A 55,951-nucleotide genomic window follows, 5' to 3' on the forward strand; every position below is an offset into this window, starting at 1 on the left:
GTCGTACACCACGCGGCGTTCGCAGCCCATGATCAGGTCGAGGTTGCGCAGGCCGACGTCGAAGTCGATGACCGCGGTCTTGAAGCCGCGCAGGGCCAGCCCGGACGAAAAACTCGCGCTGGTGGTGGTCTTGCCGACGCCGCCCTTGCCGGACGTGATTACGATGACGCGTGCCACGGTATCCCCTTAAATAGTGGTGTCGCTTCAGTAGTCGTTCTGAAGCGGGATGATTTCGAGAGTATGTTGATTGCCCGAGCCGATGAGACGTACCTGGGCTGCACGCCCGGCGACGTTCGGCGGGATGCCGCGCTCGAAGGTTCGATAGACCCCGGCGATGGATACCAGTTCGGGACCGAAATTGGTGCTGAAGATGCGGGCAGATGTGTCGCCACGCGCGCCGGCGAGGGCGCGGCCGCGCAGCGGACCATAAACGTGGATGCTGCCGTCGGCGATAATCTCCGAACCGGGACTCATGCCGGCCAGCAGTACCAGATCGCCGCCCTTGGCGTAGATCTGCTGGCCTGAGCGCAGCGGGCGTTCGACGATCAGGGTTGGGGCAACGCCGCTGCTGGCAGGCTGGGTCTCGGCAGGCGGTGGCGCTTCCGGCACGGGGGCCGGGGCCGCCACGGGTTCGGGTTGTGGCGCCGGTGCCGGTTGGGGCGTGGCGATGGGGCGTTCGGCCCCCATGCCTTCCTTGCCGAGCAGCGCCAGGTTGGCCCGGCGGGCTCCTTCGTGCAGGTGTTCAGGCAGATGGCGCACGCCGATCGGCTGCACCTGGTAGCGCCGCAGCAGGCTCGTGATGGCAGTCCAGTCCACCCAATCGGGCGTGCTGGCGAGCTGGGAGAAGTCGAGCACCACCGGTTCGCCGGCAAAGAAGTCGGGCATGCCGCCCATCATCATGTGCATGGCGTCGGCGAGACGCACGGCGTCCGTCTCCCTGACATAGGCGGTCATCACCGCCAGGCTGGCGCCTTTGAACTCGATCAGTTTGCCCTGGGAAGCGTCGGCCATAGAAGATGCGCTGCGTAAGTGCGGACTAAAACCGTGGAAGTCTACTTTTCAGCAGGGTTTCGGGCAAGTCCGCGGGTGCAATGGGTTGTTTCAGTGAAGAGTGGGCGGTTCGTCGAACAATGCGGCGATGTCGTCGGCGTTGAAGCGGTATTCGTGGTTTGACAGATCGTCGTGGATCAGTACCTCGCCGTGTTCGGCGAGCATGGCTTCCAGTTCGGCGCGGCCGAGGGAGCGCAGCATGTCGCGCACCTTGTCCCAGTCCTGGGGCCACTCGTGGGTGACTTCGCGGGCGTCCAGCAGGCGTACGGTCTCCTGGTGGAAGAGGCGCAGCAGCACTTCGTCGGCGGGCAGGTTGAGCAGTTCTTCGGGGCGGATCGTGGACGCCAGGCGGGTGACGCGGTCCCAGCCGTCGGCGTCCTTCTTGTCGGCGTCCGGCAGCTTCTGCAGGAACAGGCAGGCAGCGGCCTTTTCCGACGAGGCGGTGTGCAGGACGGCGGGTTGTTGCTCGGACTGGGTCAGGTAGTGCTCGAAGATCTCGGCAACGCTGTCGCCTTCGATCGGCACATAGCTCTGGTACGGGTGGCGCAGGCCGGGCATGTCGAGGCTCAGCAGCAGCTGGCCGTCGCCGAGCAGGTCGGCGATGCCTTGCTGGCTGGCGGCTTCCGGGGCGGCCTTGGCGTAGCCGCGCAGGTTGAGGGCCTCGTTGATGTCCACCACCAGCAGGCTGACCGGGCCGTGGCCCTGCAACTGGATGGTCAGGCGGCCGGCCTGCTTGAGGTTGCCACCGATCACGCTGGCGATGGCGCCCATGGCACCGAGCAGGTCGCGCACATTGGCCGGGTAATCACGGTTTTCGAGGATGCCTTGCCAGACGTCGTCGAGCTTGACGACGGCGCCGCGGATGTCGAGGTCTTCGAGCAGGAAACGCTGGATGTAGGAGTTGCTCATTCCGGGGTTCCCGTCGTGGTGAGGAAGCTGGTGTACAGGGTGGTGTCGAGGCCGACCAGCAGCTGTCCGCTGTCGGTTTCGATGACGGGGCGGCGGATCAGGCTGGGGAATTCCTGCATCAGCTGCACCGCGGCGCTCTGGGTCTCGATGGATTGCTGCTCGGCGGACAGCTTGCGCCAGGTGGTGCCGCGGGTGTTGACCAGGCTCTTCCAGCCGATGGCCTTGCTCCAGGCGTGCAGCTTGCCCGAATCGATGCCGGCCTTCTTGTAGTCGTGGAAGGTGTAGGCGACGCCATGCTCGTCGAGCCAGGCGAAGGCCTTTTTCATGGTGTCGCAGTTCTTGATGCCGTAGATCGTGGTCATGGGAAAAACAGCGCGACGCCCCGAGAGGCGTCGCTGGAAAATCAAACAGATGGGACGGATTTTAGCCGTCCCGGAGTGGGCGCGGGCTTATTTCTTGAGGGCCTTGGCGAAGGCGGAAGCCAGCGAGCCGGCCAGTGCCGGTTCCCGGTTCGGCTTGCCGGCCGGACGCTGGCTGCCGCGGTGAGCATCGCGCCGGTCGCCGCCGGGCTTGTGGCCGCCGGCCTGAGGCTGGTCGCCCATGCGCATGGTGAGGGCGATGCGCTTGCGCGGCAGGTCCACTTCGGTGACTTTCACCTTCACTACCTGACCGGCCTTCACGATGGTGTGCGGGTCCTTGACGAAGCGGTCGGACAGGGCTGATACATGGACCAGACCGTCCTGGTGCACGCCGATGTCCACGAAGGCGCCGAAGTTGGTGACGTTGGTGACCACGCCTTCGAGGATCATGCCGACGGCGAGATCCTTCAGGTCTTCGACGCCTTCCTTGAAGCTGGCGGTCTTGAACTCGGGGCGGGGGTCGCGGCCGGGTTTGTCGAGTTCCTTCAGGATGTCCTGCACGGTAGGCAGGCCGAAGCGCTCGTCGGTGTAGCGCTCGGCCTTCAGCTGGCCGATGGTGCGGGCGTCGCCCAGCAGTTCGCGGACGTTCTTCTGGATGTCCGCGAGGATGCGCTCGACCACCGGATAGGCTTCCGGGTGCACCGCCGAGGCATCCAGCGGGTTGCTGCCGTTGGTGATGCGCAGGAAGCCGGCGGCCTGCTCGAAGGTCTTGGGGCCGAGGCGCGGTACGTCGAGCAGCGCGGCGCGGTTGGGGAAGGGGCCGTTGGCGTCCCGGTGGGCGACGATGTTGGCGGCCAGTGTGGCGTTGAGGCCGGAGATGCGGGTCAGCAGGGCGACGGAGGCCATGTTCACGTCCACGCCGACGGCGTTTACGCAGTCCTCGACCACCGAATCCAGCGCGCGGGCCAGGCGGGTCTGGTTAACGTCATGCTGGTACTGGCCGACGCCGATGGATTTGGGATCAATCTTGACCAGCTCGGCCAGCGGATCCTGCAGGCGGCGGGCGATGGAGACGGCGCCGCGCAGGCTGACGTCCAGGTCCGGGAATTCCTTGGCGGCCAGTTCGGAGGCCGAATATACCGAGGCGCCGGCTTCTGACACGACGATCTTGGTCATGTGCAGCTCGGGGCGTAGCTTGATGAGGTCGGCGGCGAGCTTGTCGGTCTCGCGGCTGGCGGTGCCATTGCCGATGGCGATCAGTGACACGCCGTGCTTCTCGCACAGCTTCGATAGTGTGTGCAGGCTGCCGTCCCAGTCGCGGCGCGGCTCATGGGGGTAGATGGTGGCGGTGTCGAGGAGCTTGCCGGTCTGGTCGACGATGGCCACTTTCACGCCGGTGCGCAGGCCCGGGTCGAGGCCCAGCGTGGCGCGGGCGCCGGCGGGGGCCGCGAGCAGCAGGTCCTTCAGGTTGCGGCCGAAGACACGGATGGCTTCCTCTTCCGCCTGTTCGCGCAGCTGGCCGAGCAGTTCGAGTTCCAGGTGCAGGGAGATCTTGACGCTCCACGCCCAGCGCACCGTCTCGCGCAGCCAGGCGTCGGCGGCGCGGCCTTGGTCCTTGATGCCGAAGTGGCCGGCGATGCGCCCTTCGCAGGGGTTGGGGCCGGGCGTGCTGCCGTCGGTGGGGTCGGAGTCGAGGGCCAGTTGCAGGCGCAGGAAGCCTTCGTTGCGACCGCGGAACAGGGCCAGCGCTCGGTGGGACGGCACGGTGCCGATGGCTTCGCGGAAGTCGAACCAGTCGCGGAACTTGGCGGCGGCCGGATCGTTCTCCTTGTCGGCGATCACCGTCGACGCGACGACGCCATGATCCTTAAGGTATTCGCGCAGCTTGCCGATCAGTTCGGCGTCCTCGGCGAAGCGCTCCATCAGGATCTGGCGGGCGCCGTCGAGCACTGACTTGGTGTCGGCAAAACCGGCTTCGGCATTGAAATAGGCGCTGGCTTCGCTCTCCGGCACCAGGGTCGGATCGGCCAGCAGCGCGTTGGCCAGGGGCTCGATGCCGGCTTCGCGGGCGATCTGGGCCTTGGTGCGGCGCTTCTGCTTGAAGGGCAGGTAGAGGTCCTCGAGGCGCTGCTTGGTTTCGGCGTTTTCGATGGCCTCGCGCAGGGCGGGGTCGAGCTTGCCCTGCTCGTCGATGCTGGCGATCACCGCGGCGCGGCGGTCTTCCAGTTCGCGCAGGTAGCCGAGGCGTTCTTCCAGCGTGCGCAGCTGGGTGTCGTCCAGTCCTCCGGTCACTTCCTTCCGGTAACGGGCCACGAAGGGCACGGTGGCGCCCTCGTCGAGAAGTTGCACGGCGGCGAAAACCTGACGGGGCTGTACACCTATTTCGGCGGCAATGCGTTGTTCGATCGGCAGAAGCATGGACGGGTGAAGGCCAGAAAAAGGGCGCATGGTGCAGAAACGCAGCCGCGCCTGCAAGCCCGTAGCCGGTGGAGTTTCCGGTAAAATCCCAAGATTATCCATGTCGCGCAGACCCCCGTTTTCGCGTACATCCAGTCGGGACGCCCCGTATGGCGGCCCGGCGCAGCAGGAGAGCACACCGCATGAATCCGATGATCGCCGCGTTGACGCTGGCGCTCGGCTTGATGATGGTTGGAGGCGAAGCCTCCGCCGCCCATCATCAGGCCAAGACCGACGCGCACAAGGCAGCCCCGGCTTCCAAGAAGCCCGAGGCAAAAAAGAGCGCCAAAGCCGGAAAGTCTTCCGAGGCCAAGGCCAGCGCATCCAAGAAAACCTCTTCTGGCAAGGCTGCCAAGGCGGACACGCCTCGCCAGGCCGCGAAAGCCGGCAAGGCCGGCCGTCACGACAAGGCATCTGCGGCCGAAAAGGGCGGCAAGGCGGGCAAGGGCAAGGCCGAGCGCAATGATCGCCGCCATCACGGCAAGTCGGCCCGGCAGGAGCGGGCGCCGCAGGTTGCTGCGCCCCTGTCGCCGGATGCCAAAGCTGCCGCCAAGGCGGCTGCGCTGAAGACCGTCGAGTCCCGGGTTGAGCCGCCGAAGCCGCCCAGCCGTAGCCATGGCCGTGCGATCGGGCGCGAAGCGTTTGCACCGATGGCGGGTCGCGAGGCGCTGGGGCGTGAGGCCTTCACGCCGAATTCGGCTCCGCTGCCGCCGGCAGAGCGCCGTGCCGCGATCCCGGTGCCGCCGCCTGTTGTGCCCAGCGGGCGCCAGAGTGTTGTGATTCCTCCGCCGGTGGTCAGTGCGCCGGCACCTGTCGCTTCGGCGGCCGTTGCTGCGCCGCGCCCGGCGACTGCCCCGCAGGTTCATGCCGTGCGTGCGCCGTCTGCCGTTTCCAGTGGGGAAATGTCGGCCGCGGAAGCGGCGGCCGCAGCGGCGGCAGCGATCAATGCGCCCTCTGCGCCCGCTCCGGCTCCTGCCCCGGTCGCGGCCCCGCGTGCGGCGGTGACGCCTGCGGTGCCCGTGAGCACGCCGCAGGCACCTGCTCCGAGCTCGGCGGCTCCGTCCGGTAATGTGCCGCTGGCTGTGACGACGCCGACGCCGTCACGGCCAGCGCGCGGAGCCGCGCGGGCCTATGCGATGGATGGCGCGACCTTCTATCAGGGAGGACGCAAGATCCGCATTCAGGGCCTTGACGTGCGTGAGCCCGGCATGACCTCCGAGCATGCAACCCAGCGTCTGCAGCGGGCGCTGGATGCGGGTAGCGTGACGATTGAGCCGGTGGAGATGGATGGCTCCGGTCATACCGTCGCCATCGTCCGCGTGAATGGCCGCAATGTGGCCGACACGGTGCGCACGGCCAACTGAGCGCCCTCTTCAGGGGTGGGCTGCGCCCAGGCCACCCCACGAGGATAGGGAAACTTGAGGCGGTCCGACGTTTCCTTGAGGCGCTTTCTTACATTGCGATGAGGGTCTGCCGGCCCCACCAGCTGGCACCTGCAGCCAGTTCGACAGGCTCCTTCACCGCGGCGGCCTCGACGCACAGCATGCGGCGGAAACCGTCGGCAGGCATGTCGGCGAGGGCCGCGCACTTTTCCTCCCACGGATTCCAGATCACCACATCGGGGAAGTTCTCGGTGTGGACGCCCATTGCCCGGCGATCCTCCCGTACCAGCAGGGTGCGGGGCGCGCCGTGGTAAACGCGGTCGACTTCCCCTTCGATGGCGAGGCCGACGCCAGTTTCCTTCTTGATCCGGTCGCCGTCGGCGCTGTCCCGGTATTCCAGCCCGCGCAGGCCTTCGATGCTCAGGGCCTCGACCTCGCGCACCTTCAGGTAGGTGTGCAAGGCCGCGGTGAAGCTGAACGGCGCATCGCCGGTGTTCTCCACTTCCAGCTCCATGTCGAGGCGGTCGCCGCCGATGGAGAGGCTCATTTCCGCGGTAAAGGCATGCGGCCACAGGGCGTGGGTGGCGTCGTCGTCGGAGAGGCGCAGGGTCGCCACTGCGTAGTCCTTGCCGGCTCGGGTTGTGGTGACTTCCCAGCGGCGGTTGCGGGCGAAGCCGTGCTTGGGCAGCGGGCCGAGGCTGGCGAACTGCGGGAAGCACACCGGCACGCCGCCGCGTATGGCGGTGCTGCCGTCGAAGATGGCCTGCGGGCTGAGGTAGAGGCGGTCCTCGCCGCCGGCCGGTGTCCATGAAAGCACATGGGCACCGAACAGGGAGATCAGTGCAACGGCACCGTCCGGTGTCTGCAGCTTGAGAACGGGCTGGCCGTGCAATTCGGCGGTTTCGATCTGGTCGGTCATCTTTCGCGGGCCGGTCTCATTGGGCCGGCGCTTGAGTGTTACAGAGGGCGCGATGATAACGCGACGACTTCCTGATGGCGGAAGCAGTCGATGGTGTGATCGTTGACCATGCCGGCGGCCTGCATGAAGGCGTAGCAGATGGTGGTGCCGACGAAGCGGAAGCCGCGCTTTTTGAGCGCCTTGCTGAGCTGGTCGGACAGCGGCGTGCTGGCCTGGGCGTCGGCGAGGCTGCGCAGGTTATTGTTGATCGGCTGGTTGACCACGAAGCGCCACAGCCACGCGTCGAAGCTGCCGAACTCGGCCTGCACTTCCAGGAAGGCGCGGGCGTTGTCGATGGTGGAGGCGATCTTCAGGCGGTTGCGGACGATGCCCGGGTTGGCGAGGAGGGCGGCCTGGTCGGCTTCGGTGAAGCATTCCACGGCGGCCGGGTCGAAGCCGGCGAAGGCCTGGCGGTAGTTCTCGCGCTTGCGCAGTACGGTGATCCATGACAGCCCGGCCTGGGCGCCTTCGAGGGTCAAGAGTTCGAACAGCGCCCGGTCATCGTGAAGCGGTACCCCCCATTCCTGGTCGTGGTAGGCCTGGTACAGGGGATCGTCCCCGCACCAGGCGCAGCGGATAGGGCGAGTGCCTTCCATCGTCAGCCCTGCAGGGTCAGGATGCCGTGCTTGACGGTGTTGTCTTCCGGATCGTTGGTCAGCACGAAGCCGAGGCTGGAGACGAACTTCAGCATGCGTTCGTTGTTCGACAGGAAGATGCCGGTCATTGCGTTCAGGCCGCGGTTGCGTGCGGTTTCGATCAGCACGCCCATCAGTCGCCGGGCCAGGCCGCGGTGCTGCCAGTCCTCGGCGACGACGATCGCGAACTCGCAGGTTTCGCCATCCGGATTGACGGCATAGCGGGCCACGCCGATTTCCGTCTCCGTTTCGTTTTCCTCGATGGTGGCGACGAAGGCCATTTCCCGGTCGTAGTCGATCTGCGTGAGGCGGGCCACCATTGCCGGCGGCATCTCGCGCAGGGTATTCATGAAGCGCAAGTACTTGGTCTCGGGCGAGAGCTTGCGGACGAATTCGATTTCCAGGTCGGCGTCTTCAGGCTTGATCGGCCGGACGGTGATCTCGCCTTCCGGCATCGAGATCTTGGTGATCAGGTGCGACGGATAGGGGTGGATCGCCATGTGGTCGTAGCGGTCGGCGGTGGGGGCGATGTTGTCCACCACGATGCGCGCATCGACGGCGACGGCGCCGTGCTCATCGACGATCAGCGGGTTGATGTCCATCACACGGATCCACGGCAGCTCGCAGACCATCTCGGAGATGCGCAGCAGCACGAACTCCAGTGCTTCCATGTTGATCGGCGGCATGTTGCGGTATTCGCCGAGCAGCGTGGAGACGCGGGTGGACTTGATCAGATCCTTGACCAGATAGTTGTTGAGCGGCGGCAGGGCGACGGCGCGGTCGGCCTGGATTTCCACGTGGGCACCGCCTTCGCCGAAGGTGATCACCGGCCCGAAGATCGGGTCGCGGAACGAGCCGACCATCAGCTCACGGCCGTAGGGCTTGATGACCATTGGCTCGATGGCGACGCCGTTGATGATGGCGTCCGGACGCTTGCGCTTCACTTCCTCCAGGATCTCCTGGTAAGCGGAGCGCACGGCAGCCAAGCCGTTGAGGTTGAGGCGCACGCCGCCGGTATCGGCCTTGTGGGTGATCGACGGGGAGTCGATCTTCATGGCCACCGGCAGGCCCAGTTCTTCTGCCAGCACCATTGCCTCGGTGGCGGAGCGGGCGACCACCGTTTGTGCGATGGGAATCCGGAAGGCAGCCAGCAGGGCTTTGGACTCCATCTCGTTGAGATTCTTGCGGCGCTCGGACAGGGCTGTCTCGATGACCAGGCGGGCACTTTCCACCGACGGCGGATTAAGGTCGGACGACAGGGAGCTCGGCGTTTGCACCAGCAGCTTCTGGTTGCGGTAGTAGGCCGAGATGTGGCCGAACAGTTCGACCGCCGGCTCCGGCGTGCGGAAGGTGGGAATGCCAGCGGTTTCGAACAGTTTGCGCCCCTCGCGCACCTGTTCTTCACCCATCCAGCAGGTGAATACCGGCTTGTCGGCGGCCCGTTCGATTTCGATGACCTTTTGTGCGACCTCGGTGGGGCGGGCCATGGCCTGGGGCGTCAGGATGGTCAGCACGCCTTCGACGTTCTCGTCGGCCAGCACGATGTCGAGGGTCTTGCTGTAACGCTCGGGGTCGGCGTCGCCGATGATGTCCACCGGATTGCAGTGGGACCAGTTGGCCGGCAGGATCTCGTTGAGCTTGGCGATTGTGCCGTCGGACAGCGTGGCCAGCGGAATGCGCAGGTCGGCTGCACGGTCGGCAGCCATCACGCCGGGGCCGCCGCCATTGGTGATCACCGCCAGGCGGTTGCCACGCGGGCGGAAGTGGGAGAACAGCGCGTTGGCGGCGGCGAACAACTGGCCCATGTTGTAGAGGCGGATCACGCCGGCGCGGCGCAGCGCGGCGTCGAACACCGCGTCCTCGCCCACCGTGGCGCCGGAGTGCAGCAGTGCGGCGTGGGAGCCGGCGGGGTGGCGGCCGACCTTGATCAGCAGCACCGGCTTGACGCGGGCGGCGGCGCGCAGCGCGCTGACGAAGCGGCGGGCGTCCTTGATGCCTTCTACATATAGGAAGATGCTCTCGGTGCGGGCATCCGAGACCATGAATTCGAGAACCTCGCCGAAGTCGATGTCCACCGAGGTGCCGAGGGAGACGACCGACGAGAAACCGACGTTGTTGGGGCGCGCCCAGTCGAGGATCGCCGAACAGAGGGCGCCGGACTGGGAGATCAGGCCGATCGAGCCCTTGATGGCGCCGCCGTGGGCGAAGCTGGCGTTGAGGCCGAGTTCGGGGCGCAGCACGCCCAGACAGTTGGGGCCGAGCAGGCGGATGCGGTGGCGTCGGGCGTTTTCGACGGTGTTCTTCTCGAGCATGCGGCCGCGCGGGCCGGCGTCGGAGAAACCGGACGGGAGCACCACCACAGACTTGCAGCCGGCGCGCCCACAGGCGTCGACGATGGCCGGCACGCGGTCGGCCTTGGTGGTGATGACTGCCAGGTCGAGGCGCTGGGGGATGTCCTCGACGCTCTTGTAACAGGGGACGCCAAGCACCTGGTCGTACTTCGGGTTGACGGTGAACAGCTTGCCCTTGAAGCCGGCCTCCAGCATGTTGCGTACGAGAATGTTGCCGAGGGACAGCTCTCTTTCGCTGGCGCCGATGATGGCCACCGAGCGGGGCTCGAAGAGGGGCGTGAGGTAGTGCTGTTCGTTCATGATGGGTACTCGGGTGAGTGCGGGTCGTGCGGCTATTGGGTTGCCGTTGCCACGTGGCTTCGGGTCGTCTGGGGCCGGGGCGGATTTTACCCTGCGCAGGTGATCCTGGTATTGGTAAACCTACTGATTTATTGCGCCGCACAACGAAAGCTGTGATCTAGATCAAATGGTGTGAATTCAAATTGTTGCGCGCCTGCAACGCTTACCCTGGAGGCATGCGCCAGGATCGGGCCGGGCTTGCTGGACAGGGGGGAGGTGGGGGTGGGCAGGTAGGCACGAATTTCGGCGGACATTAAAATCCGTGCCAATTAATGTTTGACGGCATCGCGATAGGTGTGTACTATTCGCGGCTCTCGGGGTGTAGCGCAGTCCGGTAGCGCGCTTGCTTTGGGAGCAAGATGTCGGGAGTTCGAATCTCTCCACCCCGACCAAAGCTTGACCCGGGTGCCCACGGCGAACTGCCCGTAGCTCAACTGGATAGAGCACCGGCCTTCTAAGCCGGGGGTTACAGGTTCGATTCCTGTCGGGCAGGCTCTTTAAAAGGTTCTAGATCGGCGATTTCGATCGGCGGTCATCAGTGGCGGCATTAGCTCAGTTGGTAGAGCACTGGATTGTGATTCCAGGTGTCACCGGTTCGATCCCGGTATGTCGCCCCAAGTATCAAGAAAACCCGCTGATTCGTCAGCGGGTTTTTTCGTTTACGGCCTTCAGCTTGCTTGCAGGTGAGCGGGCCGCTTTTCCGTTCTTGTCCTCTCAAGCTGCCTCTCTCGCCGCCGTTAATCAGCCACTACAGTCTGCCTGCTCCAAAGAGTCCGTATGAACGCGCCAGAACCGAATTTCCAAGGGATTACCCTGCGGACAGGTGAGCTTGCCCGCATCGTCCGCGTCAATGAGGAGATCAAGGCCGTTGTGGCGACGGCCTTTCGTATCAACCTGATGGCGCTCAATGCGATCTTCCTCGCCAAGCGGGCAGGCAATGCGGCGCTTGGCTTCGGCGTGCTGTCCAACGAGCTGCGCCGGTTTGCGCAGGATCTGACCCGTCACATGGCATCCCTGCGCGAAATGACTTCCGGTTCGGTGGGTAGCGTTACCGGCGTCGTCCAGCAGCAGCGCATCGCACGCATCCTGGCTGACGCGCTCAAGCTCAGCGGTGAAGGTGTGCCGGGGGCGAGGGAAGCCCGAAGGCGTGGTGCAGCCCGGTTGGCCGAGCAGCAGAGCCGCCTCCGGGGGCTTGACCTGCGGTTGCGTGCGGCTGTCGAGGAAACCCAGCAGCTGGTTGAGCTGGGTGGTGTTCTGGCCCGATCGGCCAAGATCGAGGCGGCTTATGGCGGCGGCTTCAGTGCAGCATTGATGCAGGTGTCGACGGATTTTGCCGAGGTGATCGCCCAGATCAAGCGGTCACTCGAGGTTCTTGGCAAGGAACGCCTCGTAAAGGATTAGGAAACCCATGAAACAGGCCCATTGCATCTACCAGGACGAGGAACACCGCTGGCTGGCGATCGCGCGGGATGCCACCAAGCCCGGTTACATCATCGATACCAATGAATACGTGGTGGTTCACGGCGATGAAGCCCTGCTGTGCGATCCGGGTGGCATCGAGATCTTTCCGGCGGTCTTTTCGGCCTTGTCGGCGGAGTGTGATCCGACAAGGCTGGCGGGGATCTTCGCGTCCCATCAGGATCCGGACATTATTTCCTCGCTGGCCTTGTGGCTGGAGTTCAAGCCTGATCTGAAGTGCTACACCAGCTGGTTGTGGCAGAGCTTTCTGCCTCATTTTGGCGGGCAGGACTCGACCTTCGTGCCGATCCCCGATCAGGGCACGACGATTCGTCTCGACGGCTTGGAACTGCAGGCTATTCCGGCCCATTACCTGCACTCGTCCGGCAATTTCCACCTGTACGATCCGAAGGCCAAGATCCTCTTTTCCGGCGATGTCGGCGCGGCCTTGCTGCCAGCGGATAACAACGATCTGTACGTCCAGGATTTTTCCCGCCACATCCGCCATGCGGAGGGCTTCCACAAGCGCTGGATGGGTTCGGACCGGGCCAAACGCGACTGGTGCGAGCGGGTCTCCCGCCTGGAGATCGACATGCTGGTGCCGCAGCATGGGGCCATCTACCAAGGGGCGGACGTGCAGCGTTTCATCAACTGGTTTGCCGCGCTGGAAGTCGGCGTGCTGCGCAGCTAAAGTGTCGCGGCCCCGCTTTTGCGGGGCCCGCCGGCAGCCGGGGCGCCGCGGCGGAAACACGGAGGCGCGGCATGTATCTGGCTCTCAAGCATTTTCACATTACCTGCGTGGTGCTCAGCGGTTGCGGCTTCGCGTTGCGGGGCTGGTGGTCGCTGAGCGGCTCACCGCTGCTGCAGGCCCGCCTGACGCGGGTACTGCCTCATCTCGTCGATTCCTGCTTGCTGGGGAGCGCGCTCGGCCTGGCCTGGATGGCGGCGCAGTATCCCTTCGTCCATGCCTGGCTGACCGCCAAGGTGCTCGGCTTGCTCGTCTATATCGGGCTGGGGAGTGTAGCGCTGAAGGCGACGCGCCCGCGCGCTCAGCGGGCTATTGCCTTGCTTGGCGCGCTGGCGACCCTGTCGTGGATCGTGTCGGTGGCGGTCAGCAAGAACCCGCTTGGCTGGCTGGCCTGGCTGTGAGGCCAGTCGCCGCCGTCAGGCGGCGTGGTGGTTGAGCAGGCGTTTCAGGCCCGGCGTGTCGAGAATGCGGATGTGCTTCTGCTGGACGGCAACGAGGCCTTCTTCCTGGAAGCGGGAGAAGGCGCGGGACACCGTTTCAAGCTTGAGGCCGAGATAGGAGCCGATTTCGTCGCGCGTCATGCGCAGGTGGAACTCGGACGGCGAGAAGCCCCGCGCTGTGAAGCGTTGGGACATGTTCAGCAGGAACGCCGCCAGGCGTTCCTCGGCGCGCATCGAGCCGAGCAGCATCATCACGCCATGATCGCGGACGATCTCGCGGCTCATGATCTTGTGGAACTGGTGTTGCAGGCTCTCTACCTCCCGTGACAGCTCTTCGAGCCGGTTGAACGGGATCACGCAGACCTCGCTGTCTTCCAGCGCGATGGCGTTGCAGGAGTGGTGTTCGGTGCTGATGCCGTCCAGGCCCAGCACTTCGCCGGTCATCTGGAAGCCGGTCACCTGGTCGCGCCCATCCTCGAGAATCACGTCGGTTTTGAAGGAGCCGGCGCGGATCGCATAGATCGCCTCGAAAGAGTCGCCGGAGCGGTAGAGGTGCTGCTGCCGCTTGATCTTGCGGCGGCTGCCGACGAGCTCGTCGAGCTGGTCGATCTCATTGGGGTCGAGGCCGAAGGGAAGACACAATTCCCGCAGGTTGCACTGGGAGCAAGCGACCTTGATGTCCACGACCGTCACCGGAATCACCGATTTCATCTGCACGCGCAATCACCTGAACTGGAAGGATTTACCAACGTTTGGGGCCCTTTGATCCACGTCAATACTGTTTTGGATCGATTCTGCGATCGTTCCGCGCAACCAACAGAAGTGCACCATGAACACGACACAAAAAGACCTGATATTCGATCCCGAGCTCATTCGCAAGTTTGATGTGAATGGCCCGAGGTATACGTCCTACCCGACCGCGGATCGCTTCGTCGAGGCGTTCAACTCCGAAGCCTTGAGCGACTGGCTCGGGAGACGCACCGTCGGCGGAATCGGCAAACCGCTCTCATTATACTTCCACATCCCTTTCTGCAATACGATCTGCTACTACTGCGCGTGCAACAAGATCATCACCAAGGATCATGGTCGCTCCGCCAAGTATCTGGATTATCTCGAAAAAGAAGTGGACATGCAGGCGGCCAGGCTCGATGGGCCGCGGGAAGTCCTGCAGTTGCATCTGGGCGGTGGCACCCCGACCTTCCTGTCCCACGACGAACTGCGTCGCCTGATGGGCATGGTCCGCAAGCACTTCACGCTGGTGCCGGACGGTGAGTATTCCATCGAGGTGGATCCGCGCAAGGTGGATGAAGCCACCGTCGCGCTGTTGGCTGAACTGGGTTTCAACCGCATGAGCGTCGGCATCCAGGATTTCAACCCGGATGTGCAGAAGGCGGTCAACCGCGTTCAGAGCGAGGAAGAAACCAAGCTGGTGATCGACGCGGCGCGGGCCCATGGCTTCAAGTCGGTCAGCGTGGACCTGATCTATGGCCTGCCCAAGCAGAACGTCATCAGCTTCAACCGTACCCTCGAGCAGATCCTGGCCCTGTCGCCGGATCGCCTGTCGATCTATAACTACGCGCACCTGCCGAGCCTGTTCAAGCCCCAGCGCCGCATCATCGACGCGCAGCTGCCGTCGGGCGAAACCAAGCTGCAGATTCTGCAACTGGCGATCCGCCGCCTGACCGAGGCTGGCTACGTGTATATCGGCATGGATCACTTCGCCAAGCCGGACGACGAGCTGACCACGGCCCAGCGCCAGGGGCGCCTCCACCGCAACTTCCAGGGTTATTCCACCTACGCGGAGTGCGACCTGCTGGCCTTCGGCGTGTCGGCGATCGGCAAGGTCGGGCCGACCTACGCGCAGAACGTGAAGACGCTCGACGAGTACTACGACATCATCGACACCGGTCGCCTGCCGGTGCTGCGCGGCATCGAGCTGACGCCGGATGACCTGCTGCGGCGGGCGATCATCCAGGCGCTGATGTGTCACTTCGAGCTGTCCATCGAGTCCATTGAGATTGCCCACCTGATCGACTTCAACAAGTACTTCGCGGCCGAACTCGCCGACCTGCGCGAGATGGAGAAGGGCGGCCTGTTGAAGATCGACAGGCAGTGGATCACCGTGCTGCCGGCGGGCCGCATGCTGGTACGCGCCATCGCGATGGTCTTCGACAAGTATCTGCGTGCCGATCGGGAGCGTACCCGTTACTCGAAGGTGATCTGAACTTCCGGCCGGCTGGCCGCTCCGAGGCGAGCGGGCTAGAATGCCGAGCCATGTGTTGGAACGCGCCCCGTGTTGCCCACGGGGCGTTTTTGTTTGTCCAGGTTGAATCTCCATGCCCGAAACCGGCTATTTCGCTGTCTTCCTTATCGGCCTGCTCGGCGGCACCCACTGTGTCGGCATGTGCGGCGGCATCGTCAGCGCACTGACCGTGCAGTTGCCCGGCCAGCGGCGCAGTGACTGGCCCCTGCACCTGGCCTACAACGTCGGGCGGATCAGCAGCTATACCCTGGCGGGTGCGGCGATGGGAGCGATCGGCACGGTCGGGCTGCTGTTCAACAACATCCTGCCGATCCAGTTGTTCCTGTACGTGGTTGCCAACCTGATGCTGGTGGCCCTCGGGCTCTACCTGACTGGTTTCACGCGGGCCCTGTCCGGCGTCGAGCGGCTCGGTCAGAAGCTGTGGGTGCGCATCCAGCCGCTGACCCGGCGTTTCCTGCCGGCGCGCAGCGTGGGCCAAGCCTTTCCCCTGGGGCTGCTGTGGGGTTTCCTGCCTTGCGGCCTGGTGTACAGCGTGCTTGCGACGGCCTTGGTGACCGGCTCGGCGGAGCGTGGTGCGGGACTGATGTTGGCCTTTGGCCTCGGCACGCTGCCCAACCTGCTGTTGGCCGGTATGGTACTCAAGCGTTTGCGTGACGTCGTGCGGAACCGGGCAGTGCGGACGGGGTCTGGACTGGTGGTGCTGGCTTTCGGCGTGTACGGTCTGGTGACGACACCGACTCTCGGCAGCAATCTGTGGAATGGCGTGGTCTGCCATTTCTGAGTTTTTCCTGTAAGGCGGAGCGAATTATGAAAATCCTGCTGGCCGTCGATGATTCTCCGGTTGCGCTACGTGTCGTTGCTCAGGTGATCGCCCTGGCTGGCGAACTGAAGAGCGCGCCGGATGTGCATGTACTGTACGTGCATCCGCCGATTCCCATCGAGTTCGCGACCCGCCACGTAGCCCGCGAGACCCTCGATACCTATTACAGGGATGAGGGCGAGGGTGTGCTCAAGGAGCCGGTGGCCCGCCTCAAGGCGGCCGGTCTGCCGGTGACGCCGCATATCCATGTGGGGCAGCCGGCCGATGTGGTGCTGCATCAGGCTGCCGTATTGGAGTGCGACTACCTGTGCCTCGGCCGGCACGGCCGCAGCGTGGTGGCCGATCTGTTCGTCGGATCGGTGGCGACGCGGGTGCTGCAGCGGGCAACACTGCCCGTGCTGCTGGTGGGCTGAGGGACGCGGGCAATGGGGAACGAGCCAGGTACGCGTTACGACCTGCCGGTCTCCGGGATGAGCTGTGCGGCCTGTGCAACGCGGCTCGAAAAGGTACTCAACCGATTGCCCGGCATCAGTGCCGAGGTCAATTTCGGCACCGGCAAGGCTCGTCTGGCCGCGGCGCCCGATGGTGCCGGTGCGCCGGACATCCTGGCGGCAATCCGCAAGGCCGGTTTCGATGTGGCGCCGCAGACGCTGCAGTTGAGCCTGTCCGGCATGAGCTGTGCCGCCTGCGCGGCGCGCATCGAGAAGGTGGTTAACCGCCTGCCCGGCGTGGAGGGCAGCGTCAATTTCGCTGCGGAAAGCGCGCGCGTCCGCTACGTGCCGGGGCTGTCCGAACCGGCGGTGATCATCGCTGCCATCCACAAGGCGGGTTTCACAGCGACGCCTGTCGTCGCCCGTGATCGGGAGGCCGACAAGCTGCGCAAGGAGGCCGAGTTCCGCACCGAGCTGCGGCTGTTCTGGATTTCGGCGCTGCTCAGCGCACCCTTCCTGGTCCAGATGGTCGGGATGTTCTCCGGCGTTCTGGGGGCGGGCGAGCATCATGCGGAGTGGCTGCCGCGCTGGCTGCAGGGTTTGCTGGCGACGCCGGTGCAGTTCTGGATCGGGCGGCGTTTCTACAAGGGGGCCTGGTCGTCCCTGCGCGGCGGTGGCGCCAACATGGACGTGCTGGTAGCGCTCGGCACCAGCGTTGCCTACTTCTTCAGCCTGGTCGTGGTGGTGTTCGACCACCACGATCTGCACGTTTATTTCGAGGCCTCGGCCAGCATCATCACGCTGGTGTTGCTCGGCAAGCTGCTGGAAGCGCGGGCGCGGGCGCGCACGTCGGCGGCCATCGAGGCGCTGCTGCGCCTGCAGCCTCCCACCGCCTGGGTCGAGCAGGATGGCGCGCTGCAGGAGGTGCCTGTCGAGCGCGTCGTGGCGGGCATGGTCTTCGTGCTGCGTGCCGGTGATTCCGTGCCTGTGGATGGCGAGGTGCTGAGCGGCGAGTCGTCGGCCGACGAGGCGATGCTGACCGGCGAGAGCGTGCCGGTGCCCAAAAAGACCGGCGACAAGGTTTTTGCGGCGACCGTCAATGGCGACGGCGTGCTGCGCTGCCGGGCTACCGGGGTCGGAACCGAGACGCTGCTGGCCGGCATCGTGCGTCTCGTCGAGCAGGCCCAGGGCGGCAAGCCGGCGGTGCAGAAGCTGGCCGACCGCATCGCCGCGATCTTTGTGCCGACGGTGGTGGCGATCGCCGCACTGACCTTCGTGGCTTGGTGGTGGCTGGGTGGGGAGTTGGCGCCGGCCCTCGTCAATGCGGTGGCGGTGCTGGTGATCGCCTGTCCCTGCGCGCTGGGCCTGGCCACGCCGACGGCGGTGATGGTCGGGACCGGACAGGGGGCCCGCGCCGGTATCCTGGTGCGCAACGCCGAGGCGCTGGAACTGGCCGAGAAGATTGCCGTGCTGGCGGTGGACAAGACCGGAACGCTGACCGAGGGACGCCCGGCAGTGCTGGATGTTCGCCCGCTGGAGGGCGTGGCGGCAAACGATTTGCTGGCTGTCGCGGCGGCGGTCGAGCAGGCCAGCCACCATCCGCTGGCCAAGGCCATCGTCGATGCGGCGCAGGCGGCGGGCCTGCAGTGGAGCCTGGCCAATGCGGTGCAGACAAGCGGCGGCAAGGGCATCAGTGGTCGTGTGGATGGGCGCGGGGTGTGGATTGGCTCGCCGGAGTTCCTGGCCGGGCAGGGTGCCGAGTTGCCGGCCAATGTGCTGCAGCCCCTGCTCGATGCCGCCTTGACGCCGGTGTGCGTTGCGGTCGACGGGAAGCCTTGGGGTGCGCTGGGGCTGGCCGATCCGCTACGCGCCGGTTCCAAGGCCGCGGTGACGCGTCTGCAGGCGCTCGGCGTGCGGGTCGTGATGCTGACTGGCGACCATCCGGCGGTGGCGGCCCGTATCGCGGCGGAGGCTGGTATTACGGAATACAAGGCTCAGGTGTTGCCCGGCGAGAAGGCTGCGGCGGTGGAGGCCCTGCGCGGCAGCGGCCGTGTCGCGATGGTCGGCGATGGCATCAACGATGCGCCGGCGCTGGCGGCGGCGGACGTGTCCTTCGCGATCGGTGCCGGTTCCGACGTGGCCATCGAGGCGGCCGACTTGACCTTGGTGCGTAACGACCTGAACAGCGTGGCCGATGCGATCTCCCTGTCGCGGACGACCCTTGGGAAGATCCGTCAGAACCTGTTCTTCGCCTTCATCTACAACGTGCTGGGCATTCCTGCCGCGGCGCTGGGCCTGCTCAACCCGGTGATCGCCGGTGCGGCGATGGCCATGAGTTCGGTGTCGGTGGTCAGCAACTCCTTGTTGCTGCGGCGCTGGCGCCCGGGAAAATCCGACTGAAAGGAAAAACGATGGAAGACGTGGTGATCAAGGTGGGTGGCATGAGCTGCCAGGGCTGTGTGAAGAACGTTACTGGCGCGCTGTCCGCAACGCCCGGGGTGGCCAGCGTGGCGGTGTCCCTTGAGCAGGGCGAGGCGCGCGTCAGCTACGATCCGGCCAAGGTGTCTGCCAATGCGCTGCGCACGGTGATCGAGGACGCCGGCTTCGACGCGGATTGAGCGCTTTCTGTCATAAGGGTTTGTCCCAGCGTCACAAGGCTCACTTATAATGCTGAGCTGTCTTATATCTAATAACGGGAGGTAGTGATATGGGTTTCGACCAGGTCAAGGCTGGCAAAGACGTTCCGAACGACATCAACGTGATCATCGAGATCTCCGCTCAGGGCGATCCGATCAAGTTCGAAGTGGACAAGGACAGCGGCGCCGTCTTCGTTGACCGCTTCATGGGCACCTCCATGCGCTATCCGATCAACTACGGCTATGTGCCGCACACCGTTGCCGGCGACGGCGACCCGGTGGACGTGCTGGTCGTGACCCCCTTCCCGCTGCAGCCGGGCGTGGTCATCCGTGCTCGTCCCGTCGGCGTGCTGAAGATGGAAGACGAAGGTGGCGTGGATGCCAAGGTCGTTGCCGTGCCGGTGTCCAAGCTGACCCCGCTGTACGACAAGGTCCAGACCATCGACGATCTGCCCGAGCTGCTGATGAAGCAGACCGTGCACTTCTTCGAGCACTACAAGGATCTGGAGCCGGGCAAGTGGGTCAAGGTGACCGGCTGGGGCTCCGTCGAAGACGCCAAGAAGGAAATTCTCGACGGTCTGGCTGCTGCTGCCAAGTAAGCACCGGTCCGCTGCAATGAACAAAGGCCCGCGCCCTGCGGGCCTTTGTTTTTTGTGCGCCCTGAGACGGATTCCTGTTTTGGGGCTGCGAGGGCTGTCGGGGCGAATTCATTCGCCCGCGGGAGTGGAGCCACGCGCGATGGTCGAATCAATTCGCCCCCACAGAAAAGTGATGAACAATGGAGCGGTGGTGCGCGCATTCACACCGCCTGGCCTGCCGCGTAGCCCGACGCCCAGGCCCACTGGAAGTTGTAGCCGCCCAGGTGGCCGGTGACGTCCATCACTTCGCCGACGAAGTACAGGCCCGGTACTTTGCGCGCTTCCATGGTCTTCGATGAAAGTTCCCGCGTGTCCACGCCGCCGAGCGTGACCTCCGCCTTGGCGTAGCCGAGGGTGCCGTTGGGCGTGATCGTCCAGCCGGCCAGGGCGGCGGCGATGGTGTCCAGCTCCTTCGGGTTGAACTGGTTGGCCGGGCGGTTCCAGCCACGCTGCTCGCACCAGGCATGGGCGAAGCGCTTGGGCAGGCGGTCGGCGAGCAGGTTGGAGAGCAAGGTCTTGCTGCGCGCCCGTTCGCCGAGCCAGGCGCGGACGTCCTCGGCGGGGAACAGGTTGACGATGACCTGCCGGCCGCCGTCGCTATCGCCGTAGTCCCGCGCCTGCCAGTAGGACGATACCTGCAGGATCACCGGGCCGGACAGGCCGCGGTGGGTGAACAGCAGGTTCTCGCGGAAGTGCCCGGCGCCGCATTCGGCGACCGCATCGAAGGCCATGCCGGCCAGTTCCTTGTAGATGGCCAGTTCTTCCGGTGGCAGCGTCAGGGGCACCAGCGCCGGCTTGGGCGGCACGATGGCGAGGCCGAACTGCTCGGCGATCCGGTAGCCCAGCGGCGATGCGCCGATCTTGGGGATCGACAGGCCGCCGGTGGCGACCGCCAGGCTTTCGCAGCTGAAGCGGCCGTGGCTGGTGTCGAGCAGGAAGCGCGCCTCGGGTGTGCTGCCGGCTGTCACGCTGTTGAGCGTGCAGGGCATTGCCCAGCGCACGTCGCCGTTTTCACATTCGGTGCGCAGCATGTCGATGATGTCCTGGGCCGAGTCGTCGCAGAACAGCTGGCCGTGCTCCCGCTCATGCCAGGGGATGCCGTAGCGGGCCATCAGGTCGAGGAAGTCGGCGGGTGTGAAGCGGGCCAGCGCCGAGCGACAGAACTGCGGGTTGCGCGACAGGTAGTTGGCGAGGCCGACCGTCAGATTGGTGAAGTTGCAGCGGCCGCCGCCGGAGATGCGGATTTTCTCGGCGAGCTTGCTGGCGTGGTCCAGGATCAGTACGCGGCGGCCACGCTGCCCGGCCTGGGCTGCGCACATCATGCCAGCGGCGCCGGCGCCGATCACGATGACGTCGAAGTGGGAGCCGGCTGCAGGTGGTTTGGTGTGCGGATTCATGGACTTGGCGAGCTGAGGTAATGCCGGAAAGGGCGGGGAGGATAGACCCTGGCTTGCGTCAGGGCAAACACTGCTTACATCGTCATTTGCCTGAATGGCTTACGCTGCTAGGCTTGATGAATATTGAACGAAAAGCTCGCCCGCGCCATCCGCGCGGAGAACAAGGGACAAGAACATGATCGAAAAGCTGCGCGCCGCCGGACGTCCGGCGAAATGGGCGCTGCGGGGGCTGGCTGCGGTGGCCCTGGTGGGGGTGGCGGGGTTCTGGATCGCCCCGCCGCTTGTGAAGTCGGTGGCTGAGAAGCAACTGGGCGAGCTGCTGCATCGCCCAGTGACGATAGAGGGGCTGTCGATCAACCCCTACGCGCTGTCCGCCGAGGTGCGTGGCTTCCAAATGCTGGAGCCGGACGGCAAGAGCCCCGCGGCGAGCTTCGCGTCCTTGTACGTGAACCTGGAGGCGGAATCCCTGCTGCGCGGCGGTGTGGTGGTGGAGGAGGTGAAGCTGGTCGAGCCGACGGTCAGCGTGGTGCGCCTGGAAGGCCAGCGCTACAACTGGTCGGACGTGATCGACGAGATTCTCAATAAGCCCGACGACGGCTCTAAGACCCATTTCGCGGTGCATAACATCCGCGTCGAGAAGGGGCGTATCGATTTCGACGACCGGCCGCTCAAGCAGAAGCAGGTGGTGTCCGACCTCGATCTGGGCGTGCCCTTCGTGTCCAACCTGCCGTCCCAGGTGGAGACTTTCGTCGAGCCGCTGCTGGCGCTGAAGGTGAATGGGGCGCCCTTTGTCGTGAAGGGCAAGTCCAAGCCGTTTTCCCTGACCCGCGAATCGGTGGTCGGTATCAAGTTCGATGGCTTCGACCTTACGCGCTACGTAGATTACCTGCCGGTCGACAAGACCTTCCGCCTGCCGAGTGCCAAGCTGTCATCCGACTTGGAACTCAGCTTTGCACAGCCGGCAGACCAGCCGCCTGCCGTGAGCGTAAAGGGCTCGGTCGGGCTGGACGGCGTCGAGGTGCAGCATGCCGACGGTCGCCCGGCGATCAAGCTGGCGGCTGTGAAGGTCGGCATCGACAAGCTGGCGCCATTGGCTCGGGAGGTGGCCATTGGCACGGTTTCCATCGAGGCGCCTGACGTTACGGTGGCGCGTCAGCGTGATGGGGCGATCAGCCTGCTCGCGCTGCTGCCGAAGCCGGCTGCCGCTACTGCGACTGCGCCTAAAGCGCCAACGCTGACCGAGCCGCCGAAAGCCGCCGAGGACAAGCCCTTCGCGCTGACGCTGAACGAACTCAAGCTCACTGGCGGACGTATCGCCTTCACCGACGATCTGCCCGCCGGCCCTTTCCACAAGACGCTGCAGGACCTGCACGTTTCCCTGCGTAAGTTCAGCCTGGCCGGCGGTACGCCGGCGGAGCTGGAAGCCGGTTTTGCCACCGACGCGGGCGAACATGTCGAGCACAAGGGCAGCGTGGACGTGGCGGCCTTCAAGGCTTCCGGCACGCTGGAGCTGAGTGGTCTCGATCTGGTTGGGCCGCGACCGTATTACGCACCATTCCTGAAGCAGGGCGAGGTCGCATCCGGCAAGGTGGATGCGCGGCTGGCCTACGATTTTGCGCAGGAGTCCGGTGCGCCGAAGGTTCAGCTGAAGGCGGAGAGCGTCGCGCTGAAGGACCTGGGCGTGCGCCTGAAGGGCGACAAGACAGCGCTGGCCCGCGTCGGCCTGCTCGAGTTGCGCGACACCGAGGTCGATACGGCCACCCGTCGCGTGACGGTCGGTGAGGTGCTCGGCAAGGCGACGCGCCTGTCTGTCGTGCGCGGCAAGGATGGGCGCTTCAATGCCGAGCAGTTCGCTGCCGCCGGCGACGCTCTGGCCGCCAAGACGTCGGTCGCGCCGGCGCGCAAGCATGCTGCAGTGCCCGCGAAGAAGGCGCCGGCCGGTCCCGACTGGCAAGTTAGCGTCAAGCACGTTGCCCTCGACGATTGGGGTGTGCGCCTGGAGGATCAGACTCTTTCCCCGTCCATCGTCTTCAACGCGGAGCCGCTGGCCATCAAGGTGGATGGCCTGTCCACCGCCAAGGGCAGCAAGGCGAGGGTGGATCTGCGGGCGGCGATCAACAAGCGCGGCAAGATCGGTGTAGCCGGTACGGTCGGCCTGGCACCGCTGGCCGGCACTCTGGATCTCGACCTGAAGGCCGTCGACCTGGCGATGCTGCAGCCATACGTGACCGAGAAGGTGAAGATCGCGATCACCCGCGGCAACGTCACGTCCCGCGGGAAGCTGGCCTTCGAGCTGCCGGTGGCCGGCGGTGTGAAGGGTGGGTTCAAGGGCAACCTGACGGTGGGTGATTTTGCCTCGGTGGACAAGCTCAACGCCGCCGACTTCTTGCGTTGGAAGTCCTTGTACTTTGGTGGCGTGGACATCCGCCTGGCGCCGCTGGCGGTGAGCATCGACGACATTGCGCTCAGCGATTTCTACACCCGCCTGATTCTTGATGCCCAGGGTGGCCTCAACATCCGTGAAATTACCGCCCAGCGGGCCCAGGAGCAGAAGGACGAGCAGGACGCGGTGAAGAAGGCCAACGGTGGCAAGCTATCCACGCCCGGAGTGGCGACGGCGCAGTTGCCACCTGCCGCGCCGGCCGAGCCGCTACCGCCCGTGTCGATCAAGCGGATCACGCTGCAGGGCGGCAATATCGCCTACAGCGACCGCTTCATCCGCCCCAATTACGATGCCAACCTGACAGGCATGGGGGGGCGCCTGGTCGGCCTGTCGTCCGATCCGGGCACGATCGCCGAACTGGAGTTGCGCGGCAAGGTGGACAACGCGGCGCCGGTGGAGGTCGTCGGCAAGCTCAATCCCTTCCGGCAGGACAAGGCGTTGGACATCAAGGCCTCGGTGAAGGACTTCGAGTTGTCCGGCGTGTCCACCTACGCTGGCAAGTACGTCGGCTACGGTATCGAGAAGGGCAAGCTGTCGGCCAGCGTCAATTACAAGATCGAGGACCGCAAGCTCACCGCCACCAACCAGGTGTTCCTCGACCAGTTGACCTTCGGCGACAAGGTGGACAGCCCGGACGCCCTCAAGCTGCCGGTGTTGCTGGCGGTGTCCCTGCTTAAGAACAGCCGCGGCGAAATCGATCTGGATCTGCCGATCGGCGGCTCGCTGGACGATCCCCAGTTCAGCATCGGCGGCATCATCTGGAAGGTTCTCGTCAATCTGATTGGCAAGGCGATTACCTCGCCGTTTGCCTTGCTCGGCTCGATGTTCGGCGGCAACAGCGAGGAGCTGGCCTGGCTGGAGTTCGACCCCGGCTTTGCGCGCCTGCCCGACAGCGCCGAGCCCAAGCTGAAGGCCATCGCCAAGGCCATGACCGAGAAGACCGGCCTCAAGCTCGACATCGCCGGCCGCGTCGATCCACAGACCGACCGGGAGGGCCTGAAGCATGCGGTCATGCTCGGCAAGGTTGAGGCGCTGAAGATCAAGGACATGGCGAAGAAGGGGGAGTCGCTCGGCGAGGACGGGCGTGTGCGTATCGACGCTGCCGAATACCCGGCGCTGCTGACCCGCGTCTATAAAGACGAGAAGTTCCCGAAGCCCCGCAACCTGATCGGCCTGACCAAGGATCTGCCGGTGCCCGAAATGGAGAAGCTGATCCTCGCCAACATCACCGTGAGCGATGAAGACCTGCGCCTGCTCGGCCAGCAACGCGCCCAGGCGGCCAAGAACTGGCTACTCGAAAAGGGCCAGGTGCCGGCCGACCGGGTCTTCCTGCTGGCGCCGCGGGAAGGGGATGACGGAAAGGCCAAGGCGAAGGCCAGTCGGGTGGATTTTTCCCTGCGTTAATCGACGAGGAGAAGAGAACGATGAGACCGCAGAAACTGGACGGGGCACAACGGGAGGCGGCGTTGGCTGGTCTGGATGGATGGCTGCCGCTTTCCGATCGCGATGCGATCCGCAAACAGTTCCGTTTTCCCGATTTCAACGCGGCCTTCGGCTGGATGGCGCGGGTGGCGCTGATGGCGGAAAAGCTCGATCACCATCCGGAATGGAGCAATGTGTATAACCGGGTGGAGGTGGTGTTGAGCACCCACGATGCCGGTGGGGTGACCGAACTGGATATCCAGCTGGCCTGCTTCATGGATCGGATCGCAGCCTGAGCGGCTGGCCGCGTTGTCGCGGCGCAGCATGCTTAATGGCGATCAGGGTGCTACTCTCCGCGGCCTGCCAGTTCCGTCTTTGATGGTTTTGGCATTTTCGAAAACGCCCGTTTTGGGTGTCGTTCGTGGGAAAGGACTGCCGATGCATCTGACCTTTGACTGGAACGTGGCCTTGCGTCGTTCGCGGCAGCGCCTGGCCGAGGCCCGCTCGGAGCAGGATGTTGGTCGGCGCAGCTGGAAACGTTTTCCCTATGGCAATCGGGTCTATCGTTACGGGGGAACGGCCCTGGCGAGTAACTGGGGGCGACTGCACCGGAGCGACCGGGAACCTTATCCGGACCTGAGCAGCCTGAATGCGCTGCTTGATGCCAACCCGGCACTGCAGGCGCATGTGCCGGATCCGGCGACAGCCGTGCCACTGATCGAGGAGGCTTGGCGGGCCTATCACGCGGGCGATTTTGCGGATGCCGTCGAGAATGGACTGGCGGCGGGCCCGGTGGGCTTGGTGGCCGCGGCCAGGGCGGCCGTCGTGTATGCGGCCCACCTGGAAGAGGATGAGCAGCGGCGGACCCGCATCCTCGCCGACACGCTGGAATTCTGTACTGCGTTGACTGAGCTGGCGCCGAACTGGGCGAATGCCTGGTATGTGCATGGTCTGGCACTGGGGCGCTACAGCCAGAGTATTTCGGTGGTCAAGGCCCTGGCCCGCGGGCTCGGCAGCAAGGTGCGGGACAGCCTGCAGCGGGTCGTCGAACTGGATAGCGAGCACGCCGATGCCTATGTGGCGCTGGGGGTCTACAACGCAGAAGTGATCGACAAGATCGGCAGCATGGTGGCCGGCCTGACCTACGGCGCCCGCAAGGAAGCGGTCATCGAGCACTTCGAGACGGCCCACAGGCTGCATCCCCAATCGCCGGTCGTACTGGCGGAATATGCCCGCTCCACGTTGCTGGCCTTTGGCTCCGCCCAGCATGGCCGTGTGCATGAGCTGTTTGCGGCGGCTGGGGCGTGTCAGCCGGTGGATGCGCTGGAGCGCCTCGATGTGGAGTGGGCGCTCAGCGAAACGGAGTAGCTGGAGCGAACAGGGGACGAGAGCTGGAGTCCCCGGTGCCGATCAGCCCTTGGCGCGGATCAGGCGCGCCTTTTCGCGCTCCCAGTCGCGTTCCTTCTCGGTTTCCCGCTTGTCGTACTGCTTCTTGCCCTTGGCGAGGCCGACGCTGACCTTCACGCGGCCCTTGGTGTAATGCAGGTCGAGGGGCACCAGTGCATAGCCGGCGCGCTCCACCTTGCCGATCAGCTTGGAGATTTCCTCTGAGTGCAGCAACAGCTTGCGGGTGCGGGTCGGATCGGGGTGAATGTGGGTCGAGGCGGACTCCAGCGGCGTGATGTGCATGCCGACGATGAATATCTCGGCGCCACGGATCACCACGTAGCTTTCCTTGATGTTGGCACGCCCGGCGCGGATGCCCTTGACCTCCCAGCCCTCGAGCACGAGGCCGGCTTCGTATTTTTCCTCGATGAAATAATCGTGGAAGGCCTTGCGGTTGTCGATGATGCTCATTGGCGTAGGCTTGAACGGACGCGTAAAATCGCGCATTTTAACAGCTCGCTAGTTCGCCCGCGCCCCAATGGCAGCCGTCAAGAAAACCGTTCTGATCGAATTCACTCCAGCCCAGATGTTCGATCTGGTGGATCGCTGCGAGGATTACCCCAAGTTCCTGCCCTGGTGCGGCGGCAGTGAGGTGCATGGCCGTGACGAGAAGGTCACCAAGGCCACACTGCACATCAACTACCACGGCATCAAGTCCCACTTCAGCACCGAGAACGACAAGGACTATCCGCGGCACATGCACATCCGCCTGACCGACGGGCCATTCACGCACCTCGACGGCAGTTGGGAGTTCATTCCGCTGGGCGACGCCGCCTGCAAGGTCGAGTTCAACCTGCACTATGAGTTTTCCAACCGCCTGATTGAGAAGGCGGTGGGGCCGGTGTTCAGTCACATCGCGAACACCTTCGTCGATTCCTTCGTGAAGCGCGCCGCGCAAGTCTACGCCAAGGGCTGAGATGTCCGATTCGATCAACGTGGAAGTCTGCTACGCGCTCAGGGAGCGCCAGGAAATCGTCCGCCTCAGGCTGCCTGAAGGCAGCACGGTACAGCGCGCGGTGGAGGCTTCGGGCCTGCTGCAGAAGCATCCCGAGATTGATCTGGCCAAAACCAACAAGCTCGGCGTCTTCGCCAAGCTGGTCAAGGCCGACACGGTGCTGCGCGACAAGGACCGGGTAGAGATCTACCGGCCGCTGATTGCCGATCCCAAGGAGGTGCGCCGCAAGCGTGCCGAAGAGGGGAAAGTCATGAAGAAGGGCGGCGGGCCGGCAGAAGCCTGAACCCGGCGCCGGCTGGCATCGGGTGCCCGCCTACTTGCAGCTGCGTTCCAGGTATTGCCGGATGCGCGCCACTTCGCTGGCGCGCTCGTCGTCGCTCACGTAAACCTGCTCACCCGCTTCGTTGTAGCGCACCGTCAGCTGGCCGCTTTCCAGCCCGCTCAGTTGCTGGCGGAAGCGTGTGCATTCCTGTTGCTGCTGGTCGCTGGCGAGCTTCTGCTTGCGCGCCTTTTCGTCCGCCTCGGCGGCCTCGGCGCGCCGTTTCCTGAAGGCCAGCTCTTTTTCGGCGGTGCTCTGCGGGGCGTTGCCACTGGCGGCCTCGGAGGCGGCAGGGCGCTGGGCCAGCGGGGCCTGTCGAAGGGTACGCGTCTGGGCGTCGGGCGGTGGCGAGTCGGCGTAATGGATGCGGCCGTTGGCGTCCTTCCAGCTGTAGATGGCTTGGGCAAGGACGGCCGGGGCGGCGCAGGCCAGCAGGACGAAAAGAAGCTTGCGCGGCATTCGGGACTCCGGTAGGACAAACTTTTGCCGTCGGACGGCAAGCTGCGTATAATACGGATTTGGTTCGAGGGATTAAAGCCATGCGAGTGATCCAGAAGGCGCTGACGTTTGATGACGTCCTTCTCATCCCCGCCCATTCGAGCGTTCTCCCGCGCGACGTCAGCCTCCAGACGAAACTCACGCGCAACATTACCCTGAATATTCCGCTGGTGTCCGCTGCAATGGATACCGTCACCGAAGCACGCCTCGCCATTGCGCTCGCGCAGGAAGGCGGGATCGGGATCATCCACAAGAACCTGACCCCCCAGCAGCAGGCGGCCGAAGTGGCCAAGGTAAAACGTTTCGAGTCGGGCATCCTCAAGGACCCGATCACCATTCCGCCGACCATGACGGTCCGCGAGGTGCTCACCCTGACCCGGACCCACAAGTTCTCCGGCCTGCCGGTGGTGGACGGTGGCAAGGTGATCGGCATCGTCACCAACCGTGACACCCGTTTCGAGACCAATCTCGACCAGCCCGTCTCGGCAATCATGACGCCCCAGTCGCGCCTGGTCACGGTCAAGGAAGGCGCAAGCCTCGACGAGGCCCGTGCGCTGATGCACAAGCACCGCCTGGAGCGCGTGCTGGTGCTGAGCGAAGACGGCGGCCTGGCCGGCCTCATCACCGTCAAGGACATGATGAAGTCCACCGAGCACCCGCTTGCCTGCAAGGACAGCCTCGGCCGTCTGCGTGTCGGCGCGGCCATCGGTGTCGGTGCCGGTACCGAGGAACGTGCTGCATTGCTGGCCGAAGCCGGGGTTGACGTGATCGTCGTTGACACCGCCCACGGTCACTCCCAGGGCGTGCTCGACCGCGTCAACTGGGTCAAGAAGAACTTCCCGAAGGTGGACGTCATCGGCGGCAACATCGCCACCGCGGCGGCAGCCCTGGCGCTCGTCGAGGCGGGCGCGGACGGCGTCAAGGTCGGTATCGGCCCGGGTTCCATCTGCACCACCCGTATCGTCGCCGGTGTCGGCGTGCCGCAGATCACCGCGGTCGACAACGTGGCTACGGCGCTGGCCAACTCCGGCGTCCCGATGATTGCCGACGGCGGCATCCGCTACTCCGGCGACATCTCCAAGGCCATCGCGGCCGGTGCCAACGTGGTGATGCTGGGTGGCCTGTTCGCCGGTACCGAGGAAGCGCCGGGCGAGACCGTGCTGTTCCAGGGGCGCTCCTACAAGTCCTACCGGGGCATGGGTTCCCTCGGTGCCATGCAGCAGGGCGCCGCGGACCGTTACTTCCAGGACAACGAGGGCAATGTGGACAAGCTGGTGCCGGAAGGCATCGAAGGCCGCGTCGCCTACAAGGGCCCGGTGACGGCGGTGATCCACCAGCTGATGGGCGGCCTGCGTGCCTCCATGGGCTACGTCGGTTGCGCCACCATCGACGAGATGCGCGCCCGTGCCGAGTTCGTCGAGATCACCTCGGCCGGCATCCGCGAATCCCACGTCCATGACGTGCAGATCACCAAGGAAGCGCCGAACTACCACGTGGATTGAGTCTTTCCGTTCCCGTGCATCAAGGGCAGCCCTCGGGCTGCCCTTGTTCGTTGACGGGCTGCGGCCGGTGGCAGACTGTCATTTCGGGCCAGGATAATCACGGAGAGCCGCGCGCCCGCGCTGAACCTATCGCCGCAAATCCACTCCACATAGCCATGCTGACCCGAACCCGATCCGATTCTTCATCCACGGCGGCCGCGCTGGCTTCCGTGGTCGACGTCAAACACCTGAGCCGTAGCGTGACCACCGATAATGGCGGCACGCTGCACATCCTCGAAGATGTCTCCTTCAGCATCGCCGCCGGCGAGGCGGTGGCCATCGTTGGAGCGTCCGGCTCCGGCAAGTCCACGCTGCTGGGCCTGCTGGCCGGGCTGGATTCGCCGTCGGGAGGCTCCGTGCATATCCGCGGACAGGATCTGTTCGCCCTCGACGAGGACGGCCGCGCGGCGCTGCGCGGCGAATGCGTTGGTTTCGTGTTTCAGTCCTTCCAACTCTTGCCGGCCCTGACTGCCCTCGAGAACGTGATGCTGCCGCTGGAGCTGGCTGGGCGGAAGGATGCCCGCCAGGAAGCGGAGAGTTGGCTGCAGCGGGTTGGTCTGGGCGGCCGCCTGGGGTATTACCCGCGCCAGCTGTCCGGCGGCGAGCAGCAGCGCGTCGCGGTCGCCCGCGCCTTTGCGCCACGGCCGGCGCTGGTGCTGGCCGACGAGCCGACTGGCAACCTGGACGTGGCTACCGGTGAGGCAGTCATCGAGCTGATGTTCTCCCTCAACGTCGAGTCCGGCACGACCCTCGTGCTGGTGACCCACGACACCAGCCTGGCGGAGCGCTGTGGGCGCAGCTTGCGGCTGTCTGCCGGCAAGTTAGTGTAAAAACGCGGCTTTCTCCGGAGAGGCAAGCTCTGGGTACGCTCCGCGTGCGGCGCTTGGTTGCGCGCCCCCGGCTCATAGTCTGGGAGCTGCCTTTACGGGAGAATCTGTTCCTTCAAGCCGCAGCGTTTGAGGATGCTGCGGCCGGCTTGTACGCCGCTGCGGATGGCGGATTCGATGGTGGCGGGGTAGTCCGACGCGATATAGTCGCCGGCCAGCCACAGGCCGGGCTGCGGCGTCGCGACGCCCGGGCGGACGAGGCCGGGCGTGCATGAGAAGGTGGCGCGCTTCTCGGTGATGATCTGCGACCAGGCCAACGCCGGCAGCGGGCCGAGCACGTGCTGCAATTCCTGAAGCAGCGCGACTTCCAGCGCTTCCTTGCTGATTTCCTGGTGGGCGCCGCGGGCGCTGATGACCACGCTGACCAGGCCCGGCTCGCCGCCCAGCGCGGCGCGGTCGAAAGCCCACTGGCCGTAGCCGCCGCTGAGGCCGATCATCGGCTCCGGGAAGTTCAGCGGCCCGTCGAAGGCCAGCCAGGCGGTGACGATGGGTTCGTGGCGCAGCGCGGCGATGCTGGCCACCACCGGCGCCATCGCCGGCAGAGTCTCCACCAGCGGCGCCACGTGATAGGGCGCGGTGGCGATCACTATGTGTTCGAACAGCGTGGTCCACGGGTCGCCATCCAGCCGGTAACCGCCGCCGATGCTCTCGATGGCCTTGATCGGTTCGGCGATGCGCACCGTGTGGCCGCGCATGGCCAGCCAGCGGGAGGCCGGGACGGGGAACAGCTCGGACAGGTCGAGCCGCGGCAGCAGCAGGTCGGATGCGGAGGCGCCGGCGGCCAGGCTGTCGCGCAGCACGTTGGCGAAAACCTGGGCCGACGCGTCGGCGACCGGCGTGTTGAGGGCCGCCACGCAGAGGGGTTCCCAGATCAGGCGGGTCAGTTTCTCGGTCTGCTTGGTCTCGGTGAGCAGCTCGGCGACCGGCCGATCCGGCTCGATGCGAAACTTGCGCGCCTTGAGGCTGCGCATCAGCCGCGCCATCGCCAGCTTGTCCTGCCAGCCCAGGCCTTTGGCGCGCAGCAGGCCGATGGCCAGGTGCAGCGGTGCCGGCAACGGAGCTGCGCGCAGCGCGCATTCGCCGGGATAGACCAGCGCCAGCTTGCGCGTCTCCAGCACGCTCGGCTTGACGCCGACCAGGCGCAGCAGGCGCAGGGTTTCGGTGTAGGCGCCGAGCAGGATGTGTTGGCCGTTGTCCACCCGGTAGCCGTCCTTGTCCACTACGCGGGCGCGTCCGCCGAGCACGCGGGATGACTCGAACAGCGTGACCTTGGCCCCACCGCGGGCCAGCGTGACGGCGGCCGCGAAGCCGGCGTAGCCGCCGCCGATGACGGCGATGTCGGGGCCGGTGTGCATCAGCCGCGCAGCCAGGTGCGCCCGGCGATCCAGATCTTGCGCAGCGGCGTCAGTGAGGTGCGGCGGTCGAGCACCTGGAAGCCGTCGGCCTCGATCTCGTCGAGCAGCGTGCGGTAGATCGCCGCCATCACCAGGCCGGGACGCTGGGTCTTGCGGTCCTCGTCGGGTAACTGGGCGAAGGCCTGGTCGTAGAACTGGCGCGCGCGCTGGGTCTGGAAGGCCATCAGCTCGCGGAAGTTGTCCGAATGCTGGCCGTCGAGGATCTGCCGGGCTGGCACGTTGAAGCGCTGCAGCTCGTCGATGGGCAGGTAGATACGGCCGCGGCGGGCGTCCTCGCCGACGTCGCGGATGATGTTGGTGAGCTGGAAGGCCATGCCCAGGTCGTGGGCGTATTTCAGGGTTTGCCGGTTGGTGTAGCCGAAGATCTCGGCGGACAGCAGGCCGACCACGCTGGCGACGCGGTAGCAGTACAGCTGCAGGGCCTTCCAGTCCAGGTAGCGGGTCTGCTGCAGGTCCATCTGCATGCCGTCGATGATCTCGAGCAGTTGCTCGCGGGGCAGCGGGAACTGCTTGTTGATCTGCTGGAGGGCTTGGCCGACCGGGTGTTCTGGTGCGCCGTCATAGATTTGGGCCACCTGCATGCGCCACCAGTCGAGCTTGGCCTGGGCGATCTGCATGTCGTGGCATTCATCCACCACGTCATCCACCTCCCGGCAGAAGGCGTACAGGGCGGTTATCGCCTGGCGTCGCTCGGGGGGCAGGAACATGAAGCTGTAGTAGAAGCTGGAGCCGCTGCTGGCGGCCTTCTCCTGGCAATATGCGTGGGGGTCGGTCATGGGGCGCTACCGGGTAAGGGCGCGCCAGGCGAGGCGCGGCCAGTCTGTCTTGCCGAGGGTCGGACGGCGGCGGAACACGTCGTAGCCGTTCGCCTCGATCTTGTCGAGTATCGCAAGTCCGCCCTGCACCACCAGGCGCAGCTCCCAGCCGATGCGGCCGGGCAGGCGGTGGGCGAGGGGGGCGCCGCGCAGCATCATGCAGCGGGCGCGCTGGATCTGGAAATCCATCAGCGCAGTGAATTGCGGCGTCACCTCGCCGGCGGCGATGCAGGCCTCCGTGACGCCAAAGCGATCGAGCTCGGCCAGCGGCAGGTAGATGCGCCGCTTTTGCCAGTCCACCGCCACGTCCTGCCAGAAATTGATGAGCTGCAGGCTGGTGCAGATCAGATCGGACAGGACCAGGTTGTCGGGCGTGGCCTCGTCGTAGAGGTGCAGCAGCAGGCGCCCGACCGGGTTGGCCGAGCGGCGGCAGTAGTCGCCGAGCTCGTCGAAGTCCGCGTAGCGGGTCTTGCCCACGTCCTGGCTGAAGGCGTCCAGCAGGTCGCGGAAGAGATACACCGGCAGCCCGAAGTCGTGGATGTTGCGGCCCAGGCGCTTGAAGATCGGTTCCAGCGTCGGATCGTCGAAGGGGCGGTATTGCTCGATCGCCAGCAGCGCCCGCTTGTAGTCGTTGAGGCGCGCCAGGCGCATGATCGGCGTCGCGTCGCCCTCGTCGGCAATGTCGTCGGCGCTGCGGGCGAAGGCGTAGATGGCCTCCACCGGCTCGCGCAGGTGCGCCGGCAGCAGGAAGGAAGCGACGGGAAAGTTCTCGTAGTGATCGACGGGCATGGGCGCGCGGAGTATACCCGTGGTACCTGGTGGCGGGCTGCGGCAATGCCGGCGTGGCCGGGAATTTCCGCGGCGTAGGTCACTGCGGAGGCAAATTTGCCCGCGGCTACGTCAAGACGGTGTCCGTCGGGGCGTGAATGTGCTCCCATGGCCTGAGTGGGAACCAATGCCTGTCTTGGTAGAACTCATCTGCTGATTACTGTCTTTTTCTCGTTAAGCCGTTCCGTGTTGCATCCCTGCCCATGCTCGAAATCGAAAACCTGTCCCGCCGCTTCAACGGCCGGACCGTGCTGCAGAACATTTCCCTGAGTCTCGAGCCCGGTGAGTACGTGGCCATCGTTGGCGAATCCGGGGTCGGCAAATCGACCTTGCTGAACCTGATCGCCGGACTGGATCGGCCCGATGGTGGCCGCCTGTGCCTGGACGGCGAGGATTACGCGCAGCACGACGATGAGGCGCTGACCCGCCTGCGCCGGGACAAGCTGGGTTTCGTGTTCCAGGCCTTCCACATCTTGCCGCATCTCAACGTGGCCCAGAACGTGGCGTTGCCCCTGTGGTTGCAGGGCGTCGAGCGGGACGCCGCCGACGGCCCGACCCGCCAGCTGCTCGACGCGGTGGGGCTGGGTGCGCGGGGCGACAGCTGGCCGCGGGAGCTGTCGGGCGGCGAGATGCAGCGGGTCGCGATCGCCCGGGCGCTGGTCCATGCGCCGCACGTGGTGCTGGCCGACGAACCGACCGGCAACCTGGACCCGGCCAACGCATCACGGGTGCTGGCCTTGCTGGCCGAGCGCATTCGCGCCGCCGGGGCGATTGGCATCCTGGTGACCCATTCGCTGGAGGCGGCAGCCACCGCTGACCGCACGCTGCACCTGACGGCGGAGGGCCTGCGCGGGTGAGCGGACAGGTGATGGGGTGGAGGCGCCTGGCGCCGGTATTCCTCGGCTCGTTGGCCCGGCGGCGGTTGGCGACGCTGTTTTCGCTGGTTGCCATCGTGCTCGGCGTGGCGCTGGGCATGGCTGTGCAGGCAGTGCACGAGGCGGCCCTGTCGGAGTTCGACCGGGGCCTGCGCAACATGGCGGGCGCGGCGGACTTGCAGGTGGTCGGCCCGCGCGGTGGTTTCGACGAACAGCTCTACACGCGCTTGGTGGCCCATCCGGACGTGGCCGAGGCCAGTCCCGTGCTCGAGGTCGAGGCGCGGCTGGTCGGGCGCGACGAATCCCTGCAGGTGCTGGGTGTCGATGCCTTCGTGCTGGCGCGGGTCACGCCGCAGCTGCTGCCCCGCGCCGACGGCGACGACCGCTTTGCGATTTTTGCCGGCGACAGCGTGTTTCTCTCTCATGCGGCGGCCGACCGGCTCGGCGTGAAGACCGGTGCGCTACTGCACGTACAGGCTGGCAGCAAGGAGGTCGCACTGAAAGTGGCCGGTGATCTGCCTGCGGCGGGTGATGGTCGTCGCCTTGCCGTGATGGACATCGCCGCCGCGCAGACCCTGTTCGGCAAGCTCGGCCGCCTGAGTCGCATCGATCTGCGTCTGCGCGAGGGTGTCGACATGGCGGCAGTGCGGCGCAGCCTGCAGGCTGAACTACCGGACGGCGTACTCGTGGAGACGCCCGCCGCCGAGGCGGACCAGGCGGCCAACCTGTCGCGGGCCTACCGGGTGAACCTGACTTTGCTGGCGGCGATTGCGCTGCTTACCGGCGGCTTCCTGGTCTTCTCGGCGCAGGCCCTGTCGGTGGTGCGCAGGCGCAGTGAATTCGCCTTCCTGCGGGCTATCGGTCTGTCGCGGCGAACGCTGTTTGGCTGGTTGGTGGGGGAGGGCGCGGCGGTTGGTCTGCTTGGCGGCGTTCTGGGTGTGGCGGTCGGCCATGGCCTGGCGTGGGGCGCGCTGGCGCTGCTCGGTGGCGACCTGGGCGCCGGCTATTTCTCGGGCCTGGCTCCGCGCCTGCAGTTCCAGCCGCTGGCCAGTGCGATCTATGCGCTGCTCGGTGTCGTGGCTGGCGTCGCTGGTGCGTGGTTGCCGGCCAAGGAGGCTGCGACGGTGGCGCCGGCCCAGGCCCTGAAGGCGGGTGACGAGGCTGCGCTGCACGGCGGGCGCGGCCATCCGCTGTTCGGTCTGGCGCTGCTGGCCGGCGGTCTGGCGGCCTGCGCGATCCCGCCAGTGGATGGACTGCCCCTTGGCGGCTACCTGGCGGTGGCATGCGTGCTGGCTGGAGCGGTGCTGCTGTTGCCGTCGATTGCTGCGCTGCTGGCCCGCCTGCTGCCCGGCGGCGGGCCCGTGCCTGCACGTCTGGCCGTGGCCCGGCTGGCGGCGGCGCCCGGCCATGCGGTGGTGGCGGCCGCCGGCGTGCTCACCAGCGTCGCACTGGCGGCGGCGATGGCGATCATGGTGGCCTCGTTTCGGGATTCGGTGGACCAGTGGCTGACCCAGCTGCTGCCGGCCGACCTCTATCTGCGCGCCGGCCGCGCCCAGTCCGGCAGCTATCTGGACGAAGCCTTGCAGGCGCGCATCGCAGCGACACCCGGCGTTGGCGCGGTGGCTTTCACGCGACACGACGGTCTGCGTCTGGCTGCGGGGCAGGCGCCGGTGGCTCTGCTGGCGCGGCCAGTGTCGGCCGAGGGCGACGGCCTGCCCTTGGTCGACCGGACCGGGGCGGTGACCGGGCCAGCCGTGTGGATCTCCGAAGCCATGCAGGACCTGTACGGCTGGCAGCCCGGCCAGCAGGTTGCGTTGCCGCTGGCCGGCAAGCCGGTGCGCCTGACGGTGGCCGGCGTGTGGCGCGACTACGCACGCCAGACCGGCGCGGTGATGATCGACCTCGACAGCTACCGTCACCTGACCGGCGACCGCCTGGTCACCGACGCGGCGATTCACCTCGCACCCGGCGCGGACGCGCTGCGCACCGCAAACGCGCTGACCGCACTGGCCGGCTCCGGCGTGCTGGAAGTGGCTTTCCCCGGCGAGATCCGGGCGATCACGTTGCGCATCTTCGACCGCACCTTCGCGGTGACCTACCTGCTCGAAGCGGTGGCGGTGGCCATTGGCCTGGCCGGTGTGGCGGCCAGCTTCGCGGCGCTGGCGGCGGCCCGCCGGAAGGAGTTCGGCATGCTGCGCCACCTCGGCCTGACGCGCCGCCAGATCGGCTGGATGCTGGCCCAGGAGGGGGCGCTGGCGGCGGGCGTCGGCGTGTTGGCCGGCCTGTTGGCGGGCGGGGCGATCGGGCTGGTGCTGATCGAGGTGGTCAATCGGCAGAGTTTCCACTGGAGCATGGATCTGCATGTGCCGTGGCTGTCGCTGCTGTTGTTCGGTGGCGGGCTGGTGGTGCTGGCGGCACTGGCCGCAGTGCTCGCCGGTCGCCAGGCAATGCGCCAGGATGCGGTGTTGGCGGTGCGGGAGGATTGGTGATGGAGCGGCGTCTTTTCCTGCTGGCGCTGGCCCTTGGGGCGGCGGGGCGTGCGGCGGCGGTGGACTTCGCGTCGGTGCTGCCGGGCCGGCGGCTGGTCTTTCCGGCTGACTACGGCGCCCATCCGGATTTCCGCACCGAGTGGTGGTATGCCACCGGCTGGCTGTCCCTGCCGGACGGCAGCCCGCTGGGTTTCCAGACGACCTTCTTCCGCGTGCGCATTGGTGTCGGTGAGGACAATCCGAGCGCCTTCGCGCCGCGCCAGCTGATCCTTGCCCACGCGGCGATCGCCGATCCACGCCTGGGGCGCCTGCGCCACGGGGAGCGCTCGGCGCGGGTCGGCTTCGGGCGGGCCGGTTTCGAGCTGGGGCGCACCGGCGTGTGGGTCGGCGACTGGCGCTTCGCGCTGGATGGCGGGCGTTACCGGGCCGCCGTGCATGCCGAGGATTTTGCCTACGCGCTGGATCTGCAGCCGGCCGGGCCGCCGCTGCTCAACGGCCAGGGCGGCTTCAGCGCCAAGGCCGCCGATCCGCGCCACGCCAGCTACTACTACAGCCGCCCGCAGTTGGCGGTGAGCGGCAGCGTGACCCTCGATGGCCGGACTCAGCCAGTGCGTGGTACGGCCTGGCTGGACCACGAATGGTCCAGCGAGCTGCTGCCGGAAGGCGCCAAAGGCTGGGACTGGGTCGGGCTCAACCTGGATGACGGCAGCGCGCTGATGGCTTTCCGCCTGCGCGACGGACAGGGGCGCGCGTTGTGGGCAGCGGCGACCTGGCAACTGGCCGGTGGTGGCGCGCGGGTCCTGCGTCCAGCGGAGATCGTCTTCACGCCCGTCCGGGAATGGCGTTCGCCGCGCACCGGTATCACCTATCCGGTGGAATGGCGGCTGCGCGTCGGTGAGCGGGAGTTCGGCCTGCGGCCGCTGCTGGACGACCAGGAGCTGGACAGCCGCCGCTCCACCGGCTCGGTGTACTGGGAGGGCGCGGTGCGGGTCGTCGAGGGCGGGCGGGAGCTTGGCCGCGGCTACCTGGAGATGACTGGCTACGGGGAGCGCATTCGCGTTGGCTAGCAGGCTGCTGTTGGAGCACGAAGGATCGCGTCGGCCGGAGCGTCGATCATCCAGGGGCGTCAGCGATTGCCTGTTCAACGATGCTTCACCGGCCGGGTAAAGCCGGCGTTCATCCCTCGCCGGTGGGCGTAAAATGACAAAGGCACTCCGATTTCCGGTCAGTCAAAAAGAATAATCGCGTTTAAGTGCGCGCAAGGGAGTAATCATGCGTTTATCCGGTCTGAGTATCAGGGCCAAGTTGTTTGCGAGTTTCGGGGCCGTCATCGTGTTGATGTTGGTGATTGGCGCTTCCGCCTATTGGGGGTTTTCTCAGCTTACGGGTGAGGCCGTCGCCATCCAGACGGACGTGTATCCGAAGGCGGTTTTTGCCAATAACCTCACCAAGCGGGCCATCGAGGCGGAGGGGCTGGCGCTGGCCGGGGCCGTGGAGCAGGATCCGCAGGAGCTCGAGAGGATCGTTGGCAAGCTGAAAGGCATGGCGACAGCCAATGCCGCAGATCTGGACCGGCTTGAGAAACTGGTTGCCTCCGAAAGCGGACGGCGCATGTTTCAGGCGATCAAGGATGCGCGGGTGCCGATCGGTGCGATGTATCCGCGTCTGTTCGAGCTATTGGCAGCCCGCGACAGTGCGGCGACGCTGAGTTTCATCAAATCGGACTACAGCCCGGCCATCATCGGTTTTCGGAAGGCGGTGGATGCACTGTCCACGCACCAGGAGGAAAAGATGGCGGCGGCGGTTGAGTCGATCCAGCAGAGCGCCGGTTCCATTCGCACCGAGGTGGTCGTGGTGGCCTTGATCGCGGTGGTCATTGGCGTTGTCCTGGCGTTGGTGCTGTCCGGCAGTTTCGCCCGGCGCATTCTGGATGCACGGTCGCTGGCTGAACAGGTCGCCAGCGGCAATCTGCGGAACGACGGCCTGCAGCCTGGGGCCGAGGATGAGCTCGGGCAGCTGATGGCGGCTTTGATCCGCATGCGTTCTGACCTCGCCGGGATCATCGGGCTGGTGGTCAAGGAGGCGGGCGTGCTGTCCCGGATTGCGGGGGATGTGTCGTCTGCGGCAGGGCAGGTTTCGGCCAGCGTCCAGGCCCAGGCAAGTTCCACTTCGACGGCCGCTGCGGCGGTGGAGCAATTGACCGTGAGCATCGAGCACGTGGCCGCCAACGCCCATGGCGCGTCGCAGAAGGCCGGGGAGGCGGGACGGATTTCCGATACCGGTGGGCAGCAGGTGGCCGCGGCCACGCAGAGCATCCAGGAAGTGGCCACCGACGTAGGGGACGCTGCCAATGGCATCCACGCCCTGTCCGAGCAGATCAAGGGGATTGGCAGCATCGCGACGGTCATCAAGGAGGTAGCGGAGCAGACCAATCTGCTGGCGCTCAATGCCGCTATCGAGGCCGCGCGGGCGGGCGAGCAGGGGCGTGGTTTTGCAGTGGTGGCCGACGAGGTTCGCAAGCTGGCGGAACGAACCTCCCTGTCGGTACAGGATATCTCCAGCATCATTGCTGCTGTCGAGCAGAGTTCGGCGGCGGCGGCGGGCAGCATGAAGGACGCCAGCAGGGACGTGTTCCGTGTTGCAGAAACCGCTGCCGGGGCGCGTCTGTCCATGGATGAAATTTGTGGGATGTCGGGCGACGTCAAGCTGGCGATGGACGAGATCGCCGACGCCTTGGTTGAGCAGCGTTCGGCGGCGACCCATTTGTCGAAGAACGTCGAAGGCATTGCCCAGATGTCCGATGAGAACTCCGCCGCCGTGGTGGCCGTGGCCAACGCAGCCCAGCAAATGGAGGGGTCCGCGCGGATGCTGAGCAGCAGCGTGGCCCGTTTCAGCTTGTAAGGCGCGTGTGTCCAGGGCTGCTTGGCAAGCTGAGGTCAGGCCATCGTGAATCCGGAACGCTAGAACATGAAACGCATCAAACTCGTCTTGTGGGTGTCCTTGCTGGCGCTCGCCGGGCTGTGGCTGCTGGCCGACACGCTGGTGCCCGAGCCTTTCACTTATTTTTCCTTCCGGACGGTCTTCGTCCAGTTGAGCGGGGTGATCGCCATCGGGGCGATGAGCGTCGGCATGCTGCTGGCGGTGCGGCCGAAGTGGCTGGAGCCGCATCTCGACGGGCTCGACAAGATGTACCGCCTGCACAAGTGGCTGGGCATCACGGCGTTGGTGGCCGGTGTGCTGCACTGGTGGTGGGCGAAGGGCACCAAGTGGATGGTCGGCTGGGGCTGGCTGGTAAAGCCACCGCGCAAACCGCCGTCCGGCGAGAGCCTGGGGCTGGTCGAAGGTTGGCTCCGTACACAGCGCGGAACGGCGGAATCCCTCGGCGAGTGGGCGTTTTACGCTGCGGTCGTGCTGATTGCGCTGGCCCTCGTCAAACGCTTTCCCTATCACCTGTTTACCAAGACCCACAAATGGCTGGCGGCGCTGTTCCTGGTGCTGGCCTATCACTCACTGGTGCTGATCAAGTTCGCCTACTGGACGCAGCCGCTGGGCTGGGTGATGGCTGTGTTGATCCTTGCCGGTGTGCTGGCCGCACTGCTGTCCCTGACCGGGCGGATCGGCGCCCGGCGGCGGGCTGGCGGGCAGATCGAGTCGTTGACCTACTACCCGGAACTGCGCGTGCTGGAAACGGCGATCCGGCTCGACGAGGGCTGGTCCGGGCACGCGGCGGGGCAGTTCGCCTTCGTGACCTCCAACCCGAAGGAAGGCGCCCACCCTTACACCATCGCGTCGGCCTGGGATGCCACCGAGCGCCGGATCGTCTTCATCACCAAGGCCCTCGGCGACCACACCGGCCGCCTGCGCGACAGCTTGCGCGTGGGCATGCCGGTGCGTGTCGAAGGCCCCTACGGCTGTTTTGATTTCGAGGACCGCAAGTCCCGCCAGATCTGGATCGGGGCGGGCATCGGCATCACGCCTTTCGTCGCGCGGATGAAACAGCTCGCTCGCACCGCGGGCACGCAGAGCATCGACCTGTTCCATCCGACCGCGGATTTCGAGCAGGCTGCCATCGACAAGCTGGTGGCCGATGCAGCGGCGGCTGGTGTGCGCCTGCACCTGCTGGTCGGGAAGCGCGACGGCCGGCTGGACGGTGACCGCATCCGCGCGGCGGTGCCGGAGTGGGCGGATGCCAGTGTCTGGTTCTGCGGCCCGCCGGCATTTGGGCAGGCGCTGCGGGAGGACTTCGTCGCCCACGGCCTGGCCGACGCAGATTTCCACCAGGAGCTGTTCCAGATGCGCTAGCCGCGAGCGTAGCGCTCCAGCCCGTCGGCGAGGAAATCGAAGACCCGGCGGATGCGTGGTTCGTTGCGCAGGTCTTCGTGCATCGCCAGCCACATTTCCAGCTCGAAGCGCACCTGGCCCGGCAGTACCGGCAGCAGCGCCGGGTGGCGCGCCGCGATGCCGCTCTGGCAGGCACCGATACCAAGGCCGGCGAGGAGGGCGGCGTGCTGGGCGTGCTCGCTGTCGCAACGGAAGGCAAAGCCCTCGGGCGTCAGTGGCAGGCCGCTTTGCTGCAAGGCGCGCAGCGCACCGGCGTCCCGGTCGAAGCCAATCAGTGCGTGGCCGTCCAACTCGTCGATCACTGACGGCAGGCCGCGCCGTTCCGCGTAGCGCCGGTGGGCGTACAGACCGATGACCAGCGTACCGATGCGGCGCGCGACGAGGGCCTCCTGGCTCGGGCGAACCATGCGCACCGCGATGTCGGCCTCCCGCTGCAGCAGGTCTTCGTTGCGCTTGGTGAGGGCCAGTTCGATGCGGATCGCCGGGTGAGCGGCCTGTAGCTCGGCGAGGATCGGTGGCAGTACCTCGCCGCCGATGGTTTCGCTGGCGGTGAGGCGTACGGTACCGGCAATCTCGTCCTGGCCTGCGGAGGCGGCCCGCCGCAGCGCGCCGGCCTGTGCCGCCATCGCCTCGGCCGGTGCGGCCAGGCGCCGCGCGGTATCCGTGGCCTGCAGGCCAGTCGGCGTGCGGATGAACAGGGTGCAGCCGAGGGCAGCCTCCAGGGCTTCCAGGCGGCGCCCGATGGTGGGCTGCGTGGTGCCGAGGGCACGTGCGGCGCCGGACAGGCTGCCTTCCCGCAAGACGTGCAGGAAGCTGCGGTAGAGATCCCAGTCGGGTTCGTCGGGCGATGTTGAGCTCATACGAAAATGTATAGCTGATCAAGAATTTTTGGCAATTTTCGTATGGGGTGCAAATCCCTACAGTGACGTCATTCCCATTGCATTGGACGTCACGACGATGAAATTCCTTTCCTCCTTGCTGTTGCTGGCCGGCTTTCTGGCTACCCCGGTTGCTGCCGAACAGCCTGCGCCGAACCCCGAAACCCGTTTCCTGGAGCGGGATGGCGGTCGTCTGGCCTACGACGACAGCGGTGGCGATGGCCCGCTGCTGATCGCACTGCCCGGCATGGGCGACCTGCGCGCCCAGTACCGTTTCCTGCGCCCGCTGCTCGTGGCTGCCGGTTACCGGGTCGTCAGCCTGGACGTGCGTGGGCAGGGCGAGTCGAGCGTGGTGTGGGCGGACTACTCGGCCCACGCGCTTGGCGGCGATGTGCTGGCGCTGATGGATCATCTTGGTGCGCCGTCGGCTGTGGTGCTCGGCAACTCCTTCGCCGCGGGCGCCGCCCTGTGGGCAGCCCATGATGCGCCGGAGCGGGTGCGCGGCACGGTGTTGCTGGGCCCGGTTCTGCGCGATCTGCCGGCCTCGCCGTGGATGAGGGCAGCCTTGTGGCTGGGCTTTGCCGGCCCGTGGCGGACGGCTTTCTGGCTGAAATATTGGGACAGCCTGTTTCCGCTGGCTCCGCCGCACGACCACGCGGAGCAGCGCGAGCGCCTGGCCCGCAGCCTGCGCGAGCCGGGGCGTATGCAGGCGCTGGAGACAATGATTGGCTTGTCGAAGGCTGATACGGACGCGATCCTCGATCAGGTCCGCGTGCCCAGCCTGGTGGTGATGGGCTCCGACGATCCGGATTTCGCCGACCCGGCCGACGAAGCCCGTCTTATTACGGCCTTGCTGCGCGGCGAGAGCCTGCTGCTGGAGGGCTCCGGCCACTATCCCCACGTGGAAGCGCCGGAGCGGGTAGCCGCGCGGATCGTGGCTTTTCTCGACGGCTTGCGTTGAGCCCGGCTTGATATAGATCAGTGGGGCGTGTTGGGCGGCCTTGAAGTTCGCCGGTATCGCCCCATTTAGGCCTCAGACCAAGATCCGGAGGCCTTATGCGCTACGACAAGCTCACCACCAAGTTCCAGCAAGCCCTCGCCGAGGCCCAGAGCCTCGCCGTCGGCAACGACCAGCAGTTCATCGAGCCCCAGCACCTGCTGCTGGCCCTGCTCAGCCAGGAGGACGGTAGCACCGCGTCGCTGCTGCAGCGGGCTGGCGTCAATGTGGGAGCCCTTAAGGCGGCCCTGATCAAGGCTTTAGAGCGCCTGCCCCAGGTGCAGGGCCATGGCGGTGATGTGTCCGTCGGGCGTGACCTGGGCAACCTGCTCAACCTCACCGACAAGGCTGCCCAGCAGCGTGGCGATGAGTTCATCGCCAGCGAGATGTTCCTGCTCGCGCTGGCCGACGACAAAGGCGAGAGCGGCCGACTGCTGAAGGAACACGGCCTGACTAAGAAGGCCCTGGAGCAGGCCATCGACGCCGTGCGCGGCGGCCAGAACGTGGGCAGCGCGGATGCGGAGAGCCAGCGCGAAGCCCTCAAGAAGTTCTGCGTGGATCTCACCGAGCGGGCTCGCCAGGGCAAGCTCGATCCGGTGATCGGCCGCGACGATGAGATCCGTCGGGCGATCCAGATCCTGCAGCGGCGCACCAAGAACAACCCGGTGCTGATCGGCGAGCCGGGCGTCGGCAAGACCGCCATCGTCGAGGGCCTGGCCCAGCGCATCGTCAACGAGGAAGTGCCCGAGACCCTGAAGGGCAAGAAGGTGCTGGTCCTCGACATGGCCGGCCTGCTGGCCGGTGCCAAGTACCGCGGCGAGTTCGAGGAGCGCCTGAAGGCGGTGCTCAACGACATCGCTAAGGACGAAGGCAGGATCATCCTGTTCATCGATGAGATCCACACGATGGTCGGCGCCGGCAAGGCCGAGGGCGCCATCGACGCCGGCAACATGCTCAAGCCTGCGCTGGCCCGCGGCGAGCTGCACTGCATCGGCGCAACGACGCTGGACGAGTACCGCAAGTACATCGAGAAGGACGCTGCGCTGGAGCGCCGTTTCCAGAAGGTGCTGGTGGAAGAGCCTTCCGTCGAATCGACCATCGCCATCCTGCGTGGTCTGAAGGAGAAGTACGAGCTGCACCACGGCGTGGAGATCACCGACCCGGCCATCGTCGCTGCGGCCGAGCTGAGCCACCGTTACATCACTGATCGCTTCCTGCCGGACAAGGCCATCGACCTGATCGACGAGGCGGCGTCGCGCATCAAGATGGAGATCGACTCCAAGCCCGAGGTGATGGACAAGCTCGAGCGTCGTCGTATCCAGCTGGAGATCGAGCAGCTGGCGGTGCAGAAGGAGAAGGACGAAGCGTCCCTCAAGCGCCTCGGCCTGATCGAGGAGGAGATCGCCCGCATCAAGAAGGAATACTCCGACCTCGAGGAAATCTGGAAGGCCGAGAAGTCGGCGGTGCAGGGTTCCGCCCAGATCAAGGAAGAGATCGACCGCCTGAAGGCCGACATCGCCAAGCTGCAGCGGGAAGGCAAGCTCGAGAAGGTGGCCGAACTGCAGTACGGCAAGCTGCCGCAGCTGGAGGCCCAGCTCAAGAAGGCCGAGGCGACCGGCGATGCGAAGCCGGTCAACAAGCTGCTGCGCACGGAAGTGGGCACCGAGGAGATCGCCGAGGTGGTGTCCCGCGCCACTGGCATCCCGGTTTCCAAAATGATGCAGGGCGAGCGTGAGAAGCTGCTGAAGATGGAAGAGCGCCTGCACCAGCGGGTGGTCGGCCAGGACGAAGCCGTGCGCCTGGTGGCCGATGCGATCCGCCGCTCCCGTGCCGGCCTGTCGGACGAGAACCGGCCCTACGGTTCCTTCCTGTTCCTCGGCCCCACGGGCGTCGGCAAGACCGAGCTGTGCAAGACGCTGGCCGAGTTCCTGTTTGACAGCGAGGAGCACCTGATCCGCATCGACATGAGCGAGTTCATGGAGAAGCATTCGGTGGCCCGCCTGATCGGCGCGCCTCCGGGTTACGTGGGCTATGAGGAAGGCGGCTACCTGACCGAGCAGGTGCGTCGCAAGCCGTATTCGGTGATCCTCTTCGACGAGGTCGAGAAGGCCCACCCGGACGTCTTCAACGTGCTGCTGCAGGTGCTCGACGACGGCCGCATGACCGACGGCCAGGGCCGCACGGTGGACTTCAAGAACACCGTGATCGTGATGACCAGCAACCTCGGCTCGCAGATGATCCAGCAGATGTCCGGCGATGATTACCAGATCATTAAGCTGGCGGTGATGGGCGAGGTGAAGACCTACTTCCGGCCGGAATTCATCAACCGGATCGACGAAGTGGTGGTCTTCCATGGCCTCGACGAGAAGCACATCGCGTCCATCGCGCGGATCCAGCTGGCTTACCTGGAGAAGCGTCTGGCCAAGCTCGAGATGCATCTGGACGTCAGCGACGACGCGCTGCTCGAACTGGCCAAGGCCGGCTTCGACCCGGTGTTCGGTGCGCGGCCGCTCAAGCGGGCGATCCAGGAGCACATCGAGAACCCGCTCGCCAAGCGCATCCTCGAGGGGCAGTTCGCCGCCAAGGACACTATCCGGGTGAGCTGCGCCGACGGCCGCATCGGCTTCGCCAAGGCCTGATCGATCATCGGATCGGTCGCTTAAGCATACGGAGCCGGTTTCCTTCGGGAGGCCGGCTCCGGCGTTTTGGGGATCGTCCATACCTCCTTCGTGGTGGCCCAAAGCGCGTCCGCAGGCGGTAATATCGTTTGCACGGAATGGGAGAGTGGTTTCCTGTCCGCGCCGGTTGACTCGCTCTGTAGCAGGCCTTGGCGCCTGTCTGCGGAGCAGGTGTTCAGATGCAGTACATGGTGCGCCGCGGCAATCCTCGGTGTGTCGGCTGCCATCGGCGGGGGCGTCTCCCGGCGCATGCCGCAAGGGCTGGCCCGCGCCGGGAAAACACGCTGCTGGCATGTCCCTTGCCAGCGTTTCTCCACTTTGCTTCCGTCCCCGGGGCTGGCGCGTGTGTCGCGCCCGTCCCTACTATTGAGTGAGGTGGGTATGGCAGATGCACTGATGTTGTGGCGCCAGCTGCTGCAGGTCCAGGAGCCCTGGACGGTTCTTGACTGCCGCGCCGACGAGTTCAACCGCTGCATGGATGTCTATATCGGCGTCGAGGCGCCGCGCAGCTGGTTCGGCTTCGGCCGCGGCAAGCCCGTGGAGAGCGGTCCCGAGGTGATGTGGCGGCACATCGGCTTTGGTGGCTGGAAGGTCCAGGTGCGGGTGCGTCCGCCGCTGGGCAGCGAGTTGCCGCGCCAGCAATGGGCGGGGGAGGCAGGCATGCCCTTCACGCGGGCGCTGGATCGCCAGATCCTGTCCCTGCTCAACGAAGGTGTCGGCATGGCCGGCGTGTGTACGCTGCTCGAGGTGCCGATGGGCGAGTTGTGGCGCTACCGCTACGCCCTCGACAAGGGGCAGCACAGTGTTGGCGAAACGACCTCGGCGCCGGACTCGGCGGCCGCGCGGCCGCTCAGTGCGGTGCTCGCCTATTTCGAGGACGGCGTGAAGCCGCTGCCCGGTAGCCAGGTGCCCAGCCTGTCCGACCCGGTGTGGCTGCGCCTGGTGGATGGCACACTCAACATCGACGTGCGCGTGCTGAGCCTCCAGTTGCTGCTGTCGCGCATCCGCTCTCAGGTGGCGGTGATCGCCGACGAGGAGGTGCGCATGATGAAGCTGCGCGATCTGCACCGCTACTTCGTCAAGAACGAGCGCATGCTGTCCCACGAACTGCAGCAACTCAGCAAAGAAGCGGCCTGAGCCGTCGCGCTGTCCTACCGAGGGAGAACCGAATAATGAATGCCCCTGCGAACCGTTTGATGACGGTGGATGAGGCGGCCGCGCTGATTGCGTCCGGCGGCTTCCTGATGATCTCCGGCGATGAGGCCGTGTTGCGGCGCCTGCCGGCCGGCAACTGGATCGGCGGCACGATTCCCTATTTCATGGGTGATGAGGGTGGCCTGGTGACGTCCGAGAAGGTGTTCGTCACCGAGATCCCGGCGACGGCGGGTGCGCCGACGATCCGCTTCTACGACATCACCAACCTCGAACACGTCTGCGAGGACGGCCCGGCCAACGGCTTCACGCTGATCATCATCCCGGCCTTCTCGGCGATCCATTCCCTTTACGCCCGCAAGGCGCCGGGCTTTCCGGACATGTTCATCAAGCCCATCGTCGGCTGGATTGCCGGCAGCCACCTGGCTGACTTCGGCCGTGTCGCGCCGCTGGTCGTTGATGGGACGACGCTCAGTTTCGACGGCGAACGGGCGGTAGTGATGCACGTGCCGTTGCCGGACAGCGAGTACGCCCGCATCGAGATCTTCAACCGCATGGAGCAGGGCGATGGGGACAGCCTGCGTTTCCCCGAAACCGGTTTCTCGGCCACCCGTTGCCTGGTGAATGGCGTGGAGACGGATTTCGCCAGCTACCTGGCGACCCGCCACGCGGACATCCGCCTGCCGCTGGTGGCGGACTACGGTGGTGCGTCGGTGAACGTGTCGATCAAGGCGGTGGATGCGCAGGCTGGGCGTGTCGATTTCTACGCACCGGTGTTCGACGACGTGGAGTACCGTTTCGCGGCGCCGGCCGATTTCGGGGTGGCGACCGGCGCAGAGCCGGATCACCCGCCGCTGTGGTCGTGCAATTGCATCCTCAACTACCTGTATTGCGGGCTGGAAGGCCGGCGCTCGGGCTCCCTCGTCGGGCCGATGACCTTCGGCGAGATCGCCTACCTGCTGCTCAACCAGACCCAGGTCTACCTCAGCATCGACCAGGCCTGAGCCTGGCCGGGGGCGGTGTCTTCCCGGCCCGCCCCCCTTTCCTGTACTTTCCGTCCTCAATACCGATAAGGAGGAGGACGGAGGCATGCGCAATCATCATCAGTTCTACATCGGCGGACGTTGGGTCGAAGCCCTGGGCACGGCCCGCCTGGACGTGATCAACCCCGCTACCGAAGCGGTCGCGGGCAGTGTCGCGATCGGCTCCATCGCCGATGCGGAGGCTGCCGTGGCGGCTGCGCGGGCGGCATTTCCGGCGTTCGCGGCGACGTCCCGCGAGGAACGCCTGGAGCTACTGGCACGCATCTGCGCTGCCTACAAGAAGCGCTACGATGACATGGCCCGCGCCATCAGCGAGGAGATGGGCGCGCCGCTGAAGGCCCTGGCCGGCAGCGCTCAGGCGGGCTCCGGCCTGGCCCATTTCAAGACCGCGCTGGCGGTGCTGAAGGATTTTCCCTTCGAGAAGGCCCAGGGCACGACGCGCATCCTGCGCGAGCCGATCGGTGTCTGCGCGCTGATCACCCCGTGGAACTGGCCGGCCAACCAGATGGCCTGCAAGATCGCGCCGGCGTTGGCAGCGGGCTGCACGATGGTGCTCAAGCCGTCCGAGCTGGCACCGTTCTCGGCCATCGTGATGGCCGAGATCCTGCACGAGGCCGGCGTGCCGGCGGGCGTCTTTAACTTGGTGAATGGCGACGGGGCGGGGGTCGGTAACGCGCTGACGACCCATCCCGAGGTGGACATGGTCTCCTTCACCGGCTCGACGCGGGCCGGCAAGCAGGTGATGAAGGGCGCTGCTGACACGGTGAAGAAGGTGGCCCTCGAACTCGGCGGCAAGTCCGCCAACATCCTGCTCGACGACGTGGACTTCCAGAAGAGCGTGCGCCACGGCGTGCTGAGCCTGATGACCAACAGCGGCCAGAACTGCAACGCGCCGTCGCGCATGCTGGTGCCGGAAAGCCGTCTCGACGAGGTCGAGGCGATCGCAGCGGAGAGCCTGGCGAGGGTGGTGGTCGGCGATCCGCTGGATGATGCGACGACGATGGGGCCGCTGGCCAATCGCGCCCAGTTCGAACGCGTGCAGGCCTTCATCGCCCAGGGCATCGCGGAAGGCGCGAAGCGGGTGGCCGGCGGGCCTGGCCGGCCGGACGGCATGGAGTGCGGCTATTTCGTGCGCCCGACAGTGTTCAGCCGGGTGGCTCCGGGTATGGCCATCGCCCGCGAAGAGATCTTTGGCCCGGTGCTGTCCATCCTGGGCTACAAGGACGAGGCGGACGCCATCCGCATCGCAAACGACACGCCCTACGGTCTGTCGGGCTATGTGTCGTCATCCGATCTGGCGCGGGCGCGGGCTGTTGCCCGGCAGTTGCGCACCGGCAACGTGCACCTCAACGGCGCGCCGGTCGATCTTGGCGCGCCTTTCGGCGGCTACAAGCAGTCGGGCCTTGGGCGGGAGTGGGGCATCTACGGGTTGGAGGAGTTCCTCGAAGTGAAGGCGGTCATCGGCTACGGCGGCGAGGAGCCAGCCTGAGCCTTGTTGTCAGCTTCGCGTGACAGAATGCGGGCCGGTGGCGTCTGCTGCCGCCCGTTGAGGAGTTTCCGAGCCGATGGCCCTGATCGTTTCTGCTTGCCTGCTGTTGGTCGTGCTGACGACCGTGATCCACTATGAAGTGCTACGCGGCCTGAGCTTGTGGCTGCCCGAGCTGCCCATCCGCCCGCGGGCCAAGCTGATCGTCGTCATCCTCGGCACCTTCATGGCGCATTTGCTGGAGATTGCCCTGTACGCGTTCGCGGTGTTTGCCCTGGTGCGTTACGCCGGACTCGGTTCGGTGGGGGATGAAGGGCGTTTCTCGCTGGCGGTGTCCCTGTATTTTTCCGCCGAGACCTTCACGTCCCTCGGCTACGGTGATGTGGTGCCCGGTGGTGACGTGCGCCTACTGGCCGGCACCGAGGCGCTCAATGGCCTGCTGTTGATCGGCTGGTCGGCGTCCTATGCGTACATCGCGATGGAGCGCTTCTGGCGCGATGGGCTGGGCGAGCGGATCTGACAGAGGTTTTCGAGTATGCGCATCCTTGTGGTGGAAGATGACAAGACCCTTGCCGCCGGCCTGGTCGAAGGTCTGGAACGTGAGGGCTTCATGGTGGACAGCCTGGAAGCAGCCGAGCCGGCCGAGGCGGCGCTGCGGCATACTGCCTACGACCTGGCAATCGTGGATATCGGCCTGCCGGGCATGGACGGGCTGGAGCTGATCCGCCGGGCGCGCCGCCGCGGCGTCTTGACCCCGATCCTGATCCTCACCGCCCGTGATGGGCTGGACGATCGGGTGGTTGGCCTGGACGTGGGGGGGGACGACTACCTGGTCAAGCCCTTCCTGCTACCCGAGCTGCTCGCCCGCATCCGGGCCTTGATCCGGCGCAGTCGTTCGGCGGCGAGCATGACGCTGAGCATCGGTACGCTTGTGCTCGACTTGCAGCGGCGCAGCGCAACGCTGGCGGGTACCGAGCTGGAACTGACCGGCCGGGAGTGGGGCGTGCTTGAACAGCTGGCCTTGGGGGCGCCCAAAGTGGTGGCCAAGCAAAAGCTGGCCGACAGCCTCAGCCAATGGGACAAGGAGATCACCCCCAACGCGGTGGAGATCTACGTGTCGCGCCTGCGTGGCAAGCTGTCCGCCAGCGGGGTCGGTATCCGGACCGTGCGTGGCATCGGCTATCGCATCGAGGCCGGCGAAGGGGGAGACGCCGATGCCGCGCCTCGGTGAGGCCCGCGCGCTGCGCAACCGGCTGCTGCTGGTCATTTCCTGGCCGCTGCTGATCCTGCTGGCGGCCAGCATGGTCGCCGACTACCGCTCGGCGCTGAGTATCGCCAACGAAGCCTATGACAATGCGCTGACTGGCACGGCGGTTGCGCTGGTCACGCGCCTTGAGCGGGATGACGACGACAAGGATATCGAGGTGGACATCCCGCCGGCGGCGGACGAGATCCTGCGTTCCGATGCCATCGACAAGATCGAGTACGTGGTCTTCGACGGTCAGGAAAAGGTCATCGCCGGCGATGCCGAGCTGCTGCAGCTACCGCGACCGGAGGTCGCCAACCGCAGCATCGTGCAGAACGCGAAGATCGGCAAACGCGCGCTGCGGACCGCCAGTTACCGCTACGAAAGCCCGCGCATGACCGCAACGGTGATCGTCGCCGAGACGACCCTCAAGCGCCGGCATGCCGCCAACCGTATCCTGGCGATGATCTTCTGGCCGAACCTGTTGCTGATCGCTGCGGCGCTGCTGCTGGTGTATTTCGGCGTGCGTTATGCGCTGAAGCCGCTGGATACCCTCGGGCGCGGTATCGCCGCCCGTGGGCCCAACGACTTCAGCCCGATCGCCGAGGCCGGCGTGCCGGCCGAGGCCGGGCCGCTGGTGCGGGCCATCAACCGCCTGCTGCAACACCTGGGGCGGGCGGGGCGGGCCCAGCAGGCCTTCCTGTCGAACGCCGCCCACCAGTTGCGCACGCCGCTGGCTGGCCTGCAGACCCAGCTCGAACTCGCCGTCGAAACCCTGCCTGTCGAGGCCCGGCCGCGTATCGAGCGGCTGCGTGAATCCACCGGCCGTCTGGTGCATTTCACCAACCAGATGCTGGCGCTGGCCCGCTCGTCGTCGGAGGGGGCGCTGGTCAGCGACCACCGTCCGGTGGATCTGGCCGCTCTGCTGGAGGATGCTGCCTCGGACCTGCTCGACGATGCCCTCGCCAAGCAAATCGACCTGGGCTTCGAGACGGCTCCGGCTCCGGTGCTGGGGTCCAGTTGGATGTTGCGGGAGATGCTCGCCAATCTCATCGACAATGCCATCGCCTATACGCCGGAAGGCGGAAGGGTGACCGTGCGCTGCGGGCGCAGCGACGAGGAGGGGGTCTTCGTCGAGGTCGAGGACGACGGGCCGGGCATCCCGGAGAGTGAACGCAACCGGGTCTTCGAACGTTTCTACCGCGCTGCGGGCGATGGCGTGCCGGGCACCGGGTTGGGCCTGGCCATCGTCAAGGAGGTGGCCGACCGCCATGCCGCCGATGTGACGATCGCCAGCGGCAGCGAGGGTGTCGGCACATGCATCCGGGTTGCCTTTCCGGATGCCTCCGACGTGATCGTTCCTGAGCGGCAATGACTCGGGGGCGAGGGAGTTCGCCCGTTCGATGCTGTTTTTTATGCCGGATCGGATAATCCCTTACGGATTGTCAGGCAATTGAAGGCTGTCAATCGCTATGGTCCGCCGGGTCATCCAACGTGGACCCGATGGTCATGCACAGCACTTCCGAATCTCCCGTCATCGACTCTTCCGCCGGTCTGCGCCGGCCCGGTCTCCTGGTTTTCCTGCACTGGGCGACGGCACTGCTGATCGCACTGGTGATCGGTATCGCCTTCGTGCGTGAAGGGGTTGAGGAAAAGGCCCTGCGCGCGACCCTCATGAACATCCATCGCAGTATCGGACTGACCGTCGCGCTGCTGGCGATGGCCCGCATCGTCGTGCGCCTGGCCCACCGGCCCTTGCCGCCGACCGCAGACATGCCGCCGCTGGCCCGCCTGGCGGCCGAGCTGGCGCACCTGGCCCTCTACGTGCTGCTGATGGCGCTGCCACTGATCGGCTGGGCCCTGTCCAGCGCCAATGGCAAGCCGGTGACCTATTTCGGCCTGGTCAATCTGCCGCCGCTGGTGGGGCAGGATGAGGACCTGGCCGACGATCTGGCCGAATACCACGAGAACGCCGCCTGGCTGCTGATCGGCCTGGTCGGTTTGCATGCCGCGGCAGCCCTCCATCACCACTTTGTGCGTCGCGACAACGTGCTGCGCGCGATGTTGCCGGTTCGCCAGTCCTGAACCTTCATTGATTCGTCCCGTGGCGGTGAGTCAGCCCGTCCTGCGGGATTCCTCGTTTTTTTCTTCACCACAAGTACAAGGACAAACATGCATCCGATTTTTTCCGGGGGGAAAACCCGTCTGTCCGCGATCCGGCACACTGCCAGCCTGGTGTTGGCCGCGGCCGGTTTCCTCGCCGCTGCGCCGGCCGCCCACGCCGTGCCGAGCTTTGCACGCCAGACCGGGCAGGAATGCGCGGCCTGCCACATTGGCGCCTACGGCCCGCAACTGACGCCCTACGGCGTGAAGTTCAAGATCGGCGGCTATACCGACTCCGACGGCAAGGGCGGCAAGGTGCCGCTGTCCGGCATGGTGGTGGCGTCCTTCACGCGGACTGCCAAGAACCAGGATCCGGCGCCGGAAAAGTCCAGCCCCAACAACAACCACTCCCTGGACGAAGCCTCGGTCTTCCTGGCTGGCCGGCTGAGTGAAAAGATCGGCGCCTTCGTGCAGGCCACCTACGACGGCATCGGCCAGCGCACCTCCATCGACCAGGCCGATATCCGCTTTGCTCACACCACCGAGGTGGCCGGCAAGGAAACCGTCTTCGGCCTGTCCGTGAACAACAACCCGGGCGTGCAGGATCCGTTCAACAGCATGCCGGTGTGGAGCTTCCCCTACACCAGTTCCGCCGTGGGTTTCGGCCAGGGTGGTGCCGGTACGCTGATCAACGGTGGCCTCGAGCAGCGCGTCACCGGCGTGTCCGCCTACACCTTCTGGAACAACATGGTGTATGCCGAACTGGGCACCTACCGCTCGCTGACCCCGACCATGCAGAGCCGCCTGGGCCTCGGCAAGGGCGACGACATGGGCCGGCTCGGCGGCAACACCGCCTACTGGCGCCTGGCGGTGTTCCAGGACCTGAAGAAGCAGGCCTTCAACGCCGGCATCTTCGGCCTCAACTCTTCGCTGCAGCCGGACCGCAGCACGCCGGGCTCCAACAAGTTCAATGACCTGGGCGTCGATGCGTCTTACCAGTTCCTCGGTACCCGCGAGCACGTTGCGACGGTCAACACCAGCTACATCCGCGAACGCCAGACCCGCAACCAGCTGGTTGCTACCGACGGCGCCGACAACCTGAAGGGCCGCCTCAACGAGTTCAAGCTCAACGCGTCCTACCACTACATGCAGACCTGGGGTGCGACGGTCGGCCGCTTCGTGACCCACGGCACCGCTGACGCCACGCTGTACAGCGACGGTTTCGCCAATGGTTCGCCGAACACCTCCGGCTACATCCTGCAGGCCGACTGGACGCCGTGGGGCAAGGAGAACTCCTGGGGCGCCCCGTGGGCCAACGTCCGCCTCGGCGCCCAGTACACGATGTACAACAAGTACAACGGTGCCAAGACCAACTATGACGGCAACGGCCGCGACGCGAAGGACAACAACACCCTGTTCCTGTTCGCGTGGACCTCGTTCTGATGGAGCGCACCGTGATGATCAGGATCTCCCGTTCCTCGCTGGCCACAGTATTGGCCGCGCTGGCCTGCACCCTGACCCTCGAAGCCCACGCCGCGGGTGACGTGGAAAAGGGCAAGGATGTGTTCGCCACCGAGTGTGCCGAGTGCCACAGCGTGCGTGAAGGCAAGAACAAGAAGGGGCCGAGCCTGTTCGGCGTGGTCGGCCGCAAGGCCGGCACGGTGGCCGATGCCAGCTACTCCGACGCCCTCAAGGCCAGCGGCATCACCTGGACGCCGGACAAGATCGACGCCTACGTGACGGCGCCGAAGAAGCTCGTGCCCGGCGGCAAGATGAAATACGACGGACTGGCGAGCGTGGCCGAAAGGACCGAGTTGCTGGCCTATCTGGCGACCTTGAAGTGATTTGCGTCGGCCGGCCCGGTGGGGGGCCGGTCCGGCCGATGTGAAAGCGGAAGGGCTTGCCGAGGCAAGCCCTTCTTGCGTTTATGCCGTTCGCTGGGCCTTGCGCTCGATCCGCTGCTGGCGCATCAGGGCCACCAGCAGCGCCATGCCGGCGACCATTACCCAGGCGGCGACGATCAGCGCGCCCTTGTAGCTGCCGCTTACCGTGGCGATGTAACCGGCCATTGCCGGGGCGACCACCTGGGCGACGCCGTAGCTGAGGGTCAGGCGCGCCATCGCCTTGGCCGGGTTGGCCGGGAAGCAGCGGCCGATGATCGACAGGGTCAGGCTGACGATACCGACGAAAGTACCGCCGTAGAGCATCGCGCTGGCCAGGTTGGCGGCGGTGCCGTCGCTGAAGGCCGGCAGCAGGATGGACACGATCTGCAGACCGTAGGCCAGCAGCAGCGCCGGGATTTGCCCGCAGGCCGTGGCGATGCGGTCCCACAGGAAACAGGAGGGCGCGGCCGCCAGGCCGACGATGACCCATACCCAGCCGCCCTTGCCGGCCAGCATCGGCAGCTTCTCGACGATGGCGATGATGAAGGTCGCGCTGATCACGTAGCCGAAGCCGGCGCAAAAGTAGGAGGCGATGAACAGCCCCATCCAGCGCCGTGACGGTGCCGCCGGCAACTGGGTGGCGGCCTGGGCGCTGACCGGCGCCGGGGCCGGCAGCCAGAACCAGGCCGGCACGAAGAACAGCACGCCGAGCAGGCCGAGGCCCAGCCACTGGCCGTCCCACGCCAGGTGGCCGACCATGCCGGCCACCGCCAGCCCGGACACGATGATGCCGAGTCCGATGCCCGCGAAGTGCAGGCCCAGCTCCGGCCGGTGGCCATGGCGGATCAGCCAGTTGAGGACCAGGCCGGAGGCGATCAGCAGGCCCGCGGTGCTCGACAGGCCAGCCACGAAGCGCAGCGCGACCCACAGCGTCACGTCC

General features: G+C 65.9%; 50 protein-coding genes and 3 tRNA genes (1 of these 53 cut by a window edge). 36 read left to right on the top strand and 17 right to left on the bottom strand.

Features of this window, described 5'->3' with window-relative positions:
• From ACE3RX_RS15850 to ACE3RX_RS15870, 5 genes are all read right to left on the bottom strand, one after another.
• A partial coding sequence (locus ACE3RX_RS15850; protein ID WP_374485926.1) for a P-loop NTPase occupies window positions 1-177 on the bottom strand: 177 nt, incomplete at its 3' end.
• Window positions 178-204: 27 nt separating this feature from the next.
• Window positions 205-1,011: a septum site-determining protein MinC gene (minC, locus tag ACE3RX_RS15855; RefSeq protein ID WP_374485791.1), complete on the bottom strand. Its 807-nt coding sequence runs from the start codon at window positions 1,009-1,011 to the stop codon at window positions 205-207.
• A gap of 90 nt (window positions 1,012-1,101) precedes the next feature.
• Window positions 1,102-1,959, bottom strand: coding sequence for an Hsp33 family molecular chaperone HslO (locus ACE3RX_RS15860; protein WP_374485793.1), 858 nt, complete (start codon window positions 1,957-1,959; stop codon window positions 1,102-1,104).
• Window positions 1,956-2,321 (bottom strand): ArsC family reductase, encoded by a 366-nt coding sequence (locus ACE3RX_RS15865; protein WP_374485795.1) that lies wholly within the window; start codon window positions 2,319-2,321, stop codon window positions 1,956-1,958. The genes ACE3RX_RS15860 and ACE3RX_RS15865 overlap by 4 nt, the downstream gene beginning before the upstream one ends.
• An 87-nt stretch (window positions 2,322-2,408) precedes the next feature.
• Complete coding sequence (locus ACE3RX_RS15870) at window positions 2,409-4,736, bottom strand: Tex family protein (RefSeq protein WP_374485797.1); 2,328 nt, start codon at window positions 4,734-4,736, stop codon at window positions 2,409-2,411.
• Window positions 4,737-4,918: 182 nt separating this feature from the next.
• Here ACE3RX_RS15870 and ACE3RX_RS15875 point away from each other — a divergent pair, with 182 nt between their 5' ends.
• The gene (locus ACE3RX_RS15875) at window positions 4,919-6,139 is read left to right on the top strand and encodes a hypothetical protein (protein ID WP_374485799.1); all 1,221 of its coding nucleotides are present in this window, start codon (window positions 4,919-4,921) and stop codon (window positions 6,137-6,139) included.
• A gap of 88 nt (window positions 6,140-6,227) precedes the next feature.
• On the opposite strand, the gene ACE3RX_RS15880 is transcribed toward ACE3RX_RS15875, so the two are convergent.
• From ACE3RX_RS15880 to ACE3RX_RS15890, 3 genes are read right to left on the bottom strand one after another with little or no spacing between them, the layout of a single operon-like run.
• Complete coding sequence (locus tag ACE3RX_RS15880) at window positions 6,228-7,076, bottom strand: D-hexose-6-phosphate mutarotase (RefSeq protein ID WP_374485801.1); 849 nt, start codon at window positions 7,074-7,076, stop codon at window positions 6,228-6,230.
• Window positions 7,077-7,114: 38 nt separating this feature from the next.
• Window positions 7,115-7,711 (bottom strand): DNA-3-methyladenine glycosylase I, encoded by a 597-nt coding sequence (locus ACE3RX_RS15885; protein ID WP_374485804.1) that lies wholly within the window; start codon window positions 7,709-7,711, stop codon window positions 7,115-7,117.
• 2 nt (window positions 7,712-7,713) lie between these two features.
• Window positions 7,714-10,401, bottom strand: a complete 2,688-nt coding sequence (locus ACE3RX_RS15890) for a GNAT family N-acetyltransferase (RefSeq protein WP_374485807.1) — start codon at window positions 10,399-10,401, stop codon at window positions 7,714-7,716.
• Between the two features lie 354 nt (window positions 10,402-10,755).
• On the opposite strand from ACE3RX_RS15890, the gene ACE3RX_RS15895 reads away from it, so the two are divergent.
• The 6 genes from ACE3RX_RS15895 to ACE3RX_RS15920 all read left to right on the top strand — a co-directional run bounded on the left by ACE3RX_RS15895 (window position 10,756) and on the right by ACE3RX_RS15920 (window position 13,047).
• Window positions 10,756-10,832 (top strand) — tRNA-Pro (locus ACE3RX_RS15895).
• A gap of 27 nt (window positions 10,833-10,859) precedes the next feature.
• Window positions 10,860-10,933: transfer RNA gene (locus tag ACE3RX_RS15900), tRNA-Arg, on the top strand.
• A gap of 48 nt (window positions 10,934-10,981) precedes the next feature.
• Window positions 10,982-11,057 (top strand) — tRNA-His (locus ACE3RX_RS15905).
• Between the two features lie 160 nt (window positions 11,058-11,217).
• Window positions 11,218-11,841: a chemotaxis protein gene (locus ACE3RX_RS15910; protein WP_374485809.1), complete on the top strand. Its 624-nt coding sequence runs from the start codon at window positions 11,218-11,220 to the stop codon at window positions 11,839-11,841.
• A gap of 7 nt (window positions 11,842-11,848) precedes the next feature.
• On the top strand, window positions 11,849-12,589 hold the full coding sequence (locus ACE3RX_RS15915) for an MBL fold metallo-hydrolase (RefSeq protein WP_374485811.1): 741 nt from the start codon (window positions 11,849-11,851) through the stop codon (window positions 12,587-12,589).
• 71 nt (window positions 12,590-12,660) lie between these two features.
• Window positions 12,661-13,047, top strand: coding sequence for a SirB2 family protein (locus tag ACE3RX_RS15920; RefSeq protein WP_374485815.1), 387 nt, complete (start codon window positions 12,661-12,663; stop codon window positions 13,045-13,047).
• Between the two features lie 15 nt (window positions 13,048-13,062).
• On the opposite strand, the gene fnr is transcribed toward ACE3RX_RS15920, so the two are convergent.
• The gene (gene fnr / locus ACE3RX_RS15925) at window positions 13,063-13,797 is read right to left on the bottom strand and encodes a fumarate/nitrate reduction transcriptional regulator Fnr (protein ID WP_374485928.1); all 735 of its coding nucleotides are present in this window, start codon (window positions 13,795-13,797) and stop codon (window positions 13,063-13,065) included.
• A gap of 118 nt (window positions 13,798-13,915) precedes the next feature.
• On the opposite strand from fnr, the gene hemN reads away from it, so the two are divergent.
• From hemN to ppa, 6 genes are all read left to right on the top strand, one after another.
• Window positions 13,916-15,310, top strand: a complete 1,395-nt coding sequence (gene hemN / locus ACE3RX_RS15930; RefSeq protein ID WP_374485817.1) for an oxygen-independent coproporphyrinogen III oxidase — start codon at window positions 13,916-13,918, stop codon at window positions 15,308-15,310.
• Window positions 15,311-15,422: 112 nt separating this feature from the next.
• The gene (locus tag ACE3RX_RS15935; protein ID WP_374485819.1) at window positions 15,423-16,130 is read left to right on the top strand and encodes a sulfite exporter TauE/SafE family protein; all 708 of its coding nucleotides are present in this window, start codon (window positions 15,423-15,425) and stop codon (window positions 16,128-16,130) included.
• Between the two features lie 26 nt (window positions 16,131-16,156).
• Entirely contained in the window at window positions 16,157-16,582 is a 426-nt protein-coding gene (locus ACE3RX_RS15940; RefSeq protein WP_374485821.1) for a universal stress protein, read from the top strand.
• A 12-nt stretch (window positions 16,583-16,594) separates the two neighbouring features.
• A complete protein-coding gene (locus ACE3RX_RS15945) occupies window positions 16,595-19,000 on the top strand; it encodes a heavy metal translocating P-type ATPase (RefSeq protein WP_374485823.1) in 2,406 nt (801 codons plus the stop codon).
• An 11-nt stretch (window positions 19,001-19,011) separates the two neighbouring features.
• Window positions 19,012-19,218, top strand: coding sequence for a heavy-metal-associated domain-containing protein (locus ACE3RX_RS15950; RefSeq protein ID WP_374485825.1), 207 nt, complete (start codon window positions 19,012-19,014; stop codon window positions 19,216-19,218).
• An 89-nt stretch (window positions 19,219-19,307) separates the two neighbouring features.
• Window positions 19,308-19,835, top strand: coding sequence for an inorganic diphosphatase (gene ppa / locus ACE3RX_RS15955; protein ID WP_079432957.1), 528 nt, complete (start codon window positions 19,308-19,310; stop codon window positions 19,833-19,835).
• 200 nt (window positions 19,836-20,035) lie between these two features.
• Here ppa and ACE3RX_RS15960 read toward each other — a convergent pair whose 3' ends face one another.
• Window positions 20,036-21,271 carry an NAD(P)/FAD-dependent oxidoreductase gene (locus ACE3RX_RS15960; protein WP_374485828.1) on the bottom strand — a complete coding sequence of 412 codons (1,236 nt, stop codon included), beginning with the start codon at window positions 21,269-21,271 and terminating at the stop codon, window positions 20,036-20,038.
• 175 nt (window positions 21,272-21,446) lie between these two features.
• Here ACE3RX_RS15960 and ACE3RX_RS15965 point away from each other — a divergent pair, with 175 nt between their 5' ends.
• The 3 genes from ACE3RX_RS15965 (at window position 21,447) to ACE3RX_RS15975 (ending at window position 26,504) form a co-directional block, all read left to right on the top strand.
• Entirely contained in the window at window positions 21,447-25,118 is a 3,672-nt protein-coding gene (locus ACE3RX_RS15965) for a DUF748 domain-containing protein (protein WP_374485830.1), read from the top strand.
• Between the two features lie 20 nt (window positions 25,119-25,138).
• Window positions 25,139-25,432, top strand: coding sequence for a 4a-hydroxytetrahydrobiopterin dehydratase (locus tag ACE3RX_RS15970; RefSeq protein WP_374485832.1), 294 nt, complete (start codon window positions 25,139-25,141; stop codon window positions 25,430-25,432).
• 142 nt (window positions 25,433-25,574) lie between these two features.
• Window positions 25,575-26,504 carry a hypothetical protein gene (locus ACE3RX_RS15975; RefSeq protein ID WP_374485834.1) on the top strand — a complete coding sequence of 310 codons (930 nt, stop codon included), beginning with the start codon at window positions 25,575-25,577 and terminating at the stop codon, window positions 26,502-26,504.
• A 42-nt stretch (window positions 26,505-26,546) separates the two neighbouring features.
• Here the strand turns inward: ACE3RX_RS15975 and smpB are convergent, their stop codons facing one another.
• On the bottom strand, window positions 26,547-26,993 hold the full coding sequence (gene smpB, locus ACE3RX_RS15980) for an SsrA-binding protein SmpB (protein WP_374485836.1): 447 nt from the start codon (window positions 26,991-26,993) through the stop codon (window positions 26,547-26,549).
• A gap of 67 nt (window positions 26,994-27,060) precedes the next feature.
• On the opposite strand from smpB, the gene ACE3RX_RS15985 reads away from it, so the two are divergent.
• Complete coding sequence (locus tag ACE3RX_RS15985) at window positions 27,061-27,498, top strand: type II toxin-antitoxin system RatA family toxin (protein ID WP_374485838.1); 438 nt, start codon at window positions 27,061-27,063, stop codon at window positions 27,496-27,498.
• A 1-nt stretch (window position 27,499) separates the two neighbouring features.
• Complete coding sequence (locus ACE3RX_RS15990) at window positions 27,500-27,820, top strand: RnfH family protein (protein WP_374485840.1); 321 nt, start codon at window positions 27,500-27,502, stop codon at window positions 27,818-27,820.
• A gap of 30 nt (window positions 27,821-27,850) precedes the next feature.
• Here ACE3RX_RS15990 and ACE3RX_RS15995 read toward each other — a convergent pair whose 3' ends face one another.
• Window positions 27,851-28,315, bottom strand: coding sequence for a DUF4124 domain-containing protein (locus ACE3RX_RS15995; RefSeq protein WP_374485842.1), 465 nt, complete (start codon window positions 28,313-28,315; stop codon window positions 27,851-27,853).
• Window positions 28,316-28,395: 80 nt separating this feature from the next.
• On the opposite strand from ACE3RX_RS15995, the gene guaB reads away from it, so the two are divergent.
• Entirely contained in the window at window positions 28,396-29,856 is a 1,461-nt protein-coding gene (guaB, locus tag ACE3RX_RS16000; RefSeq protein ID WP_374485844.1) for an IMP dehydrogenase, read from the top strand.
• A 155-nt stretch (window positions 29,857-30,011) separates the two neighbouring features.
• Window positions 30,012-30,725, top strand: a complete 714-nt coding sequence (locus tag ACE3RX_RS16005) for an ABC transporter ATP-binding protein (protein ID WP_374485846.1) — start codon at window positions 30,012-30,014, stop codon at window positions 30,723-30,725.
• 92 nt (window positions 30,726-30,817) lie between these two features.
• Here ACE3RX_RS16005 and hpnE read toward each other — a convergent pair whose 3' ends face one another.
• The 3 genes from hpnE to hpnC are packed head-to-tail and all read right to left on the bottom strand — an operon-like array spanning window position 30,818 to window position 33,801.
• A complete protein-coding gene (gene hpnE, locus ACE3RX_RS16010) occupies window positions 30,818-32,137 on the bottom strand; it encodes a hydroxysqualene dehydroxylase HpnE (RefSeq protein WP_374485848.1) in 1,320 nt (439 codons plus the stop codon).
• A complete protein-coding gene (hpnD, locus tag ACE3RX_RS16015; RefSeq protein ID WP_374485850.1) occupies window positions 32,137-32,973 on the bottom strand; it encodes a presqualene diphosphate synthase HpnD in 837 nt (278 codons plus the stop codon). Before hpnD ends, hpnE begins: the two co-directional genes overlap by 1 nt.
• A 6-nt stretch (window positions 32,974-32,979) precedes the next feature.
• On the bottom strand, window positions 32,980-33,801 hold the full coding sequence (hpnC, locus tag ACE3RX_RS16020) for a squalene synthase HpnC (RefSeq protein ID WP_374485852.1): 822 nt from the start codon (window positions 33,799-33,801) through the stop codon (window positions 32,980-32,982).
• A 242-nt stretch (window positions 33,802-34,043) separates the two neighbouring features.
• On the opposite strand from hpnC, the gene ACE3RX_RS16025 reads away from it, so the two are divergent.
• The 5 genes from ACE3RX_RS16025 to ACE3RX_RS16045 all read left to right on the top strand — a co-directional run bounded on the left by ACE3RX_RS16025 (window position 34,044) and on the right by ACE3RX_RS16045 (window position 41,506).
• A complete protein-coding gene (locus ACE3RX_RS16025) occupies window positions 34,044-34,697 on the top strand; it encodes an ABC transporter ATP-binding protein (protein WP_374485854.1) in 654 nt (217 codons plus the stop codon).
• A gap of 11 nt (window positions 34,698-34,708) precedes the next feature.
• Window positions 34,709-37,204, top strand: a complete 2,496-nt coding sequence (locus ACE3RX_RS16030) for an FtsX-like permease family protein (protein WP_374485856.1) — start codon at window positions 34,709-34,711, stop codon at window positions 37,202-37,204.
• On the top strand, window positions 37,204-38,271 hold the full coding sequence (locus ACE3RX_RS16035) for a lipocalin-like domain-containing protein (RefSeq protein WP_374485858.1): 1,068 nt from the start codon (window positions 37,204-37,206) through the stop codon (window positions 38,269-38,271). Before ACE3RX_RS16030 ends, ACE3RX_RS16035 begins: the two co-directional genes overlap by 1 nt.
• Before the next feature lie 205 nt (window positions 38,272-38,476).
• Window positions 38,477-40,105, top strand: a complete 1,629-nt coding sequence (locus tag ACE3RX_RS16040; protein WP_374485860.1) for a methyl-accepting chemotaxis protein — start codon at window positions 38,477-38,479, stop codon at window positions 40,103-40,105.
• 66 nt (window positions 40,106-40,171) lie between these two features.
• On the top strand, window positions 40,172-41,506 hold the full coding sequence (locus ACE3RX_RS16045) for a ferric reductase-like transmembrane domain-containing protein (protein WP_374485862.1): 1,335 nt from the start codon (window positions 40,172-40,174) through the stop codon (window positions 41,504-41,506).
• On the opposite strand, the gene ACE3RX_RS16050 is transcribed toward ACE3RX_RS16045, so the two are convergent.
• Window positions 41,503-42,405, bottom strand: a complete 903-nt coding sequence (locus ACE3RX_RS16050; RefSeq protein ID WP_374485864.1) for a LysR family transcriptional regulator — start codon at window positions 42,403-42,405, stop codon at window positions 41,503-41,505. The genes ACE3RX_RS16045 and ACE3RX_RS16050 overlap by 4 nt on opposite strands.
• Window positions 42,406-42,502: 97 nt before the next feature.
• On the opposite strand from ACE3RX_RS16050, the gene ACE3RX_RS16055 reads away from it, so the two are divergent.
• The 11 genes from ACE3RX_RS16055 (at window position 42,503) to ACE3RX_RS16105 (ending at window position 54,972) form a co-directional block, all read left to right on the top strand.
• Complete coding sequence (locus ACE3RX_RS16055) at window positions 42,503-43,384, top strand: alpha/beta fold hydrolase (protein WP_374485866.1); 882 nt, start codon at window positions 42,503-42,505, stop codon at window positions 43,382-43,384.
• A gap of 95 nt (window positions 43,385-43,479) precedes the next feature.
• Window positions 43,480-46,059, top strand: coding sequence for an ATP-dependent chaperone ClpB (clpB, locus tag ACE3RX_RS16060; RefSeq protein WP_374485868.1), 2,580 nt, complete (start codon window positions 43,480-43,482; stop codon window positions 46,057-46,059).
• Between the two features lie 420 nt (window positions 46,060-46,479).
• Window positions 46,480-47,235: a hypothetical protein gene (locus tag ACE3RX_RS16065; RefSeq protein ID WP_374485870.1), complete on the top strand. Its 756-nt coding sequence runs from the start codon at window positions 46,480-46,482 to the stop codon at window positions 47,233-47,235.
• Between the two features lie 35 nt (window positions 47,236-47,270).
• Window positions 47,271-48,254, top strand: a complete 984-nt coding sequence (locus tag ACE3RX_RS16070) for a hypothetical protein (RefSeq protein WP_374485872.1) — start codon at window positions 47,271-47,273, stop codon at window positions 48,252-48,254.
• An 85-nt stretch (window positions 48,255-48,339) separates the two neighbouring features.
• A complete protein-coding gene (locus tag ACE3RX_RS16075) occupies window positions 48,340-49,782 on the top strand; it encodes an aldehyde dehydrogenase family protein (protein ID WP_374485874.1) in 1,443 nt (480 codons plus the stop codon).
• A 76-nt stretch (window positions 49,783-49,858) separates the two neighbouring features.
• The gene (locus ACE3RX_RS16080) at window positions 49,859-50,299 is read left to right on the top strand and encodes an ion channel (RefSeq protein ID WP_374485876.1); all 441 of its coding nucleotides are present in this window, start codon (window positions 49,859-49,861) and stop codon (window positions 50,297-50,299) included.
• Between the two features lie 15 nt (window positions 50,300-50,314).
• On the top strand, window positions 50,315-51,010 hold the full coding sequence (locus ACE3RX_RS16085) for a response regulator (protein ID WP_374485878.1): 696 nt from the start codon (window positions 50,315-50,317) through the stop codon (window positions 51,008-51,010).
• Entirely contained in the window at window positions 50,994-52,400 is a 1,407-nt protein-coding gene (locus ACE3RX_RS16090; protein WP_374485880.1) for a sensor histidine kinase, read from the top strand. The genes ACE3RX_RS16085 and ACE3RX_RS16090 overlap by 17 nt, the downstream gene beginning before the upstream one ends.
• Window positions 52,401-52,534: 134 nt before the next feature.
• Window positions 52,535-53,110 (top strand): cytochrome b, encoded by a 576-nt coding sequence (locus ACE3RX_RS16095; protein ID WP_374485882.1) that lies wholly within the window; start codon window positions 52,535-52,537, stop codon window positions 53,108-53,110.
• A gap of 87 nt (window positions 53,111-53,197) precedes the next feature.
• On the top strand, window positions 53,198-54,571 hold the full coding sequence (locus tag ACE3RX_RS16100; RefSeq protein WP_374485884.1) for a cytochrome C: 1,374 nt from the start codon (window positions 53,198-53,200) through the stop codon (window positions 54,569-54,571).
• Window positions 54,572-54,585: 14 nt separating this feature from the next.
• Entirely contained in the window at window positions 54,586-54,972 is a 387-nt protein-coding gene (locus ACE3RX_RS16105; protein ID WP_374485930.1) for a cytochrome c family protein, read from the top strand.
• Window positions 54,973-55,053: 81 nt separating this feature from the next.
• Here ACE3RX_RS16105 and ACE3RX_RS16110 read toward each other — a convergent pair whose 3' ends face one another.
• Window positions 55,054-55,951, bottom strand: the 3' portion of a protein-coding gene (locus ACE3RX_RS16110; protein ID WP_374485886.1) for a YbfB/YjiJ family MFS transporter. 314 nt of this gene lie beyond the right edge of the window; only the last 898 of its 1,212 coding nucleotides appear in the window; its start codon lies beyond the right edge, outside the window; its stop codon occupies window positions 55,054-55,056.

It is taken from the genome of Zoogloea sp., from assembly GCF_041914405.1.
In the GTDB taxonomy this organism is placed as follows: Bacteria; Pseudomonadota; Gammaproteobacteria; order Burkholderiales; family Rhodocyclaceae; genus Zoogloea.

Coding starts and splice junctions, on each gene's coding strand:
- minC (WP_374485791.1), bottom strand. CDS start 1,011: ATGGCCGACGCTTCCCAGGGCAAACTGATCGAGTTCAAAGGCGCCAGC.
- ACE3RX_RS15860 (WP_374485793.1), bottom strand. CDS start 1,959: ATGAGCAACTCCTACATCCAGCGTTTCCTGCTCGAAGACCTCGACATC.
- ACE3RX_RS15865 (WP_374485795.1), bottom strand. CDS start 2,321: ATGACCACGATCTACGGCATCAAGAACTGCGACACCATGAAAAAGGCC.
- ACE3RX_RS15870 (WP_374485797.1), bottom strand. CDS start 4,736: ATGCTTCTGCCGATCGAACAACGCATTGCCGCCGAAATAGGTGTACAG.
- ACE3RX_RS15875 (WP_374485799.1), top strand. CDS start 4,919: ATGAATCCGATGATCGCCGCGTTGACGCTGGCGCTCGGCTTGATGATG.
- ACE3RX_RS15880 (WP_374485801.1), bottom strand. CDS start 7,076: ATGACCGACCAGATCGAAACCGCCGAATTGCACGGCCAGCCCGTTCTC.
- ACE3RX_RS15885 (WP_374485804.1), bottom strand. CDS start 7,711: ATGGAAGGCACTCGCCCTATCCGCTGCGCCTGGTGCGGGGACGATCCC.
- ACE3RX_RS15890 (WP_374485807.1), bottom strand. CDS start 10,401: ATGAACGAACAGCACTACCTCACGCCCCTCTTCGAGCCCCGCTCGGTG.
- ACE3RX_RS15910 (WP_374485809.1), top strand. CDS start 11,218: ATGAACGCGCCAGAACCGAATTTCCAAGGGATTACCCTGCGGACAGGT.
- ACE3RX_RS15915 (WP_374485811.1), top strand. CDS start 11,849: ATGAAACAGGCCCATTGCATCTACCAGGACGAGGAACACCGCTGGCTG.
- ACE3RX_RS15920 (WP_374485815.1), top strand. CDS start 12,661: ATGTATCTGGCTCTCAAGCATTTTCACATTACCTGCGTGGTGCTCAGC.
- fnr (WP_374485928.1), bottom strand. CDS start 13,797: ATGAAATCGGTGATTCCGGTGACGGTCGTGGACATCAAGGTCGCTTGC.
- hemN (WP_374485817.1), top strand. CDS start 13,916: ATGAACACGACACAAAAAGACCTGATATTCGATCCCGAGCTCATTCGC.
- ACE3RX_RS15935 (WP_374485819.1), top strand. CDS start 15,423: ATGCCCGAAACCGGCTATTTCGCTGTCTTCCTTATCGGCCTGCTCGGC.
- ACE3RX_RS15940 (WP_374485821.1), top strand. CDS start 16,157: ATGAAAATCCTGCTGGCCGTCGATGATTCTCCGGTTGCGCTACGTGTC.
- ACE3RX_RS15945 (WP_374485823.1), top strand. CDS start 16,595: ATGGGGAACGAGCCAGGTACGCGTTACGACCTGCCGGTCTCCGGGATG.
- ACE3RX_RS15950 (WP_374485825.1), top strand. CDS start 19,012: ATGGAAGACGTGGTGATCAAGGTGGGTGGCATGAGCTGCCAGGGCTGT.
- ppa (WP_079432957.1), top strand. CDS start 19,308: ATGGGTTTCGACCAGGTCAAGGCTGGCAAAGACGTTCCGAACGACATC.
- ACE3RX_RS15960 (WP_374485828.1), bottom strand. CDS start 21,271: ATGAATCCGCACACCAAACCACCTGCAGCCGGCTCCCACTTCGACGTC.
- ACE3RX_RS15965 (WP_374485830.1), top strand. CDS start 21,447: ATGATCGAAAAGCTGCGCGCCGCCGGACGTCCGGCGAAATGGGCGCTG.
- ACE3RX_RS15970 (WP_374485832.1), top strand. CDS start 25,139: ATGAGACCGCAGAAACTGGACGGGGCACAACGGGAGGCGGCGTTGGCT.
- ACE3RX_RS15975 (WP_374485834.1), top strand. CDS start 25,575: ATGCATCTGACCTTTGACTGGAACGTGGCCTTGCGTCGTTCGCGGCAG.
- smpB (WP_374485836.1), bottom strand. CDS start 26,993: ATGAGCATCATCGACAACCGCAAGGCCTTCCACGATTATTTCATCGAG.
- ACE3RX_RS15985 (WP_374485838.1), top strand. CDS start 27,061: ATGGCAGCCGTCAAGAAAACCGTTCTGATCGAATTCACTCCAGCCCAG.
- ACE3RX_RS15990 (WP_374485840.1), top strand. CDS start 27,500: ATGTCCGATTCGATCAACGTGGAAGTCTGCTACGCGCTCAGGGAGCGC.
- ACE3RX_RS15995 (WP_374485842.1), bottom strand. CDS start 28,315: ATGCCGCGCAAGCTTCTTTTCGTCCTGCTGGCCTGCGCCGCCCCGGCC.
- guaB (WP_374485844.1), top strand. CDS start 28,396: ATGCGAGTGATCCAGAAGGCGCTGACGTTTGATGACGTCCTTCTCATC.
- ACE3RX_RS16005 (WP_374485846.1), top strand. CDS start 30,012: ATGCTGACCCGAACCCGATCCGATTCTTCATCCACGGCGGCCGCGCTG.
- hpnE (WP_374485848.1), bottom strand. CDS start 32,137: ATGCACACCGGCCCCGACATCGCCGTCATCGGCGGCGGCTACGCCGGC.
- hpnD (WP_374485850.1), bottom strand. CDS start 32,973: ATGACCGACCCCCACGCATATTGCCAGGAGAAGGCCGCCAGCAGCGGC.
- hpnC (WP_374485852.1), bottom strand. CDS start 33,801: ATGCCCGTCGATCACTACGAGAACTTTCCCGTCGCTTCCTTCCTGCTG.
- ACE3RX_RS16025 (WP_374485854.1), top strand. CDS start 34,044: ATGCTCGAAATCGAAAACCTGTCCCGCCGCTTCAACGGCCGGACCGTG.
- ACE3RX_RS16030 (WP_374485856.1), top strand. CDS start 34,709: ATGGGGTGGAGGCGCCTGGCGCCGGTATTCCTCGGCTCGTTGGCCCGG.
- ACE3RX_RS16035 (WP_374485858.1), top strand. CDS start 37,204: ATGGAGCGGCGTCTTTTCCTGCTGGCGCTGGCCCTTGGGGCGGCGGGG.
- ACE3RX_RS16040 (WP_374485860.1), top strand. CDS start 38,477: ATGCGTTTATCCGGTCTGAGTATCAGGGCCAAGTTGTTTGCGAGTTTC.
- ACE3RX_RS16045 (WP_374485862.1), top strand. CDS start 40,172: ATGAAACGCATCAAACTCGTCTTGTGGGTGTCCTTGCTGGCGCTCGCC.
- ACE3RX_RS16050 (WP_374485864.1), bottom strand. CDS start 42,405: ATGAGCTCAACATCGCCCGACGAACCCGACTGGGATCTCTACCGCAGC.
- ACE3RX_RS16055 (WP_374485866.1), top strand. CDS start 42,503: ATGAAATTCCTTTCCTCCTTGCTGTTGCTGGCCGGCTTTCTGGCTACC.
- clpB (WP_374485868.1), top strand. CDS start 43,480: ATGCGCTACGACAAGCTCACCACCAAGTTCCAGCAAGCCCTCGCCGAG.
- ACE3RX_RS16065 (WP_374485870.1), top strand. CDS start 46,480: ATGGCAGATGCACTGATGTTGTGGCGCCAGCTGCTGCAGGTCCAGGAG.
- ACE3RX_RS16070 (WP_374485872.1), top strand. CDS start 47,271: ATGAATGCCCCTGCGAACCGTTTGATGACGGTGGATGAGGCGGCCGCG.
- ACE3RX_RS16075 (WP_374485874.1), top strand. CDS start 48,340: ATGCGCAATCATCATCAGTTCTACATCGGCGGACGTTGGGTCGAAGCC.
- ACE3RX_RS16080 (WP_374485876.1), top strand. CDS start 49,859: ATGGCCCTGATCGTTTCTGCTTGCCTGCTGTTGGTCGTGCTGACGACC.
- ACE3RX_RS16085 (WP_374485878.1), top strand. CDS start 50,315: ATGCGCATCCTTGTGGTGGAAGATGACAAGACCCTTGCCGCCGGCCTG.
- ACE3RX_RS16090 (WP_374485880.1), top strand. CDS start 50,994: ATGCCGCGCCTCGGTGAGGCCCGCGCGCTGCGCAACCGGCTGCTGCTG.
- ACE3RX_RS16095 (WP_374485882.1), top strand. CDS start 52,535: ATGCACAGCACTTCCGAATCTCCCGTCATCGACTCTTCCGCCGGTCTG.
- ACE3RX_RS16100 (WP_374485884.1), top strand. CDS start 53,198: ATGCATCCGATTTTTTCCGGGGGGAAAACCCGTCTGTCCGCGATCCGG.
- ACE3RX_RS16105 (WP_374485930.1), top strand. CDS start 54,586: ATGATCAGGATCTCCCGTTCCTCGCTGGCCACAGTATTGGCCGCGCTG.